The organism is Rhizobium oryzicola (assembly GCF_030504645.1).
GTDB classification, from domain to species: Bacteria; Pseudomonadota; Alphaproteobacteria; order Rhizobiales; family Rhizobiaceae; genus Neorhizobium; species Neorhizobium oryzicola.
In genome coordinates this window covers 1179809-1235936 of the sequence record NZ_JAUKWQ010000001.1, presented here as the reverse complement: position 1 = coordinate 1235936, position 56128 = coordinate 1179809, and the positions used below count along the sequence as shown (strand labels likewise).

Genomic DNA, 56128 nt, shown 5'->3' with positions numbered 1-56128 from the left:
TCCGGCTGGCCTGCCTTGCGGCCGCAGCTGCTCTGCACTCCATATCGGCCCATGCCACGGATTATCCACTGACCGTGACGGATCTGGCCGGCCGCAGCGTCGAGATCAAGTCAGAGCCGAAGCGGATCGTGCTTCAGGATGGGCGCGACCTCTTCACGCTTGCCCTTCTCGACCGGCAGGACCCGCTGCAGCGCATTGTGGTCTGGAACAACATTCTGGATCGGTCCGACAAGCAGGGCTGGTCCAGCTTCTCGAAGAAGTGGCCGGAATCTGCGGCAAAGACCGTCGACATGAAATTCGGCGATGACGGCCAGGTGAACATGGAGCAGATCGTTGCGGCCAAGCCGGATCTGGTGGTCGTCCACTCTCGCGTCAAACAGGCGCTGGAAGATGCGCATGTGCTGGAAAGCCTGAAGAGCCTTGGCGTTCCCGTCGTGATGATCGACAGCGAAATGGAACCAGCCGTCAATGCCTCGAAAACCGTCGAACTGCTGGGCAAGGTGCTGAACCGCGAAGCCGAAGCGAAGGAATACGTAGACTTCTATCGCGCCCGCCAGAAGGTGCTGCAGGATGCGATTGCCGGCACGGCCAAGCCAAAAGTGTTCTTCGAAGCACTCGCCGGTCGCAAAGGTCCGGAATTCTGCTGCTTTACCCATGGCGATGTCTACTGGGGCAAGCTGGTCGAGGCCGCCGGTGGCGATAACCTCGGCACGAAGCTCTTGAACGGCCGCACTGGCGACGTGATGCTGGAAAGCCTGATTGCCGCCCAGCCAGATTTTTATATGCTGAGCGGCACGCCGTTTGCCGATCCGGCCGCGACTTCGCCGTCCTTCGGCTTCGGCGCCGACCGCAGGGCAATCGACGCGACAATGACGCGCCTTTCTCAGCGCAAGGGCTTCGAGCATCTGAAGTCCGTCAAGGACGGTGCGGTGTATGGACTGTACCACCAGCTCTATTCCAGCGTCTGGAACATCTACGCCATCGAATACATGGCGAAGGTGTTCCACCCCGCCGAGACCAAGGCCATCGACCCGGACGCTGACCTCAACACCATCATGACCCGCATGACGGGCCTGGGTAGCGACGGCGTGGTGTTTGCGGCCAAGCTTGGCGAAAAGTAAGACAGGCGGCATCATGACCGTGCATCCCGCCATCGAAGCGCCAGGCGATGATCAGCTGCACTATGACGCGACGGTCATGATCCGTATTGCTGTCATTGCCGCCCTCTTTCTCGGGGCGGCATCCATTTCCGTGGCGGACATCATGGTTGGCTCGGGCACCATGACGCTGAAACAGGTGCTGGCGGCCCTTTTCGATCCCGCCCATGCCGATCCAGGCGCTGTGTTCATCGTCTGGAACCTGCGTATGCCGATGACGCTGATGGCGGTCATCACCGGCATCAGCCTGTCGCTGGCGGGCCTGTTGATGCAGACCATTCTGGATAACCCGCTCGCCGAACCTTTTACGCTCGGCGTCTCCTCGGCCGCCGGCTTTGGCGCGGCCCTGATGATCGGCAGCGGGATAGGGCTTGCCGCCTTCTTTCCCTTGCTGCCTGCCGAATTGATGACGGCCGCCAACGCCTTCATTTTCGCGCTTCTCGCCGTCGCACTGGTGCTCGGCCTCTCCCAGGGCGCCGGCAATGTGCAGGTCATCACCCTCCTCGGAATTGCGCTGCATTTCGTCTTCAGCGCGCTTCTGTCCCTCGTCCAGTACACGGCAAGCGTCGATCAATTGCAGAGCATCGTCTTCTGGCTGATGGGCTCGCTGCAGCGCGCCACCTGGCTGAAGGTGACGATTTCGGCTGGTGTTTGCGTCGCGGTCCTACCGGTCGTTCTGTTTCATGCGTGGCAGTTGACGGCCTTGCGCAGTTTTGGCGAGCAGGCGACGGTACTGGGCATTCGGGTGCAGCGCCTCCGCGCCATCATGCTGGTACTGTCAGCACTGCTCGCAGGAGCCGTCACGGCGGTGGTCGGCATTGTCGGCTTTATTGGGCTGGTCGCTCCCCATGTGGCCCGCATGCTGACAGGTGAGGATCACCGTTTCACCATTGCCGCGACCATGGCTGTCGGAGCCGTATTTGCAACGGCAGCATCGCTTTTGACGAAGATCATCCTGCCCGGCGCTGTCCTGCCGCTTGGCATGGTGACCTCGCTCGCGGGCCTGCCCTTCTTCATCTTCCTTGTCTTGCGCAAGCGGCGGAGCGGCATCGCATGAGCCTCACCATCAAGGATTACTCCGTCGCCATTGGCGGACAGGCCATTATCAAGGAGGCTTCGCTCAGCGCGGAAGCCGGTGAGATTGTCGCCATTCTTGGCCCGAACGGCGCCGGCAAATCGACCTTCGTGAAAGGCCTGTGCGGCTTGCGCAAGGCGCGTGGCACCGCAAATCTCGGCGGGCTCGATCTCGTCTCTGCCTCGCCTGCGGAGCGAGCCAAGAAGGTGGGCTATGTGGCGCAGGACCTCGCCCATCTCGATTTGCAGATGACCGTCTTTGAACTGATGGTGCTGGCGCAGAATGGCGGCCGGCACAGCTGGAAGGCTCAGGCCGACAGCTTTCGCCGCGCTGAGGAACTGCTGGTCCGGCTTGGCCTGATGCGATTTGCGCGCATGGAACCCTCGCGGCTTTCCGGTGGTGAGCGGCAGATGGTGGGACTGGCGCTGGCCTTGGTGCGCAAGCCGGAGCTGCTATTGCTGGACGAGCCGACCTCGGCGCTCGACCTGGCAAATCAGCTGCATATGCTTGATGTGGTGCAGACCATCACGCGTGAAGAAGGCATTGTGACGCTGGCCATCCTGCACGACCTCAACCTCGCCACGCGCTATGCGGCCAAGACGGGCATCCTCCGGCACGGGGCAATCATGCATCATGGCAGGACAGAGGATGTCATCACGCCTGAGGTCATTGCCGAGATCTACGGCGTCGACTGCCATCTGGTGGAACTGGAAGATGCGGGCTTCCGTGCGATCTACCCTCTGGCAGTACGCCGAACCCATCAATTGCCGGCAGGCACGGCCCGATAGGCTTCCCGTCCAGCAGCGAAAGTGCGGCGCACGACCGGCGCATCCCCTTCCGGCCACTCGACCAGCACCAGATCGGCGCGGCGGCCGATCTCGATAACACCGCGATCCGTCAGGCCCAATGCACGGGCCGGATTTGCCGAGACCAAGGGCCAAAGGGATTCGATTGAGCCCACGCCATCCGCCTTCAAGCGTGCCAACCCAAGCAGCATGGCCGGGTAATAATAGTCGGACGCCAGGATATCGCACAGCCCTTCGCGGATCATGTCCGCGGCACCGATGGAGGCCAGATGACTGCCGCCACGCGTGGCGTTCGGCGCACCGAACACGATGAAATCGCCAGCGTCTCGGGCAGCCTTTGCCACTCGGCGGTTCATGGGAAATTCACTGATGCGCGCGCCGCGTTCGCGGTAGAAATCGCGCGTCTGGATCTGGCTGTCGTCATGGGAGAGCATGGGTGCTCCGGCTGCCCGGCCAAGGGCTGCCACCTCCTCGATCGCCGCCTGCACCTCAGGTCTCCGCTTCCAGATGGCGCTGAAGAGTTCAACCATCTGCGCGGGCGAGATCTTGGCGCGCTTGGCCCGCTCATTCATCTTGTGCTCAAAGACCGGGTTTTCCGGTTCCAGCGCCGGATAGGCAGGATCGAGTTCAAAGGGTCGCTCCTGCATCGTCACCGCCGGGTCGAGCAGCAGCATTGAGGTATGGTCGTTGAAGGCGATTGACGGAAGATGCGGCCCGTTGAGCGCTTCGCGGATCAGGTCAATCGCCTCGAAACAGAAGGTCTCCCAGCGCAGCTGCACCCGGTTGTCCACCGTCAGGCGCGGGCTGAGCGTATTCAACGTCGAGACGACGGCCCGGCCATTTTGCACCGAACGCAGGCCCGGCTCCCAGCTGAGTGTCAGCGCATGATAGGCGGTCGCGATGCCATTGGCGGCGAGCTGGCGATCGGTTTCCAGTAGCGCCGGTGCGACCGGCAGCATGGTGCCTGGACGCGGCATGATCTGCCGCTCGAAGGCATCGCCATGGATGTCCACGAAAGCGGGCGCAAGAAGATGACCACGCCCATCAATGACGGTTGCGCCGTCACGCGCTCCGTCAATCGCGGTGATGCGCCCATCTTCGAAACGGATAGCTGCCGGTGCGAGGCGATTCGCGAAAACGACTGTTGCACCCTCGATGACGATGGCGGGATGGTTCTGCATGGCGTTGTTTCCTGTCGGCAAGAGGCATCGCTTCTAAACAAGCCATGTGACAGCTTTGCGAGCGGGAGCAAAGACTTTGGTTTCCGAATCGAGGGAACGGAGTCCTTGATGCGCCGCACCTCGAAACATTGTGCATGAGCGAAGATTTCCGCCGATCATCATTTCCGCGCGCGACAAAAGTGTTAGTGTCCGCCAACGCGATCTGCCAGTTTTTACCGACATGCTCGCCGCTTGGATACCGAAGGATGAAATAATGACAGACGGACGCGATGACCTGGTTGAAACCGATCCCTTCGATTTCGCACCGCTGCGTCTGACCGTCGATCTGCAGGCTCTCGCCGACAACTGGCGCGACATGGCCCACCGCTCCGGCAAGGCCCGGGCGAGTGCCGTCGTCAAAGCGGATGCCTATGGCCTCGGCATCGAGGATTGCGGGGTGACTCTCTATCATGCCGGCGCCCGCGATTTCTTCGTGGCAGCCGCTAGCGAAGGCGCGACGCTGCGCCCATACGCTCCGGAAGCGCGGATCTTCGTTCTCTCCGGCATCTGGCCCGGCCAAGAGGAGATCTTCTTCGAGAATGATCTGGTGCCGGTGCTTGCCTCCGAAGAGCAGCTGGCCTTCTGGATGTCCGTCATATCGGAGCGCGGCCCCTACCCCTGCGCGCTGCAGGTCGATACCGGCTTCAACCGCCTTGGGCTTGCCATGGCCGATGCGCTGGCGCTGGCCGATGACGTCTCGCGCCCGGCAAGCTTCGATCCGGTTCTCGTACTCTCGCACCTCCACAGCGGAGACACGCCGTCTTCCGAAACAAATCGCCAGCAACTCGATTCTTTCCGGCAGGTTAGCGCTGCTTTCGAAGGTATTGAATCAAGTCTCGCCGCCTCCGCCGGGATCTTCTTAGGGTCCGAATATCATTTCGATCTGACGCGGCCCGGCATTGCGCTTTACGGCGGCGAGGCCGTCAACGGCGTAGCCAATCCCATGCGGCCGGTTGCCACGGCGGAAGCCCGCATCGTGCAGATCCGCACCGCCAAGGCCGGCGAAACCGTAAGCTACGGCGCAACCCATCGCCTCACCCGCGACAGCCGTCTTGCCATTGCCGCCGTCGGCTATGCGGACGGGTATCTCCGCAACCTCTCCGGTTCCGGCATTCCGCTGCGCAATGCGGTGCCGCAGAGTGCGCATGCCTTCCTCAACGGCCACCGCATTCCCGTCATCGGCCGCATCACCATGGACCTGACCATCTTCGACGTCACCGACCTGCCCGCCACTGTCGCGCAAGCCGGTGACTATATCGAACTCTTCGGTCCTAACATGGCCCTGGACGAGGTAGCGCGTGCAGCAGGCACGATCGGCTATGAGCTGCTGACCAGCCTCGGCCTGCGCTATGAGCGGCAGTATTTCGGCGAAGGCGATCTTTAGGGTTTAGGGTCAGCTTCCCTCTGGTCAGCCTTGAATGGCTAGGCTATACAAGAGAACAAAAGGAGATCGAAATGACCGAGATCCACCTGACCGAGGAAGAACAGGCCTTTATCGAGCGCAAGCTCAAGACCGGTGCGTTTCGCAGCGTTGAAGATGTCGTACGCGCTGGCTTGCATCTGCTGGAACGGGATGACGAAGAAAGAGAAGAGCTGCGTGGACTTGTGCAGCGAGGCCTCGACGATGCCGATGCCGGTCGGGTGCGCGAATACGCTTCAGCGGCCGACCTCTTGGATGACGTGCGACAGCTTGCAGCGAAAATCCCTGCCGAACGCCGAAGCACAATGAAAGGCAACGGCCATTAAAGCACGGCGTCTTCTTTGGACTGATATGGCGCGGGCCGATCTGGCGCAGGCCTATCGGTATCTTGCTGACTTGAACGAACCTGCGGCAGACCGGCTGATTGTCGAGCTGGAATCGAAAGCCCGAACGATTGCCACACTTGGCCTGAACGGGCGCGACCGCAGCGACTTGGCCTTTAACGTGCGCAGCATTGCCTATCGATCCCGCATTCTTTTTTTTCGAACCACGCCGGACGAGGTGATCATCCTGCGCGTGCTGCACGGTCACCAGAACATTTCCGCCGATTTCTTCGCCGAAGAACAACAAGAAGACTGAACTTTCGCCATGGCAAAACCCAGAACCCAATTCGTCTGCCAGAACTGCGGCACGGTGCATAACCGCTGGGCCGGGAAATGCGATGGCTGCGGCGAGTGGAACACCATCGTCGAAGAAGACCCCATGGGCGGCATTGGCGGCGGACCCGGCAAGACGCCGAAGAAGGGCCGCGCCGTGGCACTCACCACCCTTTCCGGCGAAACGGAAGAGGCGCCTCGCATCCAGACCGGTATCGGCGAACTGGACCGGGTGACGGGCGGTGGTTTCGTGCGCGGCTCGGCGGTGCTGGTCGGCGGCGATCCGGGCATCGGCAAATCCACGCTGCTGATGCAGGCGGCGGCGGCCCTTTCCAATCGCGGACACCGGATTATCTATGTCTCGGGCGAAGAGGCAGTGGCGCAGGTGCGCCTGCGCGCGCAGCGGCTAGGTGCCGCCTCGTCCGACGTGCTGCTGGCGGCAGAAACCAACGTCGAAGATATTCTGGCGACGCTTGCGGAGGGCAAACGGCCCGATCTCGTCATCATCGATTCCATCCAGACGCTGTGGAGCGATATCGTCGATTCGGCACCCGGCACGGTCACCCAGGTGCGCACCGGCGTGCAGGCCATGATCCGCTTTGCCAAGCAGACGGGAGCCGCCATGGTTCTCGTCGGCCATGTCACCAAGGAGGGCCAGATCGCCGGTCCCCGCGTGGTGGAGCACATGGTCGATGCCGTGCTTTATTTCGAAGGCGACCGCGGACATCACTACCGCATCCTGCGCACGGTGAAGAACCGCTTCGGGCCCACCGATGAGATCGGCGTGTTCGAAATGTCCGACATTGGCTTGCGCGACGTCTCCAACCCCTCGGAGCTATTTCTGGGCGAGCGCAATGCCAAGTCGCCGGGAGCCGCAGTCTTTGCCGGCATGGAGGGCACGCGCCCCGTGCTCGTGGAAGTACAGGCGCTGGTGGCGCCCACCTCCCTCGGCACGCCCCGTCGCGCCGTGGTGGGCTGGGATTCGGCGCGGCTTTCCATGATCCTCGCGGTGCTGGAGGCCCATTGCGGCGTGCGCTTGGGTCAGCATGATGTTTATTTGAACGTGGCCGGCGGCTACCGGATCACCGAACCTGCGGCAGACCTGGCGGTGGCAGCAGCATTGGTTTCCTCACTGGCAGGCATCGCGCTTCCCTCCGAGAGCGTTTACTTCGGCGAAGTCAGCCTGTCGGGGGCCGTTCGCCCAGTGTCACAGACGCCGCAGCGCCTGAAGGAAGCGGAGAAGCTTGGCTTTTCCACCGCTTCTCTTCCCGCTTCCTCGGCGGAATTGCCCAAAGGCAATGGCAAGCGCTGGAACGAAATCGGCAGCCTTCCCGATCTCGTTGTGCAAATCGCCGGTTCATCGAAGAAGCTGGGGAAGAAAGCGGATGAGGATTGATCTTTAACAGGCGAGCACACTGATGTAAGAGGGGCCACGATGGTCTACGTGGCACACGCTGCGGCCGTTCCTTCATCTCCTGGAGTCGTTCATACATGCCCATTACGATTTTTGACGGCATCGTCATCGGCGTCACGCTGTTTTCGGCAGTTCTCGCCATGGTGCGCGGTTTCTCCCGGGAGGTGCTGTCGATCGCAAGCTGGGCGGGTTCGATTGCCGCTGCCTATTACCTCTACCCGATCGTTCTGCCCTATGCGAAGAACTACACCTCGGATGAGCGCATTGCTCTGGCGGGTTCCGCCGGTGCCATCTTCCTGATCGCACTGATCATCATCACCTTCATCACCACCCGCATTGCCGATTTCATCATCGACAGCCGCATCGGCGCGCTGGACCGCACGCTCGGTTTCCTGTTCGGTGCAGCCCGCGGCATCCTGCTTCTGGTGGTGGCGGTCGCCTTCTGGAACTGGCTGGTGGATATCCGCTCGCAGCCGGTCTGGATCACCAATGCCAAGTCGAAACCTTTCCTTGATGGGCTGGTGGGGCGTCTGGAAGCGGTTCTCCCAACAGATATCGAGCCCCAGATCCGCGCTCGCATCACCGGCCTTCGCAACAAGAACCAACAGAACAACAATGGCGAACAGGCCCCGTCTGACGATGCGCCTGCGGGCAATGTGACAAACAATTGACGATTTCGTGCGATTGTATGGGAAGCCAAGCGTTCCCAACTATGCTATAGAAGATCCACCAAGGCCGGATGAGGGATATGGCGAACAAGCCCCTGCCGGCCTATTTCTGTTTTTTCGAGCACGCCAAGGGCCAGCAGAGATGATTCAGCCGGTTTCGCATACTCTTTCCGATGACATGGCCAACGATATGGATGGCGACACGCTGCACGAAGAATGCGGCGTCTTCGGCATCCTCGGGCACCCGGATGCAGCCACTCTGACCGCGCTTGGCCTGCATGCGCTCCAGCATCGTGGCCAGGAAGCAGCCGGTATCGTTTCCTTCGATGGAAAACAGTTCCATACGGAAAAGCACATGGGTCTGGTGGGCGACCACTACACCAATCCAGCGACGCTCGCGAAACTGCCTGGAAACATGGCGATCGGCCATACCCGTTATTCCACGACTGGCGAAGTGGCGCTGCGCAACGTCCAGCCGCTGTTTGCCGAGCTCGAAGTGGGCGGCATCGCCGTTGCCCATAACGGCAACTTCACGAACGGCCTGACGCTGCGTCGCCAGTTGATCGCCGGTGGCGCCATCTGCCAATCCACATCAGATACGGAAGTGGTTCTGCATCTGATTGCCCGCTCGCGTTACACCAATACCAGCGACCGTTTCATCGACGCCATCCGCCAGATGGAAGGCGGCTATTCGATGCTGGCGCTGACCCGCACCAAGTTGATCGCGGCGCGCGACCCCACGGGTATCCGCCCGCTGGTCATGGGTGAACTGGACGGCAAGCCGATCTTCTGTTCCGAAACCTGTGCGCTTGATATCATCGGCGCCAAGTATGTTCGCGACGTGGAAAATGGCGAAGTCATCATCTGCGAAATCCAGCCGGACGGTTCGATCGCGATCGAAGAGCGCAAGGCACCGAATATCCAGCCGGAACGCCTCTGCCTGTTCGAATATGTCTATTTCGCACGCCCTGACTCGGTCGTCGGCGGCCGCAGCGTCTATGTCGCCCGCAAGAACATGGGCATCAACCTTGCCAAGGAATCGCCGGTCGAGGGCGATGTGGTGGTTCCCGTTCCCGATGGTGGCACGCCAGCGGCACTCGGTTACGCCCAGGAAAGCGGCATTCCGTTCGAATACGGCATCATCCGCAACCATTATGTGGGCCGCACCTTCATCGAGCCGACGCAGCAGATCCGCGCCTTCGGCGTAAAGCTGAAGCATTCAGCCAACCGGGCGATGATCGAGGGCAAGCGCGTGATCCTTGTGGACGACTCGATCGTTCGCGGCACGACCTCGCTGAAGATCGTGCAGATGATCCGCGATGCAGGCGCCAAGGAAGTGCATCTGCGCGTCGCTTCCCCGATGATCTTCTACCCTGACTTCTACGGCATCGATACGCCGGACGCGGAAAAGCTGCTGGCCAACCAGTATGACGGCGCCGAAGCCATGTGCCGTTATATCGGCGCCGACTCGCTGGCGTTCCTGTCTATCAACGGGCTTTACCGCGCAGTGGGCGGCGAGGATCGCAACCCGGCCCGTCCGCAGTTCACCGACCATTACTTCACCGGTGACTACCCGACCCGCCTTCTGGACAAGGATGGCGAAGCGATGGGCCGCAAGATCTCCGTGATGGCGAGCAACGGCTAAAGGCTCGCCTCATGGCGCGCAAGCACAGACAGGAGATCGTCTCCTGGTACCAGAAGCCCGAGCCGCAGATCTGTCCTCTCTGCGGCCGGGCGATCCCCGAGGATCAGAGCGACGAGCACCACCTCGTGCCGAAAAGCCGTGGCGGGCGCGAAACGCAGGCCCTCCATCGCATCTGTCACCGGCAGATCCATGCGCTGTTCAGCGAAGCGGAGCTGGAAAAAACCTACTTCACCGTTGAAGCCCTGCTCTCCCATGAGGAGATGCAAAAATTCGTCGCCTGGGTTTCCAAGAAACCGCCCGGTTTCTATGACGGCACCAAGCGCAGCAATCGACGCCGAGAAAATGACCGATAGCCCACCGCGGCAATCCGGCACTTGCGCCAGTCCCCTGCCTATGACAATCCTCGCGCGAATGAACGCATGGGATGTCGGTGTTTTCTGAACACTGCGGAATGGGACGAGAATGACGATCGATCTGAAGGGCAGGCTCGCGCTGGTGACCGGCGCGTCGCGAGGCATCGGCTACTTCACCGCACTGGAACTGGCAAAGGCCGGCGCGCATGTGATTGCCTGCGCCCGCACCGTTGGCGGGCTGGAAGAACTGGATGATGCTATCAAGGCTGTCGGCGGCACGGCTACGCTCGTTCCCTTTGATCTAACCGACATGACCGCCATCGATCGTCTTGGCGGCTCCATCTACGAGCGCTGGGGCAAGCTCGATATTCTCGTCGCCAATGCCGGCATCCTCGGCGTCATTTCGCCCGTCGGTCATATCGAGGCAAAGGTGTTCGACAAGGTGATGCTGACCAATGTCACCGCCACCTGGCGGCTGATCCGCTCGGTCGAGCCGCTGCTGCTGAAATCCGACGCCGGCCGCGCGCTGCTCTTGTCCTCAGGCGTTGCCACCGATGCCCGCCCCTTCTGGGGTGCTTATGCTGCCTCCAAGGCGGCGGTGGAAATGCTGGGCCGCACATGGGCGGAAGAAACCAAGCAGTCGAAACTTCGGGTCATCAACGTCAATCCGGGCGCGACCCGCACCGCCATGCGCGCGCAGGCCATGCCGGGCGAAGACCCGACCACCTTGCCCCATCCATCCGAAGTGGCACAGAAGCTTGTGCCGCTCTGTTCGCCTGACATGACGGAGACGGGACGTCTTTTCATCGTGCGGCAGAATAAGTTCGTCGATTACCGCCTGCCGGAATAACGGGCGAAACGGAATTGGACGTTCGAACTCGGTGAGAATTTCGATAATCAAATGGCAGAACCTTCCCTCAGGCTCTGGCAGCGGGAGCGCGCCTAGATTATATTTGTAAGCACGGGAACGGATGAGAGCGATGGCAAAGTCAAAAGCACAGCACGTGGTGCCAAGATCAGGTAAGTGGGGGGTGCTGAGCGCAGGTGCGTCTCGCGCGACGAGCCTTCATACGACCCAGGACGAAGCCATCAAGACCGCGCGCGACATTGCGAGGTCGCACGGGACGGAACTCTACATCCATGGCCGTGACGGGCGCATTCGCGAGAAAAGCAGTTTCGGAACCGATCCGACGTTAAGCAAAGGCTGACGTTAGCTTTATGTTCGAACGTTCGGTGTTTATCAATTGCCCGTTCGATGAGCATTACGCTCCCATTCTTCAGGCAATCGCATTCACCGTTACATTTCTTGGGTTCCGTCCGCGCCTGGCGCCGCAGAACGGTGACAATGCGTTGAATAGACTTGGTCGCATCGACGACATCATACGCACATCCAAGTACGGCATCCATGATCTCAGTCGCAACCGCGCAAATGTCAAAGGCGAGTTCGCGCGCATGAACATGCCGTTCGAACTCGGGATCGATTACGGCTGCAAGACATTCGGGTCCGAGCCGCTGTGCAGTAAATGCATCCTTGTCCTGGAAGAGCGGCGGTATGACTACCAGAAATGTCTTTCGGATATTGCAGGGTGGGACATCGAAGCGCATAGCAACGATTACCAGATCGCGATCCGGAAAGTGAGAGGATGGTTGGTAAGGCAGGCAGACGCCCCGCCCAAGGGGGCTACGCTGATTGAAAGCCGTTATGCTGTCTTTCAACAGTGGTATTGGTCTCGCGAAACAGCGGCTGGGGCATCTGAAGACGACATTCGCCAATACCCGACCGTTGACGTGGTCGACGCAATGCAACAGTGGATGGATCTAGGACAACCGGACTAACCGCTTGACGCTGATAGACAGAGCGATGTTGTTGAACACAGCCTCTATCGAACTGGTAGAATCCCACTAACCGACTAAAAGCTCTCCTTATGCGCCCCCGCGATATCGCTGCCTATCTGTTCCTGGCCATTGCCTGGGGACTGTCCTTCCTGCTGTTGCTGAAGGTGGTGCATGCCTTTGGCTGGGTGGGCGCCGTCACCTTCCGCTGCTTCATCGCGGCGCTGATCCTGTTTGCGCTGGCGCGGCTGACGCGCCGCCGCTTGCATTTCGGCACCGGCTGGAAGCCGCTTGCGGTGGTGGGGGCGACGACGGTTGCAGGGCAGTTGATCGGCCTCTCCTACGCGACGCCGCTGATCGGCACCGCCATGGCCGCCATCTTCGTGGCGACCATACCGCTGTTTTCCATGCTGATCTCAAGCGCCTGGGGGATGGAGCGCATCACGCCGCCGCGCGTGGCAGGGCTGGTGCTCGGCACGCTCGGCCTCGTCATGCTGGTCGGCTTTCCCGCCGTGCCTGTTGATGAGACCTTCATTCTGGGCTGCGGCGCGATGATCTTCAGCACCTTTTGCGCCGCCTTCGGCAGCAATTATGCCAGCCGTCACCTCAAGGGCGTCGGCTCATGGGAGGTGACGATCGGCGCTTTTCTGGCGGGCGGCGTGATCGCGCTGCCCCTCGTCTTGGCCGTGCCCGTACCGACCGTGCCGCAGCCGCTGGATTATCTGAACCTCGTGGCGCTCGCCGCGCTGATGAGTTCGCTGACCTATGTGCTCTATTTCGGTCTGGTCGGCAGCATCGGTCCGACGCGGGCGATCAGCGTAGAATTTGCCGTGACCATCGTTGCCGTCGTGGTCGGCGCCGTGGTTCTGGATGAACCACTGACGCTCATCCAGATTGCTGGCGCAGGCGTCATCATAGCAGGCTGCGCGCTGGTGCTGGGGCTGGTGCCGTTTCCGGGTCGTCCGAACCCGATTGTTTAAATCGGCGCCCCCGGGATGACAGACTTGAAGGACGGGAAGGCGTTGGAGCAATCCCGAAGCGCGGCCTTGCCCGACCGCTCGTCCTTGACCGTCACCTTGGCCACCTCATCTGCCTTCAACTGGTCGGCAAAGCTGACCGGGCCGGGACCCAGCGTGACATTGGCGGCAATCGGCTTCGGTTCCTGATCCGGCTTTGGCGCACCGGCCAATCGCGGCTGGCGGCCTTCGAAAACAACGTTGTCGAAGCGGATATTGACCGGCAGCATCCGCTCTGCGTCCCGCCAGCCGCGTAGCACGAGCACGGATTGCGGGTGCTTCACATCCTCAAGGATATGGATGTTGCGCAGCGTGATGTCGGCAAAATCCGGATAGGCCTTACCCTTGGCGTCGGAATAGCGCGTGTCGAACACCAGCGGTGCCCGCTGGCCGCGCATGCATACATCCTCGAACAGAACGCCGGTCACCTTGCCGCCGCGCGAACTGTCGGACTTCACGCGGATGCCATTGCCGTTCGGGCTGTCGAAGCCATCCAGCGAGAGATCGTAGACATGGATATCCTCGTCGCCGGAGGCGGTTTCCGATCCGATCGACATGCCGTGTCCGTAGAAGAAATGATTGTGCGCAAAGGTCATGTGGGCCGCCGGGCGGCGCGCACTGGCCTTGATTGCCACATTGTCATCGCCGGTGCTGATGAAACTATAGGCCAGCAGCACCTCGGAAGATTGGCCGGGGTCAAAGCCATCGGTATTCTTCACCGTATCCGGCGTGATGCAGGTGGCAGGCGTCAGCTTGTCCGGCGTCGTTCCCTTGGGGCAGGCATAATCCGGCACGGTATAGACTTGATTCGGGGTCAGGATGCGGATGCCCCAGGCAGTGACCCCGTTCACGCCATCGGCAACGATATGGAAGTTGGCGCTGTTCATGAACGCCGTTCCATACAGCGTGAAATGCGAACCGCCATCGATCTGCAAGAGGCGCGGATTGTGCTGGATGAGCCCCTGCTTCGACTGCCAGGCGACGTCCCACCACGAGCGCTTGCCCGCATTGGGGCCTGTGAGCAGCAGCGAACCGCCGCGCCCGTCGATCGCGCCTTCGCCGACGATGCCCGCCGCTTCGGTCTTGTCCGCGTGGATGAGCGGATAACAGGACTTCTTGGAAACCGTATTGGCCATTCCGCAATCACCGGGGCCATTGTCGTAATCCTTGGGGTCGCGGGAGGCAAACAGCGTCACACCCTTGTCGATCCAGAGCGTCACATGGCTCTTCAGCTTCAGTGGGCCGGTGAGGAAGGCATCCTTGCCCCCCTCCGCCACCAGCTTCACCGCCCCGCCCTTGCACTGATCAATCGCCGACTGGATGCGCGCCTGATCGGGATGGGTGTTGCGGCCATCGGCATCATAGGCATCCACCGAGCCCTTTTGGGAAACGATGTCAGCTTTCAGCGTTGCGCAGATTGTCGAGGGCATTTGCGGTTCGCTGACCATGCCCCATTGCGTGCTCACGGGCGCTTCGGCGGCACCGGCAGCGATTGGCAAAAGCGAGGCGGATGCGAGGAGAAAAAGAGGAAGGGAGCGGGTAGGCATGCTGGCGGGAACCTTGAAACGAAATCCTGGATCTCCCGCATAGCCGGAAAACTTCCGACAACTCAAATGAAGCTTAGGTCATGGTTGATAGCGGCAGAATCCAAGACGTCGGGCTTTAAGACTTCTCTCCACCCTCCCCTTGACCTTGCAAAGGTGTCGCGCCATAAGGTCAAGTCATGAAAAACGGCCTCTGCATCATTTGCGGGAAAATTATTCGCTAGCGCATAGCTGGCTTGGCCGTTCGCGTCTCTCGAAATGCTGAAAGACACGGGAACCGGTCCGGGCCGGTCACCATCTGTTTCGGGAGACAGTCGATGAGCCTGACGCTCAAGCTCTACAATACGCTGACACGGGAAAAGGCGGAGTTTCAACCGCTCGATCCGCAAAACGTGCGGATGTATGTCTGCGGCCCGACAGTCTATGACTTTGCCCATATCGGCAATGCGCGCCCCGTCATCGTATTCGACGTGCTGTTTCGTCTGCTGCGGCATGTCTATGGCGCTGATCATGTCACCTATGCCCGCAACATCACCGACGTGGATGACAAGATCAATGCACGGGCGCTGCGGGATTTTGGGCCCAAGATTGCCGATGGTTCGATGAGCCTCAACGAGGCGATCCGGGCCGTCACGGGCAAGACGGAAAGCCAGTTCCAGACGGATGTGAAGGCGCTCGGCTGCCTGGAGCCTACGCATCAGCCCCGCGCGACCGACAACATTGCTGAGATGATCGCGATCATCCAGCGCCTTCTGACCCAGGGGCATGCCTATGTTGCAAAGGGTTCCGAGGGCTATGAAGTTCTGTTTGCCACCGCCTCCATGGCTGATTACGGGCAGCTCTCCAAGCGCCGGTTGGAGGACCAGCAGGCAGGGGCGCGCGTGGCGGTAGAAGCGCACAAGATGAACCCTGGCGACTTCGTGCTGTGGAAGCAGTCCGCCGACACCGAACCGGGCTGGGCTGCCGACTTCCTCTTCGAAGGCAAGAACTTTGCTATCTATGGCCGTCCGGGCTGGCACATAGAATGCTCGGCCATGTCGAACCGCTATCTGTGGGAAGAGATAAAGGATCGGCTGTCGCCCAAGGCCAAGGCACACCCGCATCAGTTCGACATTCATGGCGGCGGGCTGGATCTGATCTTCCCGCATCATGAAAACGAGATCGCTCAATCCTGCTGCGCCTACGACACCGATGTGATGGCGAATGTCTGGATGCATAACGGCTTCGTGCAGGTCGAAGGCCGCAAGATGTCGAAGTCGGACGGCAATTTCGTCACCATCAATGAGTTGCTGGAAACGAAAACTTTTGGCGGCCGCAAATGGCCGGGCGAAGTGCTGCGCCTTGCCATGCTGATGACGCACTATCGCGAGCCGATCGACTTTTCCGTGAAGCGGCTGGAAGAGGCGGAACGGCTGTTGGCGAAATGGCCTGTGGTCGAGCCCGGCAATGCCGCCCCATGCGAAACCGTTCTGGAGCCGCTGGCCGACGACCTGAATACCGTTGCCGCCGTGCAGGCCATTCATGCGCTGGCACAGGCCTCGCATCATGATGCCGATGCCAAGGCGCGTTTTGCGGCCTCTGCCAATCTGCTTGGCCTTTTGCCAAAAGCGACTGAAGTGGACGAGGCGATCGCCGCTGGCGTCGACGCGCTGGTGCAGATGCGGCTTGAAATGCTGAAGGCGAAGAATTTCGCCGAGGCGGACAAGATCCGCGACTCGCTCTCCGCTCAGGGCATCCAGCTGAAGGATGGTAAGGACAAGGAGACCGGCGAGCGGGTGACCACCTGGGAGCTGAAGCGGTAGGACCATGTTGGCAGCGGTTGGGGTGGAAGTTGTCTGAACACCCCCCTCATCCGCCTGCCGGCACCTTCTCCCCAAGGGGAGAAGGGAGAAACGGCCTCATCGCCGACAAGACCGCACTGCAGACGAAGCAGACGCAGAAGTTTGAGATGCGTGTGAGGCGGTTGTCATCCGTCCCTTCTCCCCTCGGGGAGAAGGTGCCCGAAGGGCGGATGAGGGGGCAATGTGGACACGAAGAGCTGTGCAGCGAGCTGAATGAAGGCGGGGACAGGCGGGAGGAGACGAACATGACAACAATCCACACCGGCGGGTGCCAATGCGGCGCGATCCGCTTTCGGGCCGAGGGTGAACTGAGCGCCTCCGTCTGCCACTGCCGCATGTGCCAGAAAGCCTTTGGCGCCTATTACGCTCCGCTGGTTTCCGTTCGCCGTGCGGCCTTCAGCTGGACCCGGGGCGAGCGCAAGATCTTCCAGTCCAGCAATGCGGTCGCACGCGGCTTCTGCGCCGATTGCGGCACGCCGCTGACCTATGAAGCGCCGGACGGGATAGCGATTGCCCACGGCGCGTTCGACGATCCGTCAGCCGTTGCACCGAACCTGCAATACGGGCTTGAGGCGAAACTTCCGTTTGCGGACAATATCCCGTCGCTGCCCGGCCACCCGACCGAGGAGGATCTGGAGGAAGCCCCCTTCCTGAAGGATCTCGTTTCCTTTCAGCACCCGGACCACGATACCACCGACTGGCCGAAGAAGGACCCGTAGCGATGACGATGCAAGGCATATTCACCGGTGGATGCCAATGCGGCGCGGTGCGTTTCCGGGCGGAAAAGCTCGGCCGCCCCTCCATCTGCCATTGCCGCATGTGCCAAAAGCAGTTCGGCGGCTTCTTCGCGCCATTGGTCACGGCGGATCAGGCGCATCTGACCTGGACGCGCGGTCAGCCGAGCCTTTATCGCTCCTCCGCCAAGGTGAAGCGCGGCTTCTGCGGCAAATGCGGCACGCCACTGACCTATCAATCCGATGAGGGTGTGGAACTCGCCATCGGTGCCTTCGACCACCCGGAACTGATCGAACCGGAAATCCAGGTCAATTACGGCAAGCGCCTACCCTGGATCGACCATCTGTTCGAGAAGCCGCAATTTTCCAGCCCCGAGCATGAGGCGAAATGGGCGGCGGTCGAAAGCTATCAGCACCCCGATCACGACACGGCCGAATGGCCGCCGAAGGACTGAAGACATGAGCGAACTGCGCAGCTACTATCCCGAGATCGAACCCTATGAAACCGGCATGCTTGATGTCGGTGATGGCCACAGCATCTACTGGGAGCGGGTTGGCACCAAGGGTGCAAAGCCCGTCGTCTTCCTGCATGGCGGCCCCGGCGGCGGCTGCAACCCGAACCAGCGGCGCGTCTTTGATCCGGCTCTCTACGATGTTCTGCTGTTCGACCAGCGCGGCTGCGGCCGCTCCACTCCGCATGCCTCCCTTGAGGCCAACACCACCTGGCATCTGGTCGCCGATATCGAACGCCTCAGAGAAATGCTCGGCATCGAGAAGTGGATGGTGTTCGGCGGCTCCTGGGGCTCCACGCTGGCGCTTGCCTATTCAGAAACCCATCCTCATCGCGTGACGGAGCTTGTCGTGCGGGGCATCTACACGCTGACCAAGGCCGAGCTCGACTGGTACTACCAGTTCGGCGTGTCGGAAATGTATCCCGACCGCTGGGAAAAGTTCATCGAGCCCGTGCCGGAGAATGAGCGCCACGAGATGATGGCCGCCTATCATCACCGCCTCACCGGCACCGATGAAGGCGAAAAACTACGCTTTGCCCGCGCCTGGAGCCAGTGGGAAGGCGCGACCATCTCGCTGATCCCGAACCTCCAGCAGATCGAGGATTTCGGCGAGGACCATTATGCCATCGCCTTTGCCCGCATCGAAAACCACTACTTCATGAATGCGGGCTGGCTGGAAGAAGGTCAGTTGCTGCGCGATGCGCATAAGCTTCAAGGCATTCCAGGCGTCATCGTGCATGGTCGCTACGACATGCCCTGCCCGCTGAAATATGCCTGGGCGCTTTCCAAGCGCTGGACCGATGCGGAGCTGAAGATCGTGGAGGGCGCCGGCCACGCGCTGACCGATCCCGGTATTCTGGATCAGCTGATCCGGGCGACGGACAAGTTTGCGGGCAAGAGCGCGTAGAATTCCCCTCCCCAACCCCTCCCCACAAGGGGGAGGGACTTAACCTGCCGCAATGCTTCTGCCTCAATCAAGGCGAAACGGTGCCGCAGGTCTTCTCCCCCCTTGTGGGGGAGATGGCGGCAGCCAGAGGGGGTTTTACCTCCTAGAGATACCATGGCCCAATGGTACCAGTCGGCAACCGGATAAGGGGCAGATATTGAAGACCGATTTGCCAACAAGAGGCACAGACATGGCATTAGAAAAAATCTATCTCTTCGACACGACACTGCGCGACGGCCAGCAGACGCCCGGCATCGATTTCTCCGTCGAGGACAAGATTGCCATTTCCAAGCTGCTGGACGAGTTCGGCCTGGATTATGTCGAAGGTGGCTATCCCGGCGCCAACCCGACCGACACCGCCTTCTTTGCAGCCAAACGCACGAATGCCGCAAAATTCGTTGCCTTCGGCATGACCAAGCGGGCGGGCATTTCGGCCGCCAACGATCCCGGTCTTGCTAGCCTTCTGCAATCCAAGACCGATGCCATCTGTCTTGTCGCCAAAAGCTGGGACTACCATGTGCGGGTGGCGCTCGGCTGTTCGAACGAGGAAAACCTCGAGTGTATCAGAGACAGCGTTGAGGCGGTCACGGCATCAGGCCGTGAGACGCTGATCGACTGCGAGCATTTCTTCGACGGCTACAAGGCCAATCCGGATTATGCGCTGGCCTGCGCCAAAACGGCTTACGAGGCCGGGGCGCGCTGGGTGGTGCTGTGCGACACCAATGGCGGCACGCAGCCATCTGAAGTGCGCGAGATCGTCGGCGCCGTGATTGCATCAGGCATTCCGGGCGACCATCTCGGCATCCATGCCCATGACGATACCGGCCAGGCGATTGCCAATTCGCTGGCGGCTGTGGAAGCCGGTGTGCGGCAGATCCAGGGCACGCTGAACGGCATCGGGGAGCGTTGCGGCAATGCCAATCTGGTGACGCTGATCCCGACGCTTTCGCTGAAGCAGGCCTATGCCAGCCGCTTCGAGACCAGCATCGACCGCGAGCGCCTGACCGGGCTGACCGCTCTCTCGCATGCCTTTGACGAGCTCTTGAACCGCTCGCCCGATCATCAGGCACCTTATGTCGGCGCATCCGCCTTTGCCACGAAGGCCGGCATCCATGCATCCGCCCTGCTGAAAGACCCGAAGACCTATGAGCATGTGGAGCCGGAAAAGGTCGGCAATTTCCGTAAGGTCATGGTGTCGGACCAGGGCGGCAAGTCGAACTTCCTCAACGCGCTGAAGCGGCGCGGCATCGAGGTCGGCAAGGACGACCCGCGTCTCGACAAGCTCATCCAGATCGTCAAGGAGCGCGAGGCGGAAGGCTATGCCTATGAAGGCGCCGACGCGAGCTTCGAACTGCTGGCCCGCCGCACGCTCGGCACCATTCCGCATTTCTTCGATATCGACGGTTTCCGCGTAATGGTGGAGCGGCGTTTCGACGCCAACGGCCAGCTGAAGACTGTCTCGGAAGCGGTCGTGCGGCTGGTGGTGGATGGAGAGCGGATCATGTCGGTGGCCGAAGGCGACGGCCCGGTCAATGCGCTCGATCTGGCGCTGCGCAAGGATCTCGGCAAGTTCAACGCGGAGATCGAGGATCTGGAACTGGTGGATTACAAGGTGCGTATCCTCAACGGCGGCACCGAGGCCATCACCCGCGTTCTGATCGAATCGACTGATCGCGAAGGGACGCGCTGGTGGACCGTCGGTGTATCGGAAAACATCATCGATGCCTCCTTCCAGGCGCTGATCGATTCGATCGTCTACAAGCTGATGAAAAACCGGGATATGGCGGGCCGCATCGCGGCGGAGTGACCCCTGGAATGAATAGGATTGATGCGAACCCCAACGGAATGAATTGGCTTGGATAGCCAATCGAGCCTATGGAAGCCTCAATCAGCAAAGGGTCACATAAGATGGCGACAGAAACAGCAACCGTGCAGCAGCACTCCGGCGATTCGCCCAAGGGCTTTGCCTATGCACTGGCCGCCTATGGCCTGTGGGGCGTTCTTCCGCTGTACCTGAAGGCGCTCGGCCACATCTCCCCGTTCGAGGTGCTGGCGCATCGCGTCGTCTGGTCCCTGCCCTTCGCGGCCCTGATCCTGCTGGTAACGCGCCGGTTCGGCGACATTCGGGCAGCGCTGAAATCGCCGCGCACCATGGTGATGGCAACAGTCACGGCCAGCCTCATCACCATCAACTGGTGCACCTACGTCTACGCGGTTGGCTCCGGGCATGCGATCGAAGGAGCGCTCGGCTATTTCATCAATCCGCTATTCAGCATCCTGCTGGGGGCCATCCTCCTGAAGGAGCGGTTGGCGCCTGTGCAAATGGGCGCCATCGTGCTCGCCTTCGTGGCCGTCGGCATCCTGACTTGGGATGCGGGGCGGCTGCCCTGGATTTCGCTGACGCTCACCTTCAGCTGGGGCATTTACGGCTTCCTGCGCAAGACGCTGCCTGTTGGACCGAATCAGGGTTTCTTCCTCGAGGTGGCGATCCTCAGCGTTCCCGCCCTCCCCTATATCCTGTGGCTGGAAGGCAGCGGCATCGGGCACTTCACCCACGGCACGACCACCGACACCTGGCTGCTGGCCTCGGCCGGTCTCGCCACCGCCGTGCCGCTGATGATCTACGCCAATGCCGCCAAGCTGCTCAGGCTGTCGACCATCGGCATCATGCAGTACATGACGCCGACGATCATCTTCCTGCTGGCGGTTTTCGTATTCCAGGAACCGATGAGCCCGGTGAAGCTGTTTTCCTTCGTGCTGATCTGGTCGGCACTCGGCCTCTACAGCTGGTCCATGCTGCAGGCCTACCGCGCCCGCAGCTGACGGATCGTCATCAGGGATCGATTCAAAGCTTGTCGATAACCTCTTGACGTCCTTCGTCAATGTCCTGCTCCGCCCAGGCGTCCAGAATGGCCGGCACGATATCGTCCACATTGTCGATAACGAGCGGCTTCACCAGATTGGCATTGTGGATGAAGCCCTGCGCCTTCATGTGATCGATCAATTCCAGCATCGGGTTCCAGAAGCCGCCGATATTGGCAAACACCATCGGCTTGCCGTGACGGCCTAGCTGCGCCCAGGTCATGATCTCGACGATCTCTTCCAATGTGCCGATGCCGCCGGGAAGCGTCACGAAGGCATCCGCACGCTCGAACATCTTGTGTTTGCGTTCATGCATATCGGCCGTGATGATCAACTCGTTGAGCTGCCCCAGGGAATGGCGGGTTGCCTCCATATCGACAAGAAATTCAGGGATGATTCCGGTGACCTGACCGCCGTGCGAGAGAACGCCGGATGCGACCGCACCCATGATACCCTTGGTGCCACCCCCGTAAACGAGTCGCAGGCCATGGGTGGCAATGGATTTGCCGAGGCTTCTGCCGGCTGCAACATAGGCTGGATCACGACCGGGCTGGGAGCCGCAATAGGCGCAGATGGATCGAACTGGCACAACTTTCTCCGTATGGGATGAAATCGCCGGCCATTGATACAGCCGGCAACGAAAAGTGACGGGAAATCAGACCAAGAGCAAGCGTGCATACCCCGAAATACTTGTTAACGCAGAGTGAAACCTGTATCCGATAACAATGTGACGGGGTCCGTCAGGAGAGATTAAGAATGCTCAAGAACCGTGCCGGCTGGCTGGCAATTTCCGTTCTCGCCATCGCGACCGTCCTGATGGTCTTCTTCGTGCTGCCCCGTATATCGGGCGGCGAGAAACCGGTTGGCGAGGCAATCAATACTGCCGGCAAGGAAGTGAAGGACGCCGTAACCAAGGGCGGTGATGCCGCACGCGAACTGGTGGACCAGAAGCCGAATACGACGGCGCCCACACAGACCGCACCCCCCGCACAACAGAAGCCGGCTGCAGTGCCTCAGCCTCAGCAGACCGCCAAGGCGGAACGCATTCTGCCGACCTTTGACGTCCTCCGCGTCGAGCCGGATGGCTCCGCCGTTATCGCCGGTCGCGCCGAGCCGAAATCCAAGCTGGAAGTTCTGGATGCAGAGCAGGTGGTTGCCCGTACCGATGTGGACAAGGCCGGCGAATTCGTGGCGATCCTCGACAAGCCGCTCACCCCCGGTGACCATCAACTGGTGCTGAAGGCAACGGCGCCCGATGGCCAGGTTCTGCTGTCGCAGGAAGTCGCAACCGTTTCCGTGCCGCAGAACAAGGGCGGCGAACTGCTTGCCATGGTGACCAAGCCGGGTGAAGCGAGCCGCCTGATTGCCGTACCCGGTGGTAGCCAGCCGACGACTGCCAAGACGGAACGCGTGGCTCTGAATGGCGCAACGCCCGTGCCGCAGCAACAGCAGGCAGCACCCAAGCCTGAAGCGCCTGCGCAGGCCCCTGCCGCGCAGACTTCTGCTCCAGTGGCTACCGCACCTGCCGCAACCGCGCCGGCGCAGCCCTCTACACCGGCTGCCGCTCCGCAGCAGACGGCTGCAGTTCAGCCCAATGCACCGGTTCCATCCGCCGCTTCACCGTCCGAAAAGCCCGCTTTGCAGGTATCAGCCGTAGAGGTCGAAGGCGATCGCCTGTTCATCGCGGGTATTGCCAAGTCCGGCATCAAGCTGCGCGGCTATGCCGATGGCCAACCCGTGGGTGAAGCGCAGGCAACCGGCGACGGCCATTTCGTGATTGATGGCAGGATTGCGCTATCTGTCGGCCAGCATCAGATCGCGGTTGATGCGCTCGGCAATGACGGCAAGGCGCTGCTGCGCGTGGAAGTGCCCTTCAATCGCCCGGCCGGCGAGCAGGTTGCAGCCGTCGCCACCAATGCTCCGCAGTCCGGCTCCGCTTCGCTTTCTCCTATCGATGGCGGCGCCTTCGACAAGCTACGCAACGAGGCATCCCGCGCCTTCCAGCTTCTGAGCAACCTGTATGCCAATGGCAATGTCCCGACGGCGGAACAGGTCGCGGCCGCCCGTTCCGGCGTGGCAATCGCGCTGAAGTCGCTGACGGAATATCGCCTACCGGCAGGCGCTGATGCCAATGCCGCGCAGATTGCCGAAAACACCGCCAAGGCAGCAGCAGAGGCTCTCGCCGCGCTCGATGCCCTGCCGCGCGATGTGAATTCGATCGGCAAGAACTTGGGTGCGATTTCGGAAATGTTGACCAAGGCTATCGGCCCGATGCTGCCGAACGCACAGCCTGCACCGATTGCCGAGGCGCAGGCTCCTGCCCCCGCTCAGACGCAGGCTGATGCAGGCCAGCCGAAAACCATTGCGCAGGCGCCGCTGACCCAGAGCGAAGCATCGTCCGTCATCATCCGCCGCGGCGACACGCTATGGCAGATTTCCCGCCGCGTTTATGGCCAGGGCGTTCGCTATACGACGATCTATGTTGCCAACCAGGACCAGATCGCCAATCCGAACATTATCCAGCCCGGCCAGATCTTCGGCGTGCCGAAGGACGCCATGCCTGATGACGAGGCGGAAAAGATCCATCGCAAACAGATGAAGAAGGGGTAAGCCCTCTTCATCTCCGCCGAAGGCAGCTCTTTCCGGATTTGCCGATTGCCAGAGCGAAGCAGGCATCCTATGTGCAGGGCGTCCTTTCGGAGGCCCTGATGAACGATCGCAAGAAGACCATTTCCGCGGATTCGAGCAATCCGCTCGCGACCCTTGTCAACCTGTGGCCCTATATGTGGCCTGCAGGCCGCGCGGACCTGAAGGCGCGCGTGATCTGGGCCACAGTCTTCCTGCTGATTTCCAAGCTGGTGCTGATCGGTGTTCCCTATTTCTTCAAGTGGTCGACCGACGCCCTGAACGGCAAGCTCGATCTCGCGGGCCTTGTGCCGACGCTGCTGCTCGGTGCCGTCGCGCTCGTCATCGCCTATAACCTGACCCGTCTCATCCAGCTCGGCCTCAATCAGCTGCGCGATTCCATGTTTGCCAGCGTCGGCCAGCATGCGGTGCGCCAGCTTGCATATAAAACCTTCGTGCATATGCACCAGCTGTCGCTGCGCTTTCATCTGGAGCGCAAGACGGGCGGCTTGTCCCGCATCATCGAGCGTGGCACCAAGGGCATCGAAACCATCGTTCGCTTCACCATCCTGAACTCCGTGCCGACGCTGGTCGAGTTCCTGCTGACGGCCGTGATCTTCTGGAAGGCCTATGGCTTCTCCTACGTGCTGATTACCGCCATCACCGTCTGGGCCTATGTGTGGTTTACGGTCCGCGCCAGCGACTGGCGCATCGCCATCCGCCGCTCGATGAATGCCAGCGACACGGACGCCAACACCAAGGCGATCGACTCGCTTCTGAACTTCGAGACGGTCAAGTATTTCGGCAATGAGGACATGGAGGCAAAACGCTTCGATGCCTCCATGGCACGCTACGAGAAAGCCGCGACGGAAGTATGGACTTCGCTCGGCTGGCTGAACTTCGGTCAGGGCGTGATCTTTGGCCTCGGCACCACGGTCATGATGGTGATGTCGGCGCTCGCCGTGCAACGCGGCGAACAGACGATCGGCGATTTCGTCTTCGTCAACGCGCTTCTGATCCAGCTGTCCGTGCCGCTCAACTTCATCGGTTTCGTCTATCGCGAAATCCGCCAGGGCCTGACCGATATCGAGCAGATGTTCGACCTGCTGGAAGTCGAGGCCGAAGTGGTGGACAAGCCCGATGCGAAGCCGCTTGCCATCCAGCAGGGCAGCATCGCCTTCAAGGATGTGCACTTCGCCTACGACCCTGAGCGGCAGATCCTGAAGGGCGTTTCCTTCGAGGTGCCGGCCGGCAAGACCGTCGCCATCGTCGGCCCCTCGGGTGCCGGCAAATCCACCATCTCCCGCCTGCTCTATCGCTTCTACGATGTGCAACAGGGTTCGGTCACGATCGACGGGCAGGATGTACGAGATATCACGCAGAAGAGCCTGCGCGCGGCGATCGGCATGGTGCCGCAGGATACGGTGCTGTTCAACGACTCGATTGCCTACAACATCCGCTACGGACGCCTCGGCGCGACCGATGACGAGATGATGGCGGCGGCGGATATCGCCCAGATCGGCCATTTCATCCGCAACCTGCCGGACGGGTTCGGCACCATGGTCGGCGAGCGCGGCCTAAAACTTTCGGGCGGCGAAAAGCAGCGCGTGGCGATTGCCCGCACCATCCTGAAGGCGCCGCCGATCCTGATTCTCGACGAGGCAACGTCTGCGCTCGACACCACGACCGAGCAGGAAATCCAGGCAGCGCTGGATGTCGTCTCCAAGAACCGCACGACGCTGGTCATCGCGCACCGGCTCTCCACCGTCATCAATGCCGACGAGATCATCGTGCTGCGCCATGGCGAAATCGCCGAACGCGGCACGCATGCGGGGCTTCTGGCGCAAAACGGCCTCTACGCCTCCATGTGGAACCGCCAGCGCGAGGCAACCCAGGCGGAAGAACATCTGCGGCAGGTGCGCGAGAGCGATGATCTGGGCGTCTTGGTGCGCGGCCAGCCTGCGGGGTGAGACAGCCTATTCGGTGGCGTCCAGCGCTGAGAGGATATCATCAACAACAGCTTCCAACGGCATTGCAGCGTCTATAACCGTTGCATTGGTGGGCGTGTCTTCCTTTGTCGCATGCAGGTGCATCACGAAGTCTCGTTCATTCGGTCTGCCGCCGAACTCGTCCTCTGGCCTCATCTCCAGCCGCTGCTGAAGCGTTTGCCTGTCCACATCCAGAACGAAAACGCCGTCGAACAGATGGATGAACTGGTGAAAGTTACGCGAGCCGCCGCAAAAAAGGTCACCGGATGGCTTTTGTCCGCGATCAACGCTTGGACCCTTTCCACGGGCCACACATGATGCCTGTGACCGAAGGTGACTTCGGCGCTCCCCTGCGAAACGCTTGCCTCATCCAACGGCGCGCCCGTCTCCGGGTCGCCCTTGTAGGCAAGCTCTCGGTCGCCATGGATGACATGAAAACCGCGGCGCTGGAGTTCAGTTGCCACCGACGTCTTGCCGGTGCCCGAGACACCTTCAATCAGATAGTTTCTGACGCCCATTGCAACCTCCTGCCTGAGCCTTACACAGCGATGCCTTTAACGCCAAACCAACACAGAATTCGGACAAGGCCTTTTCCATATGCTCTCGACCAATGGCGATGAGATTGCACCACATCTTCCAAGCCGGTACTCCTTCAGAAACTGACATCGGGAGGGACATCTGATGACGACAGCACAGCGCACGCCGGAAGGTCTTCCCGTCATTGCCGTTCTGCCTGAAGGCACCCCGCGCGGGCTGTTCATTCATCTGCATGCCTTCAGCCAGACGAAGGAACACACGCTGCCAATTCTGGAGGCGCTTGCCGCGAAGGGTTTCGTCGCGGTCAGCATGGACGCCTTCCAGCACGGAGAGCGCGGGTTTGAAGACGGGCGGCAGCGTTTCGCCCGCGTGTTCGGCAATTTCCGGCGCCATATGTGGCCGATCCTCGGGCAAACCACGCTCGATGTGCCGCGACTGATCGACTGGGCCTTGGGCGAATTTCAGTTGCAAGCACCGGTTTTCATGAGCGGGCTTTCCATGGGCGGTGATATTGCCGTCGCCGCTGCCGGGCTGGATGCCCGGATCTCGCATGTGATCGCCGTCGGCTCGGCGCCGGACTGGAAGCGGCCCGGCATGCATGACCTGCGCGACATGAGCCAGTTGCAGGCGACGGGCGATGCGGATCTTACTGCACAGTTCTTCTATGAGCATCTGGACCCGCTGACGCATCCTGACGCCTATGCACGTGCCCCGGCGCTGCATTTCATCTGCGGCGCTGCCGACGACCACATTCCTCCCGATGGGGCCGAACGCTTCAAGGCAACACTCGCAGATAAGCATCCTAAGGCGTCAGAGCGCATCTCGCTCACGCTTCTGCCGAATCTCGGCCATGGCCAGGTCTGTGATTTCGATATCTGGTGGCCGATCGTGTCGCGCCAGATCGATGCCTTGCCGGGTGGTTTTAACGCCTGAAGAGGGTTGAACCGCGGTTTTGAGAAAGCGTCCACAGGTTTGCGCTTCTGACGGCGGCCTTGGGACTTCAGAACCGCATTGCCCCCAAAACGGTTTGCCTGTACCTAATCGGGTCGAAAACGACCGATCCCATGGAGACACCGTTCTTGATCAATCTGCTGGACACCATCCGCAACACGCTCGTCCCAATTCACAAGGAAGGCTATGTCTTTGTGCTCGCTTTCTTCGTGGCATCCCTGCTGTTGGGACTGATTGCGGCGCCGCTGTTCTGGATCGGCCTCGTGCTGACGCTCTGGTGCGCCTATTTCTTCCGTGACCCTGAGCGTGTGATCCCGCAGGATGATGATCTGATCCTGAGCCCTGCCGATGGCCGCGTGTCGTCTGTTGCCATGGTGGTTCCGCCGGCGGAACTGGAACTCGGCAACGAACCGCTGCTGCGGATTTCCGTGTTCATGAACGTGTTCGATTGCCACGTGAACCGTTCGCCTGTGCGTGGCCGTATCACCCAGATCGTCTATCGCCCCGGCCAGTTCATTAATGCCGAACTGGACAAGGCCAGCAGCGACAACGAGCGCAATGGCCTCGTCATCGAAAGCAAGCATGGCAAGGTAGGCGTGGTACAGATCGCCGGCCTCGTCGCACGCCGCATTCTCTGCTTTGCGCATCCGAACGAGCCGCTGGATGCCGGCGAGCGTTTTGGCCTCATCCGCTTCGGTTCGCGCCTGGATGTCTATGTGCCCGCAGGCGGTCAGGCGCGTGTCTCGCTCGGCCAGCGCACCATCTGCGGCGAAACCGTGCTGGCAGAATTCGGTTCGGCCAAGGGCCCGATCCTCAGCCGCCGCAACTGAAGAAAGCATGTCGATGGACGAGCAGCGTACCCGGCCTTCCAGCGATGATGATGCAGCCCGCGGGCCTCGCCTGCGGGAAATTCCCCTGCGGCTGATGGTGCCAAACCTCATCACCGTGCTTGCCATCTGTGCGGGCCTGACGGGCATTCGCCTCGCCTTCGAGAACCGGTTCGAACTGGCGGTCGCCATGGTTCTGCTGGCGGCATTTCTGGATGGCATCGATGGCCGCGTCGCGAGGGCGCTCAAGGCCACTTCCAGCTTCGGCGTACAGATGGATTCGCTTGCGGATATCGTCAATTTCGGCGTCGCCCCCGCACTCGTCCTCTATCTGTTCGTTCTCGATCAGGCCGGCTCGATCGGTTGGATCGCGGCACTCATGTACGCCATCGGCGCAGGCTTGAGGCTCGCACGCTTCAACGTGATGGCGGAGCGTGAATACAAGGCGAAATGGCAGAGCGAGTTCTTTGTCGGCGTGCCTGCACCCATGGGCGCAATGCTGGTGCTGCTGCCGGTCTATCTCGGTTTTCTGGGGGTCGTTCCAAGCCATGGAATGGCCTATGCCAGCACCGCCTATACGGTGCTGATCGGTTATCTGCTGGTCAGCCGCCTCCCCGTCTGGTCCGGCAAGTCTGAAACGCGCGTGATCCGCCGCGACCTGATGCTGCCGATCCTGTTGGCTATGGCGCTCTATGTGGCGCTGCTGATGAGCTTCACCTGGGAACTGCTTGTTGTGACGGCACTGGCTTACCTTGCCATACTCCCCTTCAGCGCCCGCGCCTGGAAGCGCCGCTATGGCACGCTGACGATCGAAGACGATCACGCCAACGTTTAACCGTTTGATTCCGTTGTTGCATTGCGCCATTCATGCTGCATCGCAGTAGTTGTGATGCAGCCAGACAACACTTTCGCGCAAGTAGAATATGTGCATGTGCAGGATGTGATTTTTCGCTCTTGCCCGACAAATTTCCGCCCTGTTTTCTGGCGAGAGCGCGATCACAGTAACTTGAACTGAATCGCGCCTAATCGTCTGGGGAAGAGAACATGACCAAGGAAAACACTGCCGCTCAGCCTGCCAAGCAGGAACAGCTTCACGCACCGCTGCGCCCGCTCGCGCTCAAGGCCGTCGTTGCCGCCGCCACCATGCTGAAGCGCAAGAACCTGAAGCCGGCATCGTAACGATCCGGTTACGCTGGTTTCAGGGGTACCAGCGCCGCCTCTCAAAACAATGATAATTGATCGTCGCCGGGAGACGGCGGCGTCGGTTTGACAGGCTTGACCGCCACGCTCACCGGTTCCTGCAGGTCCGGTCCCATGTTGGATACCTTGTTGACGAGATCCGAGACCGGGATGGCCTCGAAGAAATCCGCCTGCGCCGGCTTCAGCAGATCCTCGATGTCGCGCGGTTCCTGCGTCTTGCAATCCAGCCAACGCTCGAAATCCTGCTGGTCGATCACAACAGGCATCCGGTCATGGATGGCCGACATCATCGAATTGGCAGATGTGGTGAGGATCGCAGCCGTGTCCATTTCGGAGCCATCAGCCGATGACCAGGTTTCCATCAGCCCCGCAAAGGCGACGATGCCGCCGCGCTTTGGCCTGATCCAATAGGCCTGTGACTTTTCGCCGGTTTCCTTGGCCTTGTCCTTCGGCGGTCGGTGCCATTCGTAGAAGCCAGAGGCCGGGATCAAAACGCGACGATGGCGCATGGCTGCCCGAAAGGATGCTTTGCCGACCGCCGTTTCGGCGCGAGCATTGATGAGCAGCGGAAATTCCTTCGGGTCCTTCACCCAGCCGGGCAAAAAGCCCCAGCGAGCCAGCATGGCGCGCCGTTCCGGCAGGTTGCTACCGGGCGCGGCCTTCTCGCCAGCGATGATCAGCAGGATCGGTTGCGTTGGTGCAATATTGTAGCGCTTCGGAAAATCATCGATCTGGATGACGCTGAGGAATTCGAGAATATCTTCCGGTGTCGCGGTCAGGGCGTAACGTCCACACATGGCTGTTTGATCTCACCCCTCTCCGGCCCGGTCAACCCGTGCGAGGTCCAAATAGAATGATCGCGCACCCGCCAAGGCAGATGGCTGCTCCTGTCACATCCCAGCGATCAGGCACACGGCCTTCGACGGCATAAAGCCAGGCAATAGAAGCAGCCACATAGATGCCGCCATAGGCTGCAAAGGTGCGGCCTGCCGCTTCGCTTTCCACCAGCGCAAGACAGACGGCGAACGCTATCAGAGACAGCAGGCCGGGGAAAAGCCACCAGCTCGGCTTGTCCAGCCGCCACCATGCCCAGAAAGCAAAGCAGCCTGCGATTTCGAAAAGCGCGGCCAGGGCGAAGAGCATATATGTTTTCATGGTTGCAACATGCTGGTTCCAACATCTTGCGCAAGGGTGGCGCCACGTTATCTTGGCCAACCGCAACGGAAAGAACGCCCCATCCATGTATGACACCCCCTCTCCGGCTTCCTCCGCCATTCTCGAACGGGACGGCCGGTTCCTTCTGATCCGACGGCGCAATCCGCCTTCCGCCGATCTCTTTGCCTTTCCGGGCGGACGGGGCGAGCCGGGAGAAACACCGGCGGAGACGGCAGTTCGTGAATTTGAGGAAGAGACGGGCATTGCCGTCTACGGGCCGGAACTGTTTGCGACCTATGATCTGAAGCAGCAAAACGAGGCGGGCGAGATCACCAGCCACTTTTTTCTCTCGGTCTTTCTGGTGCAGTCCGACGCCACCACAGAGGCCGTCGCCGCCGATGATGCAGCGGATGCCGGCTGGTACTCGGTGGAGGAGATTCGCCGGCTGCCGGTTCCGGCAAGCGTTCTGGAATGCGCGGAGCGGCTGGAGGCACGGATGCAGGCGAGAGGAATAACGGCATGATTCGCCGAACAGTCACCACCATTTCTCTTCTTGGCCTGCTGCTTGCCCCGGGTTTTGCCCTGGCCCAACAGAAAAAGGAGCAGCCACAAGCCCAGCAAACCGCGCCGGTTAACCAAGACAAAGCAGCGCCCTATGATCAGCAGCTCATTCGTCTTGCGGAAATCCTGGGCTCGGTGCATTACCTCCGGACGCTTTGTGGCGCGCCGGGCAGTGACTGGCGCGCCACGATGCAAAAGCTTCTCGACACGGAAACGGCAAACGAGCCTTCACGACGGGAGCGCCTGACCGCATCCTTCAACCGCGGATACCGCTCCTTCGCCGCAGTGCACACCACCTGCACCCCGGCGGCCCGACTGGCCGAGGAACGCTACCGTGCCGAAGGTGCAACACTGGCAGCGGAAATCGCCGCACGCTACGGAAATTAGGTATTTATTTACCTCTTTCACCTTCCGGGCGTGTCGTTTTGATAAAAGGCTGCTAGTGTTGTTAACGTGTCAGTAAGAACAGACACACCTTGAAAGAGGAATACAGATGCAGATTGCCCGCAACGACATCGATGACATGATTGTGCACGAGAAGATGCAGGCGGCGCTCGAATACCAGAACGAAGCCTGGGCCGATGGTCGTGCAGACGGCATCGAACCGGAAATTATCGCCGATGCGGCGATCGCCCTGGCCATGCGCGAAACCATCCGTCTTCACGGCGAAGCTGGTGCAGAGGCGATGCTCGAATCGCTGAAAGAGCGTATGCTCGCCGGTGAATTCTCTCCGGATCGCAGAATCCAGTAAGCCATTAGCAAGAGCAGCAGAGGTGCCAAGATGACCGTTGCGCAGGCGAGATCTCGCCAGACCATTGCGCGGATTGCCGCTGCCGCCCTCCTCATCTCCGCTACCAATGGCTTTGCGTCTCCGGCTTTTGCGCTGTCCGATACGGCCATTCAGCCGGCGGCTTCCGACAGCCAGTCCGCACCGGCAGCGCCTGCAGCGCCGCAGCCCAATGCGGCTTCCCCCGCCAAGCCGCAGGCAGAAGGCCAGGCCAACGAAATCATTCACGACATCAACAAGCTGCCGGAAGCCGTTCGCAAGACGCGCGCGGCCATCGTCGAGGCTGCTGCCTCCGGTGATCTGGAGCGCCTGCGTCCGCTGTTTGGCAGCGGTCCGAACTCGGCGGAGATTCTCAGCGCCCAGGATGGCGACCAGCTGGAACTGATCAAGAGCTTTTCGGGCGATCCGGACGGCCTCGAAATCCTGGCAATCATGCTGGATGTTCTGCAGACAGGTGCGGCGCATGTCGGCATCGGTACGCCCGATGAGGCTTATGTTTGGCCGTACTTCGTCGGCAAACCGCTCGATACGCTGACGGCACCGGAAAAGGTGGAGCTGCTGCGCATCGTGACAGCAGGTGATCTGCTGGGCATGCAGGAGGCCGGCGGCTATAATTTCTATCGTCTCGGCATCGCGCCCGACGGCCACTGGAAATATTTCGCCAGCGGCGATTGATAAATCTGTAGCTTGAATCGCGCCTGCGGCCTATCTCTGCCGCAATAGAACGGATTCCTGCCATGCCTGCTGCCTCACTGCCCCATCGAAGCCACATCAACCTGACCGGACCGGATGCGCAAGACTTCCTGCACGGCATCATCACCACGGATGTCGAGGGTCTGCCTGCCGGCGAATACCGCCCGGGTGCCTTGCTGACGCCACAGGGGAAAATTCTCTTCGATTTCCTGATTGCGCGCACGGAAGACGGTTTTGTGCTGGAAGTCGACCACGGCCAGCGCGACGCCCTTCTGCGACGCCTTGCCATGTACAAGTTGCGCGCCAAGGTGGACATCACGCCCGGCACGGAAGGTGTCACCGTCGCCTGGGGCGATGAGGCGGCAGCGGCAGAGGGCATTGTCGATGCCGCCTTCGGCAAGGCCGGAATTTTGCTGAAGCGCCAGCCGGGCCTGCACGGGCAGGACGCGGAAAGTGCTTATGACCTTCTGCGCATCGAAGCGGGCCTCGCCATTTCGGGCAAGGATTTCGCGCCTCAGGATGCCTTTCCGCACGATGTCCTGCTTGATCTGGATGGCGGACTTTCGTTCCGCAAGGGATGTTATGTCGGCCAAGAGGTGGTTTCCCGCATGCAGCATCGCGGCACCGCGCGCCGACGTGTCGTGCAGGTGAGCGCAAACCAGCCGCTTCCCGCTTCCGGTACGGAGATCGTCGCAGGTGGCAAGCCGCTCGGCACGCTTGGAACTGTCATGGAAAATAGGGCGCTGGCGATCGTGCGCATCGACCGCGTGGGTGATGCGGTCGCCCATGGCCTTGCGATCAGCGCCGGTGACGTCGAGGTGCAGCTGACGCTGCCCGCCTGGACTGGGCTGCAGTTTCTGACGGATGCACAAGAGGCGGAAACGTGACGTCCGCTGCTACTGCACGCGCCTGGCAGCGCATGCTGTCCGGCCGCCGCCTTGATCTCCTCGATCCCTCGCCGCTCGATGTGGAAATCTCCGACATCGCGCACGGGCTTGCGCGCGTTGCCCGCTGGAACGGGCAGACCAAGGGTGACCATGCCTTCTCCGTCGCGCAGCATTCGCTTGTGGTGGAAGAGATCTTTCGCCGCTGCAATCCTTCGGCTTCCGCCGATGACCTCATGATGACGCTGCTGCATGACGCACCGGAATATGTGGTCGGCGACATGATTTCGCCTTTCAAGGCTGTCGTCGGTGGCGGCTACAAAAGTGTCGAGAAGCGGCTGGAAGCTGCCGTGCATCTGCGCTTCGGGCTTGCGCCGCATCCAACCCGAGAACTCAAGGTTCTCATCAAGAAGGCCGATACGATCTCAGCCTTTTTCGAAGCAACGGAACTTGCCGGTTTTTCGGCGGAAGAGGCACGCAAATTCTTCGGGCTGCCGCGTGGCATCACCCGCGACATGATCCTGATCGATCCACTGCCGGCGCTGGAGGCGCAACGTCTGTTCCTGGAGCGCTTCGACGCCCTGGAGGTCGCACGCGGTCATAGTCGAGCCACGAAGACAGGCAGCAAGCCATGAGCGCGATTATCGTCTGCCCGCTGGAAAAGATTGCGGAACTGGCCGTGCGCTACGGTGCACGTGAGATGGTGAGCCTGATGGCGGAGAAGCAGGACTTTCACCGTCCAGCGGTCATCAGGGCCGAGCGGCACCTGAAGCTTGCCATGAACGACATTACCTTTGCCGGCACCGGTGACCTGATCGCGCCGAGTGAAGCGCATGTGGAGCGGCTCATCGACTTTGCAAAGAACTGGGACCAGACGGCACCGCTGATCATTCATTGCTGGATGGGTGTGTCCCGGTCCCCCGCTGCGGCGGTGATTGCTTCACTGGCGCTTCACCCCGACGAGGATGACTTTGCGGTTGCCGCGCGCCTCCGGCAGGTGGCGCCGCATGCAACGCCCAACAGCCGCATGATCGAGATCGGCGACCGGGCACTTGGGCGGGGGGGCCGGCTGGTGGCGGCGATCAAATCCATCGGGCGCGGGGCGGAAACCGATGGCCGGGCCTCCTTCGTCCTGCCGCTGCCCACCGCTCCGGTCATGACCGAAGCGCCAACGGAAGGCTTGACCGCCGCCGCGCCTTGACCACTTTAGCCTGACGACGTCAGCAGAGAGCATTTTCATGGATCAGGCTTCGCAATTTGTCATCGCTTCGCGCGCAGCGCTCGCGCAGCTCAGCGCACTGGCGGTGCAATATTCCTTCTCGGTCATCGGCGCGATCATCATCTTCATCGCCGGCTGGCTGCTCTCCGGCCTGCTCAGCCGCTGGTCCCGCGAAGGCCTGAACAAGATCCACGGCATCGACATCACGCTGGCGCAGTTTCTCGCCAATGTCATTCGCTATGCGGTGATGGTGATCGTCGTCGTCATGGTGCTCGGCCAGTTCGGCGTACAGACGGCCTCCATTCTGGCGGCTCTTGGCGCCGCCGGTCTGGCAATTGGCCTGGCACTGCAAGGCACGCTGCAGAATATCGCAGCCGGCATCATGCTGCTGGTGCTGCGGCCGTTCCGGGTGGGGGAATATATCGATGCGGGCAATGTCAGCGGCACGGTGCTGGACATCGGCCTGTTTGCGACGGAACTGAAAACCGGTGACGGCATCTATCGCATGGCGCCCAATTCCACGCTGTGGAACGTGCCGATTACCAATTACAGCCGGTTGCCGACGCGCATGTATGACCTGACCATCGGCATCGATTACACAGATGATATCGAGACGGCCGAAAAGGTGCTGCTGGATCTCGCCAAGGCCGATGAGCGCGTGATGCAGAATCCGGCGCCGACGGTTTTTGTGGCGGAACTTGCCGCCAGTTCCGTCAATCTCACACTGCGTTTCTGGGCCCGCAGCGATGTGTGGTGGGCGACGACCCGCGACCTGACCAAGGCTGCCAAGACGGCTCTCTCCCGCAACGGCCTCCACATCCCCTACCCCCAGATGACCTACCATCAGGCGGGCGATGCTGCGCCGCCAAAGCCCGCGCCGAAAGGGCCCCAAGAAGGCCCCAAACCGGATTAATCTTGTTCCAGCCGGTTCCTGTAGGGTCTGGTTGGTGTAAGCTCTAGGGTGAGGACTCAATCATCTTGTTGAAATAGTGTGAGGCGATCCGGATGAGATACAAGGCGAAAAACGGAGGCGATGCTTTTGCATCGGCGAGCTTTTCAACGATGTAGCTCGCCGGATCGACCACATCCAAAGGACGCGCGAACGGCTGCGATCTGCTTTGTCGAAGCACTTGAATGGGTCTAAAACCCGTCCGTGCGCGCTGCTCCTCGCATATCATGGCCGTTCATCGCGCCATTTCAATAATATGATTGGGTCCTCACCCTAGCCTTTGTTCCTTCCTCCCCTCATCGGTCGCAAGGAGTGCCCATGATCGAAATCCTCGTTCTCGTTCTGGTGCTCGCCCAGATCATCTGGCACCGGAAACTGGTGAATCGCGTCAATCAGTTGGAGGATGAGGTCAAGGTTCTGCGTGAACGTTCATCGACGGTGCCGACGACTGTGTTGGCGGAAGAAACTGCGCCAGAACCAGCCATCACGGTTGATACGCCGGATGTCACGGAAACCAAGGCAGAGCCCGTGGCCGAGGCCATCGAGGCCGCGGCAAGGGAGATCCACGAGGATCAGTCGCCTGCCCCCACTCCCCAGGCCGCGCAGCCGCGCGAAAGCTTCGAAAGCCTGTTTGGTGCGCGCTGGGCCGTCTGGGTCGGCGGTCTGGCTCTGGCGCTTGGTGGCGTCTTCCTCGTCCGCTATTCGATCGAAAGCGGCCTGCTGGGGCCGGGTGCTCGACTGGTGCTGGCGACCCTGTTCGGTCTGGCCCTGGCGGGCGGTGGCGAGCTTTTGCGGCGCGGTCTTTTGCTGAAGCTGCCGGAGGCCTATTCCAATGCCATGATCCCCGGCGTGCTGACGGCCGCGGCCTCGGTGACGCTGCTTGCCACCATCTATGCCGCGCATGGCTTCTACGGTTTTATCGGTGCGACCCCGGCTTTCATCCTGCTGGCGCTGGTTTCCCTCGCGACGCTTGGCCTCTCCCTGCTGCATGGGCAGGCATTGGCGGGTGTGGGGCTGGCGGGATCTCTTATCGCGCCTCTGTTGGTATCGTCCACATCACCGAATGTGTCGGTTCTCTTCGGCTTTCTCGGCATCGTCTGGCTCGCCAGCAACGCGGCGGCACGCCTGCGCCGCTGGCTGACACTGCCAGTGCTCGCCAATCTGGGGCTCGGGTTCTGGTGCATGGCCTATATGGTCAGTGTATCAATCGTCGATCCTATGCCGCTTGCCTTTGCGCTGCTGGTGATGATTGCCGGAACGCACTTCATCTGGCCGGGGGCCGTATTCGAAGCAACAGTGGCTGAAACCGCCGAGATTGAGGCCATACCCCCCGCCAGAAGAATACTGAGGCTGTTTGCCCAGCCGCCACTGGGAATGACAATCAGCGTCAGCCTGGCGGCAAGCCTGCCAATGCTTCTGCTTCTGGCGCTTGAAACGCCAAGCTATTCCTCGCCTATTCTTGCCTTCGTCGCCGTCACCGGCGCACTGGCCGCGCTTGGAAGCGGGCGTCTCCATGCAGGTCTTGCCGCAGTCGCAGCGAGTGTGACGGCCATCATCGGAGCGCTGATGTTGGCCTCCACCGATCTCTCCGACCTCTCCCCCATCACCAACCCGCAAGCCAAGCCCGCCACCCGCTTGATGGGTCTGCTGACGCCGGACTCACTCGCCCTGCTGATCCTGGGCGCGATCTTCGCCTTATGCGGGTTGATGGCGATCCGCCGCCGACATCAGACGGCACCGGACTTTGCTGCCTTCTGGGCGGTTCTTGCCGCGGCCATACCGATAGGGCTTGCCACCATCAGCTTCCTGAGCGACGGCATCCTGGCACGCGACTGGGCGCATGGCGCCTATGGCATCCTTCTCGGTGGAGCGTTGCTGTTCGGGGCGATACGTATCATTCGCTCAGCCGAGGATGACCTTACCCGCGATCTTCTGCTCGTCGGCTCTTTCGGTGCATTCACCTTTGCCCTGCATGCGCTGACCAACGGGCTCACCACCACAATCCTCGTGCCCGTTCTCGGCTTTGCCTATGTGCTGGCAACGGCGCGCCAGCCGTGGCGCGGACTGCCTTGGGCCATGGTGGCCGCCGCGCTTTTCGTCATGGCACGGATCGGCTGGGAGCCGTCGCTGGTCGGGCCGGATCATCTCGGCAAAACGCCGGTCTTCAATGCCCTGCTGCCGGGCTATGGCGTACCGGCCCTGCTACTTATTGCATCCGCCTGGAGGCTCAGACACTGGCGCGGACTGCGCGTCCTGAATGCGCTTCAAGGTCTGGCCGCGATCATGTCGCTTCTGGCGGTCGCCATTCTTGTGCGTCACGGCATGAATGGCGGCACGCTCGACGCGCGGGTGCCGACGCTTGGCGAGCAGTCGATCTACACACTGCTGACCATTGGCCTGTCCGGCGTATTGATGACGCTCGACCTCAGAAGTCCGAGCCTGACCTTCCGTTATGGCTCGATGCTGGCGGGCATTCTGGCAACGATCAATGTGCTCTCATTGCATGTCTTCGGTCTCAACCCGTACTTCACCGGCGAGAGCATCGGCACCCTGCCGGTCGTCAATCTGCTTCTGCCCGGCTATCTCTTGCCTGCGCTCGCCTATGCAGGCCTTGCCTATTATGCCCGCGACAAGAGGCCCTTACCTTACGTGATCATGCTGGCACTGACGGCTGCCCTTCTCGGCTTCCTTTGGGCCACGCTCAGCGTGCGCTGGGCCTGGCAGGGCAATGATATCGCCAGCTGGAAGGGTTTCCTCCAAGGCGAAACGTATAGCTATTCCGTCGTCTGGCTGGTGATCGGTGTTGCCCTGCTCGCGGTCGGATCGAGGCTCGATGCGCGCAGCCTGCGGCTCGCTTCGGCGGGCCTAGTCGTGCTGACGGTGCTGAAGGTGTTCCTGATCGACATGGCCAATCTGGAAGGTATCCTGCGAGCCCTGTCTTTCATTGGCCTCGGGGCGGTTTTGATCGGAATCGGCCTGTTCTACCAACGCATTCTGGTGCAGAAAAACGGCACACACAGCCCCGCCGATTCGAAAGACACCCCCAATGCCTGACAGCTCGTTTGCAAGCCGCTTCGCGCCGTTCGAAGCTCTTGCAACGCTTTTGCTTCCCCATGCCGCGGACGGAGACGATGGCGCGCATGACCTGGCACATATTGTCAGGGTCTTCCACAACGCCCTGCGCATTCATGCCAAGGAAGGCGGAGATGCCGAGCTTCTCGCTTCTGCCGTCCTGCTGCATGATTGCGTGGCAGTCGAAAAGAATTCTCCACACCGCAAGCAAGCTTCCCGTCTTGCTGCCGAAAAGGCCACTGAGGTTCTGTTATCGCTCGGTTGGGAGAAGGCACGGGTGGAAGCGGCGGCGCATGCTATCCTGACCCACAGCTTTTCCGCCAATATCCCGCCGGAAACACTGGAAGCAAAAATTCTGCAGGATGCGGACCGGCTGGATTCGCTTGGTGCAATGGGTGTCGCTCGCACATTTTACATTGCGGGACGCATGGGTTCGGCGCTTTACGACGCCGCCGACCCCTTAGCCAAACACCGCGATCTGGACGACAAAGCGTTTTGCCTCGACCACTTTCCGGCTAAGCTTTTAAAGCTGGCGGACGGCTTCCAGACTGAAACCGGCCGGACGTTGGCGGCCGAGCGTCACCGGCGCCTGGAAGAATTCCGCGATCTCTTTCTCGACGAAATCTGAGGTTCATCATGCGCGTTTCGGCTCTCAAAATCTATCCTCTGAAGAGCGGGCGCGGCATCCCCCTCCACGAAGCGGAGATTGGCCGTGAGGGGCTGGCGGGAGACCGCCGCTGGATGATCACCGACCCCAGCGGTCGCTTCATTACCCAGCGTGAATTGCCGCAACTGGCAACACTGGTTGCCGAACCGCAAGCTGCGTCGCTGCGCCTCAGCATGGGAAGCGAAGTGCTTGATGTCGCTCACCCCGCCCCCGAACGTCGCCTGGAGGTGGTCGTCTGGAAATCGACCGTCAGCGCCGCCGTTTGCGATGATGCCACGAACGCGATCGTGTCGAAATGGCTGGGACAGGATGTTCGTCTGGTCTTCTTTGACCCGCAGGCCTCCCGCACCGCCAGTAGCGAATGGGCGGGCCCGGATAGTCCGGTGACCTTTGCAGACGGCTACCAGATCCTCGTCACCACGACAGGTTCACTTGCGGCGCTGAATGCGGATATGCAAAAGCATGGCGAAGTGCCCGTCACGATGGATCGCTTCCGACCCAATATCGTGCTGGATCATGATGAGCCGTGGGCGGAAGATGGCTGGACCGCCATCGAGATCGACGGTCTCGTTCTTTCCTTTGTCAAACCCTGTTCTCGCTGCATCATGACGACGCAGGACCAGCTGACCGGATCTCGCGAGGGAGCGAACCCGATGCCCGCCATGGGACGCATTCGCATGTCCGCGGATCGCCGTGTGCCGGGGCCACTTTTCGGATGGAACGCGGTTCCGCTCGGCACCGGCCGCATCGTGATAGGCGCTGACGTCAAGGTGCTGGAGCAGCGTGAGCCTTGGCCGTTCAAGCAGCGCTGAACATCTTTTCGTCCCCCGAGCTGTTGTTTCCCGCAGGCGCCCTATCTCCAACCAATCTACCTTTCATCCTCGCATTCCCGAGCCCAACTGCATGAACAAGAAAACCACCGGCCTCGTCTTTGCCCTTTCGGCCGTGACGATCTTTTCCATGCAGGACGGCATTTCGAAGCACCTGGGCAGTGTCTATTCCCCCATCTTCATCACCATGCTGCGCTACTGGGCCTTTGCAGCCTTTGCCGTGCTGTTAAGCACGCGTGGCCGCGGCGGCATTTCCGGCGCGGCATCCAGCAGCAGACCGTACCTGCAGATGGCGCGAGGTGCGCTGCTGGTGATCCAGATCGTCATATCCATTTACTCTTTTGCCATTGTCGGACTGTCGCAAACGCAATCGATTTATGCTGCCACGCCCCTGATTGTTGCCGCACTCTCTGTCCCGCTCCTCGGCGAAAAGGTCGGCTGGCGGCGCTGGACGGCCATCGGCGTCGGACTTTTTGGTGTCCTGCTGATCATCAACCCCGCCACAGCGACGATAAGCATTGCCATGTTGCTTCCGGTGGCGGGTTCTGCGCTCTTTGCGCTTTATGCCATTATGACGCGGCTGGCCGGACGGACCGATAGCTCCAGCACAAGCTTTTTCTATACCGGCGTCGCCGGGGCGTTTGTCATCACTTTCATCGGCCCGCTGTTCTGGGCAACGCTGCTGCCTCTGGACTGGCTGTTGATGATTGTGCTGTGCCTCACCGGCATGACCGGGCACTACCTGCTGATCCGCGCCTATGACCTCGTCGATGCGGTCACCGTTCAACAGATCGGCTATGTACAGGTTGTGCTTGTCTGCATCATTGGGGTTGTCGTCTACGGCGAGCACCTGACGCCCAACATGGTCGTCGGCGCGATACTCGTCATCAGTGCCGGTTTCTTCACGATCTGGCGCGAAAGCCGCAAGCGCGCCTTAGCGAACTCGCCTCCCTCGTCCACTGCGTGACACCCCGGAAAATATGATACAGCTTTAAGTGGCCATTAAGGTTAGTGATGGTTAAATCGGAACGTTCCGGTGACTGTGCTCGCTAACCATGTTCGGCGATTATCGTCTCGACGGAACGTGATTATCTGTTCCGAGTAGAGCGTAGCATGTCGAGTATAATCACGAACGAGGCCGCCATGGCGGCCCTGAGCACTTTGCGCAGTATCAGCGCAGATATGAACGTCACCCAGAACCGGATGACGACAGGCGCGAAGGTCGACAAGGCTGCCGACAATGCCGCCTACTGGTCGATTGCGACCACCATGAAGTCTGACGACAAGGCATTGAGTGCGGTTCAGGATGCACTCAATCTTGGCTCGGCTGTGACTAACGTGGCCTATTCGGGCCTCGATTCCGCCATCAAGGTGACGGACGAGATCAAGAAGAAGCTCGTAGCTGCCAGCCAGACAGGCATAGACAAAGACAAGGTGAACATGGAGATCACGCGACTGAAGGATCAGTTGCGCTCCGTTGTCGATTCCTCCAGCTTCAACGGTATCAACTGGCTGAAATTCGGTGACTCGTCGGCGACGACGGCAAAGGTCGCCGCCGCCTATTACCGGGATCTGCAGAACGGTGTCTTCCTGTCGACCCTGGAGGTACCAATCTATTCAGGCTCCGCTGGGGGGCGCGTCAGTTCACTCGTTGATGTGCGAACCACCGCCACGTCCGGCGATGCCGGCATACTGACCAGCTTCCAGTTTGCCAAAAATGTCAGCGCCGGGGCGAACTATGTTCTCGTTTTGAACGACAGCAATCGCAGTGCCGGAACGGAAATCTCCATTGATCGGAACACATCGAACAAACAGCTATCGGACATGATTTCTGTCGTGGATGGCATGTTGCAGATGATGACGGATGCCGGCGCCAATTTCGGTTCGCTGCAGGCAAGCGTCAACCTGCAAGCGGATTTCACCGCAAAGCTGCGCGACTGGATCCATGAGGGTGTCAGCCGCCTTATCGATGCAGATATGAACGAAGAGGCGACTCGATTAAAAGCACTGACCACTCAGCAACAGCTGACAATTCAGGCGCTATCGATTGCCAACAGCAAGCCCCAGGCTATCCTGCAATTGTTTAACTGATTGCGGTTTGGGATAGCACCGGGGGTGAGACGTGATCGATCGCACGCATCGCCTTCAGCGCAGCCTGTACGAAGCCATCGCGCGCGGCCGTTTCCGTCAGGCCGCGCGGCTCGTAGACATGGCGGTGGAGGAAAAAGCCGCTCAGTCTGAAGGCCGCCGCAAGGCTCTGCCCGTCGGCAGCCATGCTTCGACCTTCGACGAGGAAAGACGGTAACGTCAAAAGTCTGTCCGCATAGGGAGCCCCGGCATCGCGACAGACGGCACGACCACTTTTCGGCGATACGTAGATCAGATCGTCACGTGTGCCAGTCGCCGCACATTGCGTCAGATCCAGGCCGAAGCCGAGATCGTTCAGGACGGCCAGTTCAAACCGAACGAACAGTTCTCCTGCACCTGCGGGATCGTCCATGTGATCGAGGATGATATCCAATGCATCAAAGAGATGCGGGTGCGGGTCGCGTTCCGGCAGCAGGCGCAGCAGTGCTCCCATGGCCTGCACACCATAGACGGACGTGGCGGTTTCCATCAGCCGCGCCGCCCGAAGCCGGATCGGTTCAAGCTTGAAATCACCGAGATGTTCATCAAGCCGCGCCCGCCAGACGGCGTCGACGCGATTTCCTGCCTGCAATACGGGCTGCATGCTACGCGAGCGGCCAGAGCGCACAAGACCTAGATGACGACCGCGCGTGCGCGTCATAACCTCGGCGATGACACTCGTTTCGCCGTGACGCTTCACCCCGATGATGATGGCCTCATCCTGCCACTGCACAGCCCGCGGACTCCTTTTGCAAGGTGAGAACATTAGCGCATAAGTCGCTCGGAATGAATCGGTTTCCCGATGTTCCTGCACCGGGAACCAATCGCTGTCTTTCGGTGTTGCTGGCCGCCAGAGAAATTTTTGGAGCCACTATGCGTTACGCTCTCCTTGCCGCCAGCCTTTTGACCGCCCTGCCCGCGACCGTCCCTGCCTATGCTCAGTCTCCCGGAATTGAACAGGCCTGCGTCGCGGTTGCCAAACACTTCCTTCTATCTCCGACACTGAAGACCGGCGTGGTGCAGTCCTTTCCCGAACTTGATCCGCCCGGCGCGCGCCTGACCTATTCCACCCGGCAGAACCCGGAACCGACGGACTTCAACAACGAGATCGACTGCGAATTCAGCAAGGCGCAGGCGCCTTTCCAGCTCAAGCGCTTCTGCATTTCCAACACATGCTATTCCTCGGACGAGCAGGACGGCGATCGCAAGCGTCGCTTTGAAGAAGTGAAAGCGCTGATGGATCGCCAGAAATAATCAGATCAGCCGCGCGGGAATTCCAGCCCCATCTGACGGAAGCGTTCCGGGTCGTCACCCCAGTTTTCGCGAACCTTCACGAACAGAAACAGGTGCACGGGCTGTTCCAGAATTTCCGAAAGCTCTTTGCGGGAGGCGGTCGAGATTGCCTTGATCGCCTCACCGTTCTTACCGAGCGCGATCTTCTTCTGGCTATCGCGCTCCACGTAGATCACCTGCTCAATGCGCACCGAGCCATCCTTGCGCTCTTCCCACTTTTCCGTCTCGACGTGAGAGGAATAGGGAAGCTCCTGGTGGAGCCGCAGGAAAAGCTTCTCGCGGGTGATTTCAGCGGCCAGCTGCCGCATCGGAAGATCGGAGATCTGGTCTTCCGGATAGTACCAGGGCCCTTCGGGCAGTCTATTCGACAGATAGCCAAGCAGATCGTCGCAGCCGGAGCCCGTCGTGGCCGAGATCATGAAAGTGCTTTCGAACTGAATGACCTCATTCGCCTTGGCGGCGAGTGCCAGAAGATCCTCTGGCTTAACCCGGTCGATCTTGTTCAGCACCAGGATCTTCGGCTGGTGAACTTCCTTCAGCCCTTCCAGAATGGCTTCCGCATCGCCGCGCAGACCGCGTTCGCTGTCGATCAGCAACATGATCAGGTCGGCATCCTTGGCACCGCCCCAGGCGCTGGTGACCATTGCACGATCAAGCCGGCGGCGCGGCTTGAAGATACCGGGCGTGTCCATGAACACGATCTGGGCATTCTCGTGGATCGCAATGCCGCGCACGATGGCGCGCGTCGTCTGCACCTTGTGGCTGACGATGGACACCTTGGCGCCGACGAGCCGGTTGACGAGCGTGGACTTGCCGGCATTGGTAGCACCGATCAGGGCGACAAAACCGGATCGAGTCGCGAGGCCCGCATCATCCTGCGTGCCTTCAGGCATTGCTTCTTCTGTCATTGTGTTCAACCTTCAGCGTCGGTTTTCTGCCAGACGCCTTCGCGTTCGAGCATCTTGGTTGCAGCCACCTGTTCGGCGGCGCGTTTGGAGCGTTCCACACCCGTTTCCGGGGCTATGCCATCAATCTCAACGGTCACCGTGAAGCGCGGATCATGATCCGGTCCGCTGCGATCGTCAACGCGGTAGGAAGGCGTGGTGGCAAAGCGGGCATGGGCCCACTCCTGCAGCTCCGTCTTGGCATCGCGTCTAGCAGCGTCGGCCTTGGTGGCACGCTTTTCCCAATGACGCAGAATGAAACCGCGTGCGACCTCTAGCCCCCCATCGAGGTAAAGCGCGGCAATCAGGCTTTCCACCACATCGGCGCGCACATTCATCATGCGCTTGCCCGTCAGCTTTTTCACGTCGGAACCGGTGCGAATGAACTGATGCAGGCCGAGTTCATCCGCCACGCTGGCACAGCTTTCGGCGCTGACCAACTGGTTCAGTCGCACAGAAAGTTCGCCTTCCGTTGCATTACGGAATGTGGTGAACAACAGCTCCGCCACGCAAAGCCCGAGCACCCGGTCGCCGAGGAATTCCAGGCGTTCGTAATTGGCAACCTTGGCGCCGCCCGTGCTGGCGTGGGTCAGCGCTCGGTCGAGCCATTGCTTGTCGGCAAACGCATGCCCGATAGCTGTTTCCAGCCTCGCACGTTCATCACCGGAAAGCGACGGAGCCTTCATCAACGAACCACCTTGAACAGACGATCCCAACGCATGTTGGTCGGCCACTTCCAGAATTCACGGAAGGAGGTATCGTTACCGAGCGAGAAGAAGATCACGCTGGCACGGCCCACCAGATTCTCAGCCGGCACATAACCCACATCGAAGCGGCTATCGAGCGAGTTGTCGCGGTTGTCGCCCATAAAGAAGTAATGACCCGGCGGCACCACGAACTCGCGCGTATTATCACCGCGTGAATTGGGCGACTGGTCGAGCGTGTCATAGGTTACGCCGTTATCCAAGGTTTCGCGGAAGACCGGAACATCGGCACCAGGATCCAGACGGTAGTCCGAAGTGAAGGTACCATCGGCCTGTTTCGGAACAGGCTGGCCATTGATCTGCAGAACGCCGTTGATCATCTGGATGCGATCGCCGGGAAGACCGACAAGGCGCTTGATGTAGTCAACTTCCGGATCGGTCGGCAGACGGAAGACGATAACGTCGCCACGCTTTGGATCACTGGCGAGAATGCGGCCGGAAAACAGGTTCGGCGAGAACGGCAGGGAATACTTGGAATAGCCGTAGGCGAACTTGTTGACGAAGATGTAGTCGCCCACCAACAGCGTCGGCATCATCGAGCCGGATGGAATGGTAAAGGGCTGGAAGAGAACCGTGCGGATGATCATCGCCAGCAGAAGCGCCTGGATGATGACCTTGATGTTTTCCCAGAGGGCGTTCTGCTTCTTTTCGATGTTTTGCGACACTTGCACGTCTTTCGTTTCCAGTCTTTGGGAATGTCTCTAACCGCTTAAGCCTGACCGGGCAATGGCTCAATCGGTCCCTGCGCCCGAAGCCGCGACACGCGGACGCGCCTCGATCACCACAAACGCCTGCGCGTAAGGAAATTCATCGGTAATGGTAAGGTGAATCACCGCCTCGTGTCCGGCTGGAAGCAGGGCATCCAGATGGTCTGCCGCGCCGCCGGTCAAGACCATGGTCGGTTTGCCGCCCGGTAGGTTTACGACGCCCATGTCCCGCCAGAACACGCCTTGCGCGATACCCGTTCCCAACGCCTTGGAGCAAGCCTCCTTGGCCGCAAAGCGCTTGGCGTAAGATGCGGCGCGGGTCTTGCGTCCATCGGACTTTCTGCGTTCGATCTCGGTAAAGCAGCGATGGGTGAAGCGCTCGCCAAAGCGTTCGATCGATTTTTCCACCCGCCGGATATCTATCAGGTCACTGCCCATGCCGATGATCATCGAAATCCTCTTGAACCCATATGCCTCTGGGCTGCTGCGCTGGTAAATTCATTATGCTCATGCCGAAAGCCTTACCGCAGGGCAAGGCGCTCACGACGGGCGGCGCGATAACGCCTGATCGCCAGAAAAGCGAGGAGATAGCAGCAAGGTCCAGTCACGATCATGAGAGGAAGCGCACCGAGCAGCATTGGCTGAAGGACTGGCTTCCACAGCTCCAGCACATGAAAGCCTTCCAGGCTACGCAAGACTTCGGTGATCGGCGCGGGCCCGGACGTATCGCGCCCAAGGAGCACATGACCGACTTCCCAGGTGAGCGGCAGAATAAAGGGAATGGTGAGAGGGTTACTGAACGTCGTCCCGATGGCGGCAGCGACAAGACTTCCGCGCACGAGCCAAGCAAGCGCCAGGCCCATCAACAGGTGAACGCCCGGAAATGGAGTCCAGGCAACGACGAAGCCAGCCGTCAATCCGGCGGCAACCGCATGAGGCGAACCCGCGACCCGTACGGTTCTAATCTTGGCGTAACGGAACATGCGCCAAAATCTTGATGTCATGCTCCGGCGGGGAGCTTTCATTTTTGACCTCCTCACGGTCGAACGCGGTACACCGCGTCCCATACAGCGCCCAATTCGGGCGCAATCGTGATTAGGTCGAGGTGGAACTTAGATGGCCTTGCGGAACATGCCACGGTCGATCTGGCGCATACGATATTCCAGCTCAATGGCGTCGTTCGATTCATTCAGATATGCCATTTCACGTTCCTGAACGGTCGGAGCGCGGAGGCTGCGTGCGAGCTTGCGAAGCGGCTTGAACATTGTCTTGTTCCTCTTGTTGCGATGCACAATATATACGCCATCCCAACGAAATCGACCAACGCTAGCCCGCCGTGCCAGCATTGCACTCTACGCATACCTAACGCAGCGACCCACTGCCTATTGCCTCAATCATAGACACGTTTGACAGTAGACACGCAGTCCAGTTCCTTCAGCTGCGACAGCAATTGCGTCAGATGTCGCAGATCCCAAACTTCCACTTCTACCGCGATGTCGGAGAAATCCGAGGCCGCGTTTCCGACCATGTGCAGCGTCTTGATATTGATGTCCAAATCGGCCGTCGTCTTGCAGACGGATGCAAGAGTGCCTGGCTCGTTCAACGTGTTGAGCGCAAGCTTTGCAGGAAAGCGCGATCTGTTTGCTTCGTCCAGATCCCATCGCACATCGATCCACCGCTCGGGTTGATCATCAAAATGCTGCAACGCAGAAGACTGGATCGGGTAGATGGTCAGCCCCTTCCCCTCTTCCATGATCCCGACAATGCGATCTCCCGGCACAGCGCCTGCCGGCGCAAAACGCACCTCCACATTGCTGGCAAGGCCGCGGATCGGCAGGTGATCGGCTGAATTGGCATCCTCTGCCGCCTTGGCGGCTTCCGTCGCGGTTCGCTTGCCGTCTGGCAGGCGGAAGGCCATGCCCGATGCACTCGGCATATTGAACCACCCCTGATCGGCAGCCGGTTTCACGGTGGTGCGTTCATCCTTGTAATCCGGATAGACGGCACGCATCACATCCAGAGAGGATAGCTCACCGCGACCGACGGAGGCAATCGCATCCTCGACTTCCTTATGACCAAGGCGATGCAGAACAGGCTTCAGGATTTCACGGGAGAAGGTCTTGCCGGCGCGCTCGAAGGTGCGTTCCAATATGCGGTATCCCAGCCCTGCATATTGCTTGCGGATCGCCATGCGGGTGGCGCGTCGAATCGCGGCACGCGCCTTGCCGGTGACGACGATCTCTTCCCACGCTGCCGGCGGCACCTGCACGCCCGAGCGGATGATCTCAACTTCATCACCATTGTTCAACCGCGTCACCAGCGGCATGATCCGACCATTAATCTTGGCGCCAACGCAGGTATCACCGATATTGGTGTGGACCGCATAGGCAAAGTCGATCGGGGTCGCGCCGCGCGGCAGCGCAATCAATTTGCCCTTGGGCGTGAAGCAGAACACCTGGTCCTGGAACAGTTCCAGCTTGGTATGCTCCAGGAATTCCTCCGGATTGTCGCCTTCCGCCAGCGCTTCGATCGTATGGCGAAGCCAGGAATAGGCGTTGGATTCCTTTGGTAGACGGTCACCACCCTCGGCATTCTCGCCGTCCTTGTAGAGACTGTGGGCGGCAATACCGAACTCGGCAATCTCATGCATGCGGCGCGTGCGGATCTGCAGTTCGATACGCTGGCGTGACGGACCGACGATCGTGGTATGGATGGAACGATAATCGTTCTGCTTCGGCGTCGAAATGTAATCCTTGAATCGGCCGGGCACGACCCGCCAGCGCGTGTGCACGATGCCGAGCGCGCGATAGCAGGCGGGAATATCATCCACCAGGATGCGGAAGCCATAGACATCCGACAGCTGCTCGAAGGACAGCGACTTCGACTGCATCTTGCGGAAGACGGAATACGGCTTCTTCTGGCGCCCCTTGACGTAAGCATTCAGGAGACCATTGGCGATCAGGAGGTCACGCAGTTCGTCTTCGATCTTCTTGATCAGACCTTCGTTGCGCGCAGAAAGCTCGGCCAAACGCTGGGTGACGGTCTCGTAGGCTTCCGGGTTCAGGTAGCGGAAGGAAAGATCCTCCAACTCGTCGCGCATATCCTGCATACCCATGCGACCGGCAAGCGGTGCATAGATTTCCATCGTTTCTTCGGAGATGCGGGCACGCTTGTCATCGCGCATATGCTCGAGCGTACGCATGTTGTGCAGGCGATCTGCCAGCTTGACGAGCAGGACGCGCACGTCATCGGAGATAGCCAAAAGCAGCTTGCGGAGGTTTTCGGCCTGCTTCGCTTTCTTGGAAACGAGGTCTAGACGCTTCAGCTTGGTCAGGCCCTCGACAAGGCGACCAATGTCTTCACCGAAGAGTTCGTCAATTTCGGCGCGGGTGGCTGTCGTATCTTCGATCGTGTCATGCAACAGAGCGACGGCAATCGTGGATTCATCCAGATGCATGTCGGTCAGAATCGCCGCGACTTCCAGCGGATGCGAAATATAGGGGTCACCACTCGCACGCTTCTGCTGTCCATGCTTTTGCATCGCATAGACATAGGCTTTGTTGAGTAGAGCTTCATTCGCGTCGGGCTTGTACTTTTGCACCCGCTCGACGAGCTCATATTGCCGCATCATGCTACCGAAGATCCTCGCAATACATCAAAAAAGAAAAAGGCGCGCCAATCCATCGAGATTGGCGCAGCCAGAACCGTTAACGCAAGGAGATTAGGGTGACAGGATTGACGAATGGTATCGTCAGTAGTCGTCACTCTTCTCCGGGGGCACCAGACCCTCAATACCAGCCAAAAGCTCTTCTTCCGACATCTGGTCGAAGTTCAGCGTTTCCGGCAGGTCGTCTTCCTCGGCATCACGATCAACACCAGCAGCAACGCCGGTATTGGCGGAAATGAGGCTGGACGGATCGGGCTCAGGCTCATCCACTTCCACATGCTTTTGCAGCGAGTGGATCAGATCCTCCTTCAAATCGTCGGGAGACAGTGTCTCGTCAGCGATTTCGCGCAGCGCGACGACCGGGTTCTTGTCGTTGTCGCGATCAACCGTGATCGATGCGCCTTGCGAAATCTGGCGGGCGCGGTGGCTTGCGAGCAGCACCAGCTCAAAACGGTTATCGACTTTATCGATGCAATCTTCTACCGTGACACGGGCCATTGCCTGTCCTTTGCGATCAGCATTTCTGGGATTGATATCGCGATACTAGCATTACGACCATATTTCAAGTTTTTCCTACGCATGATGGCGATTCCGGGAGCCCGACGAAAATTCCCCGCAATTTCAATCAAAAGCTGCTTGGATTGTGGCGAATCGTAGCGTATTGCACTATTATATGCATATTCAATAATGTATGGCCTTGTTCATTAGCCCGCCAAACAGCCCTGATGGTGGGAACAGGAATTTGCGCTAGCATAAAATTTGCGTGAAGGGAGTGGAGGATAAATGTTCGACCCAAGGGAAAAGATTGCGCTGTTTATTGACGGTGCCAATCTCTATGCCGCGTCCAAAAGCCTCGGATTCGACATCGATTATAGAAAGCTCCTGAAGGCTTTTCAGAAGCGAGGCTACCTTCTGCGTGCCTATTACTACACCGCTTTGATCGAAGATCAGGAATACTCGTCGATCCGCCCCTTGATCGACTGGCTCGATTACAACGGATATAAAGTCATCACCAAGCCGGCCAAGGAGTTTACCGACTCCATGGGGCGTCGGAAGGTGAAGGGCAATATGGACATTGAACTGGCCATCGATGCTATGGAACAGTCGGAGACGGTCGATCATCTGGTCCTGTTCTCCGGCGATGGCGACTTCACTACGCTGGTGGAAGCGCTTCAGCGGAAGGGCCGCAAGGTGTCCGTGGTTTCAACGATGGCAACGCAACCGCCGATGATTGCCGATGATCTGCGCCGCCAGGCCGACCACTTCATCGACCTGGTATCGCTGAAGGCTGAAATCGGTCGCGACCCATCAGAGCGAGTCCAGCGGGCTGTAGAACCCGCTCCGGAGTCGCAGGACGTTTAAGGAATTTCGAATTGGGCCGGGACACTGGAATACCGGCCCGATCCACTTAGCCTCGAAATTGACGCCCGTTTTTCGGCGTCATGAGCTCTCTCAGCGTTGTAAGGTCTCGCCATGCTGACCGAACGCTTCTCCGACGAAACTCTCTATCAAGCGCTTCTGGACCGTGACGCGGGCTATGATGGCTTTGCCTATGTCTGCGTCACCTCGACGCGCATCTTCTGCCGCTTCACGTGCCCAGCGCGCAAGCCGCGACGGGAAAATTGCCGCTTTCGTACAACAATTGCCGAATGCCTGAACGAAGGGTTTCGGCCCTGCAAACGTTGCACGCCGATGCTACGTTACGGTGCAGGTGACCCTGTCGTGACCACACTACTTGAGGCTTTGGAGGCAGATCCCGGAACCCGCTGGAGCCAAGAGAGGCTGATCAGCCTCGGCCATGATCCCTCCACCGTCCGCCGCGCCTTCAAGCGACGTTTTGGCATGAGCTTTCTGGACCTGGCACGCCAGCGACGGCTCGGGCAGGCTGTCACATCCCTTGAAGCGGGTTCGCCGGTCATCGAGGCGCAGCTGGACGCCGGTTTTGATTCCGGCAGTGGCTTCCGGAATGCGATCAACCAGTTAATTGGAACATCGCCGATGGGCGTGAAGAACCAGAGCCTGTTGAAGGCGGATTGGCTCGATACACCTATCGGGCCGATGCTTGCCGTCACCTGCGGCAATGCTCTGCATCTTCTCGAATTTGCGGATCGACCGGCGCTTCCCGCCGGGTTGAAAAGGCTGCAAGCCCGACTGCGCAGTGGCATTCCCATGGGACGCACTTCAGTCACGGAGCAGCTTCAAGCGGAACTTGCCGCCTACTTCAAAGGCACGCTTTCAGCCTTCTCGATTCGGATCGGCGACCACGGCACGCCCTTCGAGCGTTCCGTATGGAGCAGGTTGCAAGAGATCCCCGCAGGCACCAGTCAAAGCTATTCAGCAATCGCACAGGATCTGCAGCGCCCCACTGCCGTTCGTGCCGTGGCACGTGCCAATGGTGCCAACCAGATCGCCATCATCATTCCCTGCCATCGCGTTATTGGTGCCGACGGCAGCCTTACCGGCTATGGCGGAGGCCTCTGGCGCAAACAGTGGCTGTTGCGGCATGAGCAGCGCTCTTTCACATCACCTTGTTGATTCACATCATTTTCAATGATGGAATTCATTTAAAACATTCTCTGGACGCATAGGTCGAATTGCGACAGTTTGCCGCCGTCGCCACCCCCTCAACTTCCAACCCCCTCGCCTCTCTCCGCACCTCAGGTCGCGGAGCGACTTTTCTCGTGCATCATCGAAAGGATAGAGCCATGCGCACGATCGACCGAGCCACTGATAGCGTTTCCAGCCCCATTTTACCGCTCCTGTCCGGGGTGGTTCGTGGCCTGCGTCGCCTCACGTCGATCCTGCCCCGCATGCGCTATCGCGGCAAGCACACCAATCGGCTGGATGAACTCAACGAGCATTGCCTTCGCGACTTGAGCCTTAACGAAGAGCATATGTTTGCGGAAGGCCGCACCCGGGCTGAGCGCCAGGATGCAAGACTGCAGGAAGCGAGAAGGCTCGCCCTGATGCTGATGATGGGAACGGGGGGACGCTGAGGAGCGTCCGTTACCTGGCCGTCAGCCCGACTTCAGCAGCCGGCTCTTCTGCCGGTTCCAGTCGCGTTCCTTCTCCGTCTCGCGCTTGTCATGCAGCTTCTTGCCCTTGGCGAGCGCGAGCTCGAGCTTTGCTCGACCTCTTTCGTTGAAGTAGATCTTCAACGGAACGAGCGTCATGCCTTCGCGGTTGATGCCAGCGCGGAGACGACCGATTTCCCGCTTGCTGAGCAGCAGCTTGCGCCGACGGCGCGGCTCATGATTGAAGCGATTGGCCTGCAGATATTCCGGCAGATGCGAGTTGATCAGCCAGATCTCATCCCCTTCGTCGGAGGCATAGGATTCGGCGATATTGGCCTTACCTTCGCGCAAGGATTTCACCTCGGTGCCCGTGAGGACGAGACCGGCCTCATAGGTATCGATGATCTCGTAATTGAAGCGGGCCTTGCGGTTTTCCGCGACAATATTCTTGACGATGCGCTGACTGCCTTTGGGTGCCATGGGATGCTATTGGCCGTTCTCGTGCTTCTGGAATGAGGTGGGACGGTATGCCTTATGTAGTGACACCGTCCCGGAATGTGAAGCCGAGGGGGCCCCGCTTCAGTTCAACAGGCCGGCGTGACGCAAAGCAGCATCGATTGCGGCTTCCGTTGCCGGTTCCAGTGTCGGCAGAAGCGGAGACCGAACGCTACGGCTCATGCCACGGATGCGCGAAAGCGCGTACTTGGCGCCGCAGAGGCCAGGCTCGATGAAGATGGCCTTGTGCAGCGGCATCAGGCGATCCTGAAATTCAAGCGCCTTGGCGTAATTGCCTGCAAGCGTTGCCTGCTGGAATTCGGCGCAGAGACGCGGCGCTACATTGGCAGTGACAGAGATGCATCCGACTCCACCATGCGCGTTGAACCCGAGCGCACTCGCATCCTCACCAGAGAGCTGGATGAAATCCTTGCCGCAGGTCTGGCGCTGTTCGGAGACACGTTCAACCTTGCCGGTGGCATCCTTCACACCCACGATGTTGTCGAAGTCACGGGCCAGTGCCCCCATTGTTTCCGGGGACATGTCGATGACCGATCGGCCGGGGATATTGTAGATGACGATAGGCAGGTTCACCGCCTTCGCAATCGCCGCATAATGCGCGTAAAGGCCTTTTTGGGTGGGCTTGTTGTAATAGGGCGTAACCACCAGAAGCGCATCGGCACCTGCAGCCTCTGCATGTTGTGCCAGTTCGATTGCCTCGACCGTGTTGTTGGAGCCCGCTCCAGCGATTACAGGCACGCGCTTTGCGGCCACTTCGATGCACAGCTCGATGACCCGTTTGTGCTCGTCATGGGAAAGGGTCGGGCTTTCGCCAGTGGTACCAACAGGTACAAGACCGGTGCTGCCTTCCTGGATCTGCCATTCCACATGGGCTGCGAAGGCCTTCTCGTCGACAGCCCCCTCCTCCGTGAACGGCGTGACGAGCGCGGGAATCGATCCCTGAAACATGCAAGAACTCCTGATCGGCCGTAGCTTCATTCTTCGGCCGTATTACCGAATTATGTCACGCGCACCATAAAGCGACCGCATGGCCTCGACAAGCATCAGATGCGTGATTTTGCAGCACATCAAGATGCGGTAAAGTTCCGGTGACATACGCTATGGTAAGATTTCGTTAAGGGTGCGGGCGGCTAATAGGAACTGTCTTGGTATCACGAGTGCACGGATGAAAAAGTCGATCCTGTTAGCCGGGCTTGGTCTCTGCTTGAGCGGCAGCGCCTCCATTGGCGCGCCCGCATCCGATAGCGTTCCGCCGCTTCCCTATATGCGCCCACCGCAGATGCAACAGGCCTCCATGCCGGTGCCTGACATTACAGGCGCGATCCCCAAAACCTCCTCCCCTTCGGAGCGCCAAGGCACCCTGACGCAATTGAAGGCGGGCCTCGACGCGTTGTCCGGCAATGATGCGCTAAAGGCTTTGACCATCCGCAACGCAATGGCGCAGGGTTCACTGGACAGGCATTTGCTCACCTGGGCGATTGCAACATCCGGCTTGCGTGATGTTCCCTCCAGCGAAATTGCAGCGGCACAGCGTGAACTGCGCGGCTGGCCCGGACTGAACAAGCTGCGCGGCAATTCCGAGCGGGCGCTGTATCAGGAAAATCCGTCCCCTGGCGATGTGCTCGCCGCTTTCGGCAATACCGCGCCTGAAACACCTCAGGGCGCTATTGTGCTGGCGCGCGCATTGGTCAGCACAGGGAAGAGTGCACAGGCTGCCAGCACGCTGCGGCCTTTCTGGATCGGCTATGCCCTGGACAAGGATATCGAAGACCGCGTTCTTCGCGAATTTTCCACCCTCCTGACGCCTGCGGACCACAAGGCGCGGATGGATTATCTGATGTATCGCGGTCGCGTGAGCCAGGCCAAGCGCTTTGGTGACCTCGGCAAGGCGCAATCGCTCTACAAGGCCTGGAGCGCCGTTGCCGCGCGCGCGAAAAATGCATCTCAGCTTCTGGATGCCGCTGCTGCAAGCTGGGCGAAGGACCCTGCCTACATCTTTGCGCGGGTTGAATATCTGCGCCATGAAGACCGATATGAAGATGCGGCCAAGCTTCTGGAACGCGCCCCGCGAGAAGCAAATCGCTTGGTGAACAGCACCGAATGGTGGAGCGAGCGGCGCATCATTGCACGTGGATTGTCCGATCAGGGCGACTTCAAGGACGCTTATCGCGTCGCCGCCGGCCACACGGCAACGCAAGCTGCGGATATTGTCGACGCGGAATTCCATGCCGGCTGGCTGGCGCTGCGTGCCCTGCATGATCCCTCCACAGCCGCTCGGCATTTCGAAAAAATCCTGCAGGCGTCGAACCGCCCGCTTTCCGCATCCCGGGCCCTGTATTGGCTGGGCCGCGCTGCGGAGGAAGGCGGCCCCGGCAGAGCGGCAGACTACTATGCCAAGGCCGCTCGCTACTCTGCGACATTTTACGGCCAGCTTGCAGCCGCGAAACTT

General features: G+C 60.1%; 60 protein-coding genes and 1 pseudogene (2 of these 61 cut by a window edge). 44 read left to right on the top strand and 17 right to left on the bottom strand.

Features of this window, described 5'->3' with window-relative positions; translation table 11 throughout:
- The 3 genes in view from Q2T52_RS06155 to Q2T52_RS06145 are tightly spaced (at most 13 nt apart) and all read left to right on the top strand, a layout consistent with a single transcriptional unit that may run on beyond the window.
- Positions 1-1121 carry the 3' portion of an ABC transporter substrate-binding protein gene (locus tag Q2T52_RS06155; RefSeq protein WP_302075772.1) on the top strand. 19 nt of this gene lie to the left of the window's left edge, so 1121 of the gene's 1140 nt are visible here — the last part of the coding sequence; its start codon lies off the left edge, out of view; its stop codon occupies positions 1119-1121.
- Between the two features lie 13 nt (positions 1122-1134).
- A complete protein-coding gene (locus Q2T52_RS06150) occupies positions 1135-2214 on the top strand; it encodes a FecCD family ABC transporter permease (protein ID WP_302075771.1) in 1080 nt (359 codons plus the stop codon).
- Positions 2211-3020 (top strand): ABC transporter ATP-binding protein, encoded by an 810-nt coding sequence (locus Q2T52_RS06145; RefSeq protein ID WP_302075770.1) that lies wholly within the window; start codon positions 2211-2213, stop codon positions 3018-3020. The genes Q2T52_RS06150 and Q2T52_RS06145 overlap by 4 nt, the downstream gene beginning before the upstream one ends.
- Here Q2T52_RS06145 and Q2T52_RS06140 read toward each other — a convergent pair.
- Positions 2993-4219, bottom strand: a complete 1227-nt coding sequence (locus Q2T52_RS06140) for an alpha-D-ribose 1-methylphosphonate 5-triphosphate diphosphatase (RefSeq protein ID WP_302075769.1) — start codon at positions 4217-4219, stop codon at positions 2993-2995. The genes Q2T52_RS06145 and Q2T52_RS06140 overlap by 28 nt on opposite strands.
- 253 nt (positions 4220-4472) lie before the next feature.
- On the opposite strand from Q2T52_RS06140, the gene alr reads away from it, so the two are divergent.
- From alr to Q2T52_RS06085, 11 genes are all read left to right on the top strand, one after another.
- On the top strand, positions 4473-5642 hold the full coding sequence (gene alr, locus Q2T52_RS06135; RefSeq protein WP_302075768.1) for an alanine racemase: 1170 nt from the start codon (positions 4473-4475) through the stop codon (positions 5640-5642).
- 71 nt (positions 5643-5713) lie between these two features.
- A complete protein-coding gene (locus Q2T52_RS06130) occupies positions 5714-6004 on the top strand; it encodes a type II toxin-antitoxin system ParD family antitoxin (RefSeq protein WP_302075767.1) in 291 nt (96 codons plus the stop codon).
- Between the two features lie 25 nt (positions 6005-6029).
- A complete protein-coding gene (locus Q2T52_RS06125; RefSeq protein ID WP_302075766.1) occupies positions 6030-6317 on the top strand; it encodes a type II toxin-antitoxin system RelE/ParE family toxin in 288 nt (95 codons plus the stop codon).
- A gap of 9 nt (positions 6318-6326) precedes the next feature.
- Positions 6327-7730, top strand: coding sequence for a DNA repair protein RadA (radA, locus tag Q2T52_RS06120; RefSeq protein WP_302075765.1), 1404 nt, complete (start codon positions 6327-6329; stop codon positions 7728-7730).
- A gap of 95 nt (positions 7731-7825) precedes the next feature.
- Positions 7826-8419 carry a CvpA family protein gene (locus tag Q2T52_RS06115; protein WP_302075764.1) on the top strand — a complete coding sequence of 198 codons (594 nt, stop codon included), beginning with the start codon at positions 7826-7828 and terminating at the stop codon, positions 8417-8419.
- A gap of 139 nt (positions 8420-8558) precedes the next feature.
- Positions 8559-10061 carry an amidophosphoribosyltransferase gene (purF, locus tag Q2T52_RS06110; protein WP_436799491.1) on the top strand — a complete coding sequence of 501 codons (1503 nt, stop codon included), beginning with the start codon at positions 8559-8561 and terminating at the stop codon, positions 10059-10061.
- 11 nt (positions 10062-10072) lie between these two features.
- Positions 10073-10414, top strand: coding sequence for an HNH endonuclease (locus Q2T52_RS06105; protein ID WP_302075763.1), 342 nt, complete (start codon positions 10073-10075; stop codon positions 10412-10414).
- A gap of 109 nt (positions 10415-10523) precedes the next feature.
- Positions 10524-11264, top strand: a complete 741-nt coding sequence (locus tag Q2T52_RS06100; protein ID WP_302075762.1) for an SDR family NAD(P)-dependent oxidoreductase — start codon at positions 10524-10526, stop codon at positions 11262-11264.
- Between the two features lie 130 nt (positions 11265-11394).
- The gene (locus Q2T52_RS06095; RefSeq protein WP_302075761.1) at positions 11395-11622 is read left to right on the top strand and encodes a DUF2188 domain-containing protein; all 228 of its coding nucleotides are present in this window, start codon (positions 11395-11397) and stop codon (positions 11620-11622) included.
- Between the two features lie 10 nt (positions 11623-11632).
- Entirely contained in the window at positions 11633-12250 is a 618-nt protein-coding gene (locus Q2T52_RS06090; RefSeq protein ID WP_302075760.1) for a hypothetical protein, read from the top strand.
- An 89-nt stretch (positions 12251-12339) separates the two neighbouring features.
- On the top strand, positions 12340-13227 hold the full coding sequence (locus tag Q2T52_RS06085; protein ID WP_302075759.1) for a DMT family transporter: 888 nt from the start codon (positions 12340-12342) through the stop codon (positions 13225-13227).
- Here Q2T52_RS06085 and Q2T52_RS06080 read toward each other — a convergent pair.
- Positions 13224-14810, bottom strand: coding sequence for a glycoside hydrolase family 28 protein (locus Q2T52_RS06080; RefSeq protein WP_302075758.1), 1587 nt, complete (start codon positions 14808-14810; stop codon positions 13224-13226). The genes Q2T52_RS06085 and Q2T52_RS06080 overlap by 4 nt on opposite strands.
- 314 nt (positions 14811-15124) lie before the next feature.
- Between Q2T52_RS06080 and cysS the strand changes: the two genes are divergently transcribed.
- From cysS to rarD, 6 genes are all read left to right on the top strand, one after another.
- A complete protein-coding gene (gene cysS, locus Q2T52_RS06075; RefSeq protein ID WP_302075757.1) occupies positions 15125-16609 on the top strand; it encodes a cysteine--tRNA ligase in 1485 nt (494 codons plus the stop codon).
- A 284-nt stretch (positions 16610-16893) separates the two neighbouring features.
- Positions 16894-17367, top strand: coding sequence for a GFA family protein (locus Q2T52_RS06070; protein ID WP_302075756.1), 474 nt, complete (start codon positions 16894-16896; stop codon positions 17365-17367).
- Positions 17368-17375: 8 nt separating this feature from the next.
- Complete coding sequence (locus tag Q2T52_RS06065) at positions 17376-17837, top strand: GFA family protein (protein WP_436799503.1); 462 nt, start codon at positions 17376-17378, stop codon at positions 17835-17837.
- A gap of 4 nt (positions 17838-17841) precedes the next feature.
- On the top strand, positions 17842-18801 hold the full coding sequence (pip, locus tag Q2T52_RS06060) for a prolyl aminopeptidase (protein WP_302075754.1): 960 nt from the start codon (positions 17842-17844) through the stop codon (positions 18799-18801).
- A gap of 229 nt (positions 18802-19030) precedes the next feature.
- Complete coding sequence (gene cimA / locus Q2T52_RS06055; RefSeq protein ID WP_302075753.1) at positions 19031-20647, top strand: citramalate synthase; 1617 nt, start codon at positions 19031-19033, stop codon at positions 20645-20647.
- Positions 20648-20748: 101 nt separating this feature from the next.
- Positions 20749-21663: an EamA family transporter RarD gene (rarD, locus tag Q2T52_RS06050; RefSeq protein WP_302075752.1), complete on the top strand. Its 915-nt coding sequence runs from the start codon at positions 20749-20751 to the stop codon at positions 21661-21663.
- Between the two features lie 22 nt (positions 21664-21685).
- Here the strand turns inward: rarD and Q2T52_RS06045 are convergent, their stop codons facing one another.
- On the bottom strand, positions 21686-22291 hold the full coding sequence (locus tag Q2T52_RS06045) for an LOG family protein (protein WP_302075751.1): 606 nt from the start codon (positions 22289-22291) through the stop codon (positions 21686-21688).
- 167 nt (positions 22292-22458) lie between these two features.
- Between Q2T52_RS06045 and Q2T52_RS06040 the strand changes: the two genes are divergently transcribed.
- Both Q2T52_RS06040 and Q2T52_RS06035 read left to right on the top strand, forming a co-directional pair.
- Positions 22459-24312, top strand: a complete 1854-nt coding sequence (locus Q2T52_RS06040) for a LysM peptidoglycan-binding domain-containing protein (protein ID WP_302075750.1) — start codon at positions 22459-22461, stop codon at positions 24310-24312.
- Between the two features lie 98 nt (positions 24313-24410).
- Positions 24411-26297, top strand: coding sequence for an ABCB family ABC transporter ATP-binding protein/permease (locus tag Q2T52_RS06035; protein WP_302075749.1), 1887 nt, complete (start codon positions 24411-24413; stop codon positions 26295-26297).
- Positions 26298-26303: 6 nt separating this feature from the next.
- Here the strand turns inward: Q2T52_RS06035 and Q2T52_RS06030 are convergent.
- A pseudogene (locus tag Q2T52_RS06030) lies at positions 26304-26833 on the bottom strand (nucleoside kinase).
- Between the two features lie 163 nt (positions 26834-26996).
- Between Q2T52_RS06030 and Q2T52_RS06025 the strand changes: the two are divergent.
- From Q2T52_RS06025 to Q2T52_RS06010, 4 genes are all read left to right on the top strand, one after another.
- Entirely contained in the window at positions 26997-27785 is a 789-nt protein-coding gene (locus tag Q2T52_RS06025; RefSeq protein ID WP_302075748.1) for an alpha/beta hydrolase family protein, read from the top strand.
- Positions 27786-27934: 149 nt separating this feature from the next.
- The gene (locus Q2T52_RS06020) at positions 27935-28633 is read left to right on the top strand and encodes a phosphatidylserine decarboxylase (protein ID WP_302076050.1); all 699 of its coding nucleotides are present in this window, start codon (positions 27935-27937) and stop codon (positions 28631-28633) included.
- 7 nt (positions 28634-28640) lie between these two features.
- Positions 28641-29465 carry a CDP-diacylglycerol--serine O-phosphatidyltransferase gene (pssA, locus tag Q2T52_RS06015; protein WP_302075747.1) on the top strand — a complete coding sequence of 275 codons (825 nt, stop codon included), beginning with the start codon at positions 28641-28643 and terminating at the stop codon, positions 29463-29465.
- Between the two features lie 209 nt (positions 29466-29674).
- Positions 29675-29809, top strand: coding sequence for a hypothetical protein (locus Q2T52_RS06010; protein WP_302075746.1), 135 nt, complete (start codon positions 29675-29677; stop codon positions 29807-29809).
- Between the two features lie 41 nt (positions 29810-29850).
- On the opposite strand, the gene Q2T52_RS06005 is transcribed toward Q2T52_RS06010, so the two are convergent.
- The gene (locus Q2T52_RS06005) at positions 29851-30627 is read right to left on the bottom strand and encodes an SOS response-associated peptidase (protein WP_302075745.1); all 777 of its coding nucleotides are present in this window, start codon (positions 30625-30627) and stop codon (positions 29851-29853) included.
- A gap of 31 nt (positions 30628-30658) precedes the next feature.
- Entirely contained in the window at positions 30659-30985 is a 327-nt protein-coding gene (locus Q2T52_RS06000; protein WP_302075744.1) for a YnfA family protein, read from the bottom strand.
- 85 nt (positions 30986-31070) lie between these two features.
- Here Q2T52_RS06000 and Q2T52_RS05995 point away from each other — a divergent pair, with 85 nt between their 5' ends.
- The 13 genes from Q2T52_RS05995 to Q2T52_RS05935 all read left to right on the top strand — a co-directional run bounded on the left by Q2T52_RS05995 (position 31071) and on the right by Q2T52_RS05935 (position 42738).
- A complete protein-coding gene (locus Q2T52_RS05995) occupies positions 31071-31508 on the top strand; it encodes an NUDIX hydrolase (RefSeq protein ID WP_302075743.1) in 438 nt (145 codons plus the stop codon).
- Complete coding sequence (locus Q2T52_RS05990; protein ID WP_302075742.1) at positions 31505-31933, top strand: TIGR02301 family protein; 429 nt, start codon at positions 31505-31507, stop codon at positions 31931-31933. Before Q2T52_RS05995 ends, Q2T52_RS05990 begins: the two co-directional genes overlap by 4 nt.
- Before the next feature lie 106 nt (positions 31934-32039).
- Positions 32040-32297, top strand: a complete 258-nt coding sequence (locus tag Q2T52_RS05985; RefSeq protein ID WP_302075741.1) for a hypothetical protein — start codon at positions 32040-32042, stop codon at positions 32295-32297.
- 30 nt (positions 32298-32327) lie between these two features.
- Positions 32328-33008, top strand: coding sequence for a hypothetical protein (locus tag Q2T52_RS05980; RefSeq protein WP_302075740.1), 681 nt, complete (start codon positions 32328-32330; stop codon positions 33006-33008).
- A 62-nt stretch (positions 33009-33070) separates the two neighbouring features.
- Positions 33071-33913, top strand: coding sequence for a CAF17-like 4Fe-4S cluster assembly/insertion protein YgfZ (gene ygfZ / locus Q2T52_RS05975; protein WP_302075739.1), 843 nt, complete (start codon positions 33071-33073; stop codon positions 33911-33913).
- 32 nt (positions 33914-33945) lie between these two features.
- A complete protein-coding gene (locus Q2T52_RS05970) occupies positions 33946-34545 on the top strand; it encodes a YfbR-like 5'-deoxynucleotidase (RefSeq protein ID WP_302076049.1) in 600 nt (199 codons plus the stop codon).
- Positions 34542-35111 carry a tyrosine phosphatase family protein gene (locus Q2T52_RS05965; RefSeq protein ID WP_302075738.1) on the top strand — a complete coding sequence of 190 codons (570 nt, stop codon included), beginning with the start codon at positions 34542-34544 and terminating at the stop codon, positions 35109-35111. The genes Q2T52_RS05970 and Q2T52_RS05965 overlap by 4 nt, the downstream gene beginning before the upstream one ends.
- A 37-nt stretch (positions 35112-35148) precedes the next feature.
- Entirely contained in the window at positions 35149-36042 is an 894-nt protein-coding gene (locus Q2T52_RS05960; protein ID WP_302075737.1) for a mechanosensitive ion channel family protein, read from the top strand.
- Between the two features lie 354 nt (positions 36043-36396).
- Complete coding sequence (locus Q2T52_RS05955) at positions 36397-39132, top strand: DUF2339 domain-containing protein (RefSeq protein ID WP_302075736.1); 2736 nt, start codon at positions 36397-36399, stop codon at positions 39130-39132.
- Positions 39125-39778 (top strand): HD domain-containing protein, encoded by a 654-nt coding sequence (locus tag Q2T52_RS05950; RefSeq protein WP_302075735.1) that lies wholly within the window; start codon positions 39125-39127, stop codon positions 39776-39778. Before Q2T52_RS05955 ends, Q2T52_RS05950 begins: the two co-directional genes overlap by 8 nt.
- Before the next feature lie 8 nt (positions 39779-39786).
- Entirely contained in the window at positions 39787-40629 is an 843-nt protein-coding gene (locus tag Q2T52_RS05945; RefSeq protein WP_302075734.1) for an MOSC domain-containing protein, read from the top strand.
- A 91-nt stretch (positions 40630-40720) separates the two neighbouring features.
- A complete protein-coding gene (locus tag Q2T52_RS05940) occupies positions 40721-41614 on the top strand; it encodes a DMT family transporter (RefSeq protein ID WP_302075733.1) in 894 nt (297 codons plus the stop codon).
- A 146-nt stretch (positions 41615-41760) separates the two neighbouring features.
- Complete coding sequence (locus tag Q2T52_RS05935) at positions 41761-42738, top strand: flagellin N-terminal helical domain-containing protein (protein ID WP_302075732.1); 978 nt, start codon at positions 41761-41763, stop codon at positions 42736-42738.
- On the opposite strand, the gene recO is transcribed toward Q2T52_RS05935, so the two are convergent.
- The gene (gene recO, locus Q2T52_RS05930; protein ID WP_302075731.1) at positions 42731-43507 is read right to left on the bottom strand and encodes a DNA repair protein RecO; all 777 of its coding nucleotides are present in this window, start codon (positions 43505-43507) and stop codon (positions 42731-42733) included. The genes Q2T52_RS05935 and recO overlap by 8 nt on opposite strands.
- A gap of 140 nt (positions 43508-43647) precedes the next feature.
- On the opposite strand from recO, the gene Q2T52_RS05925 reads away from it, so the two are divergent.
- Complete coding sequence (locus Q2T52_RS05925) at positions 43648-44028, top strand: hypothetical protein (RefSeq protein WP_302075730.1); 381 nt, start codon at positions 43648-43650, stop codon at positions 44026-44028.
- Between the two features lie 5 nt (positions 44029-44033).
- On the opposite strand, the gene era is transcribed toward Q2T52_RS05925, so the two are convergent.
- From era to rpoZ, 8 genes are all read right to left on the bottom strand, one after another.
- Positions 44034-44975, bottom strand: coding sequence for a GTPase Era (gene era / locus Q2T52_RS05920; RefSeq protein WP_302075729.1), 942 nt, complete (start codon positions 44973-44975; stop codon positions 44034-44036).
- Between the two features lie 5 nt (positions 44976-44980).
- Positions 44981-45697 carry a ribonuclease III gene (rnc, locus tag Q2T52_RS05915; RefSeq protein WP_302075728.1) on the bottom strand — a complete coding sequence of 239 codons (717 nt, stop codon included), beginning with the start codon at positions 45695-45697 and terminating at the stop codon, positions 44981-44983.
- Positions 45697-46440: a signal peptidase I gene (gene lepB, locus Q2T52_RS05910; RefSeq protein ID WP_302076048.1), complete on the bottom strand. Its 744-nt coding sequence runs from the start codon at positions 46438-46440 to the stop codon at positions 45697-45699. Before lepB ends, rnc begins: the two co-directional genes overlap by 1 nt.
- Before the next feature lie 66 nt (positions 46441-46506).
- Positions 46507-46932 (bottom strand): holo-ACP synthase, encoded by a 426-nt coding sequence (acpS, locus tag Q2T52_RS05905; protein ID WP_302075727.1) that lies wholly within the window; start codon positions 46930-46932, stop codon positions 46507-46509.
- Between the two features lie 71 nt (positions 46933-47003).
- Positions 47004-47465 (bottom strand): DUF2062 domain-containing protein, encoded by a 462-nt coding sequence (locus tag Q2T52_RS05900; RefSeq protein WP_302075726.1) that lies wholly within the window; start codon positions 47463-47465, stop codon positions 47004-47006.
- Positions 47466-47594: 129 nt separating this feature from the next.
- Positions 47595-47747: a DUF3563 family protein gene (locus Q2T52_RS05895; RefSeq protein ID WP_302075725.1), complete on the bottom strand. Its 153-nt coding sequence runs from the start codon at positions 47745-47747 to the stop codon at positions 47595-47597.
- A 125-nt stretch (positions 47748-47872) separates the two neighbouring features.
- On the bottom strand, positions 47873-50113 hold the full coding sequence (locus Q2T52_RS05890; protein WP_302075724.1) for a RelA/SpoT family protein: 2241 nt from the start codon (positions 50111-50113) through the stop codon (positions 47873-47875).
- 120 nt (positions 50114-50233) lie between these two features.
- Positions 50234-50647, bottom strand: a complete 414-nt coding sequence (gene rpoZ / locus Q2T52_RS05885) for a DNA-directed RNA polymerase subunit omega (RefSeq protein WP_302075723.1) — start codon at positions 50645-50647, stop codon at positions 50234-50236.
- A 285-nt stretch (positions 50648-50932) separates the two neighbouring features.
- On the opposite strand from rpoZ, the gene Q2T52_RS05880 reads away from it, so the two are divergent.
- From Q2T52_RS05880 to Q2T52_RS05870, 3 genes are all read left to right on the top strand, one after another.
- A complete protein-coding gene (locus Q2T52_RS05880) occupies positions 50933-51511 on the top strand; it encodes a LabA-like NYN domain-containing protein (RefSeq protein WP_302075722.1) in 579 nt (192 codons plus the stop codon).
- A 111-nt stretch (positions 51512-51622) separates the two neighbouring features.
- Positions 51623-52684: a bifunctional transcriptional activator/DNA repair enzyme AdaA gene (locus Q2T52_RS05875; protein WP_302075721.1), complete on the top strand. Its 1062-nt coding sequence runs from the start codon at positions 51623-51625 to the stop codon at positions 52682-52684.
- 170 nt (positions 52685-52854) lie between these two features.
- Complete coding sequence (locus Q2T52_RS05870; protein WP_302075720.1) at positions 52855-53145, top strand: hypothetical protein; 291 nt, start codon at positions 52855-52857, stop codon at positions 53143-53145.
- A 21-nt stretch (positions 53146-53166) separates the two neighbouring features.
- On the opposite strand, the gene smpB is transcribed toward Q2T52_RS05870, so the two are convergent.
- The gene (gene smpB / locus Q2T52_RS05865; protein WP_302075719.1) at positions 53167-53643 is read right to left on the bottom strand and encodes an SsrA-binding protein SmpB; all 477 of its coding nucleotides are present in this window, start codon (positions 53641-53643) and stop codon (positions 53167-53169) included.
- Between the two features lie 99 nt (positions 53644-53742).
- A complete protein-coding gene (gene dapA / locus Q2T52_RS05860; protein WP_302075718.1) occupies positions 53743-54627 on the bottom strand; it encodes a 4-hydroxy-tetrahydrodipicolinate synthase in 885 nt (294 codons plus the stop codon).
- Between the two features lie 217 nt (positions 54628-54844).
- On the opposite strand from dapA, the gene Q2T52_RS05855 reads away from it, so the two are divergent.
- Positions 54845-56128 carry the 5' portion of a lytic transglycosylase domain-containing protein gene (locus Q2T52_RS05855; protein WP_302075717.1) on the top strand. Its footprint extends 789 nt past the window's final position, so the window shows 1284 of its 2073 coding nt (coding positions 1-1284); the start codon lies at positions 54845-54847; the stop codon falls past the right edge of the window.

Bases quoted from the DNA above. Each gene is read 5' to 3' on its own strand.
- dapA (WP_302075718.1), bottom strand. From the start codon at position 54,627: ATGTTTCAGGGATCGATTCCCGCGCTCGTCACGCCGTTCACGGAGGAG.
- pip (WP_302075754.1), top strand. From the start codon at position 17,842: ATGAGCGAACTGCGCAGCTACTATCCCGAGATCGAACCCTATGAAACC.
- Q2T52_RS06100 (WP_302075762.1), top strand. From the start codon at position 10,524: ATGACGATCGATCTGAAGGGCAGGCTCGCGCTGGTGACCGGCGCGTCG.
- Q2T52_RS05895 (WP_302075725.1), bottom strand. From the start codon at position 47,747: ATGTTCAAGCCGCTTCGCAAGCTCGCACGCAGCCTCCGCGCTCCGACC.
- Q2T52_RS05925 (WP_302075730.1), top strand. From the start codon at position 43,648: ATGCGTTACGCTCTCCTTGCCGCCAGCCTTTTGACCGCCCTGCCCGCG.
- Q2T52_RS06130 (WP_302075767.1), top strand. From the start codon at position 5,714: ATGACCGAGATCCACCTGACCGAGGAAGAACAGGCCTTTATCGAGCGC.
- Q2T52_RS05870 (WP_302075720.1), top strand. From the start codon at position 52,855: ATGCGCACGATCGACCGAGCCACTGATAGCGTTTCCAGCCCCATTTTA.
- Q2T52_RS06010 (WP_302075746.1), top strand. From the start codon at position 29,675: ATGACCAAGGAAAACACTGCCGCTCAGCCTGCCAAGCAGGAACAGCTT.
- Q2T52_RS05900 (WP_302075726.1), bottom strand. From the start codon at position 47,465: ATGTTCCGTTACGCCAAGATTAGAACCGTACGGGTCGCGGGTTCGCCT.
- Q2T52_RS05880 (WP_302075722.1), top strand. From the start codon at position 50,933: ATGTTCGACCCAAGGGAAAAGATTGCGCTGTTTATTGACGGTGCCAAT.
- rarD (WP_302075752.1), top strand. From the start codon at position 20,749: ATGGCGACAGAAACAGCAACCGTGCAGCAGCACTCCGGCGATTCGCCC.
- Q2T52_RS05970 (WP_302076049.1), top strand. From the start codon at position 33,946: ATGCTGTCCGGCCGCCGCCTTGATCTCCTCGATCCCTCGCCGCTCGAT.
- Q2T52_RS05940 (WP_302075733.1), top strand. From the start codon at position 40,721: ATGAACAAGAAAACCACCGGCCTCGTCTTTGCCCTTTCGGCCGTGACG.
- Q2T52_RS06080 (WP_302075758.1), bottom strand. From the start codon at position 14,810: ATGCCTACCCGCTCCCTTCCTCTTTTTCTCCTCGCATCCGCCTCGCTT.
- Q2T52_RS06145 (WP_302075770.1), top strand. From the start codon at position 2,211: ATGAGCCTCACCATCAAGGATTACTCCGTCGCCATTGGCGGACAGGCC.
- Q2T52_RS05960 (WP_302075737.1), top strand. From the start codon at position 35,149: ATGGATCAGGCTTCGCAATTTGTCATCGCTTCGCGCGCAGCGCTCGCG.
- Q2T52_RS06105 (WP_302075763.1), top strand. From the start codon at position 10,073: ATGGCGCGCAAGCACAGACAGGAGATCGTCTCCTGGTACCAGAAGCCC.
- cimA (WP_302075753.1), top strand. From the start codon at position 19,031: ATGGCATTAGAAAAAATCTATCTCTTCGACACGACACTGCGCGACGGC.
- Q2T52_RS06070 (WP_302075756.1), top strand. From the start codon at position 16,894: ATGACAACAATCCACACCGGCGGGTGCCAATGCGGCGCGATCCGCTTT.
- Q2T52_RS06005 (WP_302075745.1), bottom strand. From the start codon at position 30,627: ATGTGTGGACGTTACGCCCTGACCGCGACACCGGAAGATATTCTCGAA.
- Q2T52_RS05990 (WP_302075742.1), top strand. From the start codon at position 31,505: ATGATTCGCCGAACAGTCACCACCATTTCTCTTCTTGGCCTGCTGCTT.
- Q2T52_RS06000 (WP_302075744.1), bottom strand. From the start codon at position 30,985: ATGAAAACATATATGCTCTTCGCCCTGGCCGCGCTTTTCGAAATCGCA.
- Q2T52_RS06085 (WP_302075759.1), top strand. From the start codon at position 12,340: ATGCGCCCCCGCGATATCGCTGCCTATCTGTTCCTGGCCATTGCCTGG.
- radA (WP_302075765.1), top strand. From the start codon at position 6,327: ATGGCAAAACCCAGAACCCAATTCGTCTGCCAGAACTGCGGCACGGTG.
- era (WP_302075729.1), bottom strand. From the start codon at position 44,975: ATGACAGAAGAAGCAATGCCTGAAGGCACGCAGGATGATGCGGGCCTC.
- Q2T52_RS06090 (WP_302075760.1), top strand. From the start codon at position 11,633: ATGTTCGAACGTTCGGTGTTTATCAATTGCCCGTTCGATGAGCATTAC.
- Q2T52_RS05935 (WP_302075732.1), top strand. From the start codon at position 41,761: ATGTCGAGTATAATCACGAACGAGGCCGCCATGGCGGCCCTGAGCACT.
- Q2T52_RS05955 (WP_302075736.1), top strand. From the start codon at position 36,397: ATGATCGAAATCCTCGTTCTCGTTCTGGTGCTCGCCCAGATCATCTGG.
- Q2T52_RS06035 (WP_302075749.1), top strand. From the start codon at position 24,411: ATGAACGATCGCAAGAAGACCATTTCCGCGGATTCGAGCAATCCGCTC.
- Q2T52_RS06040 (WP_302075750.1), top strand. From the start codon at position 22,459: ATGCTCAAGAACCGTGCCGGCTGGCTGGCAATTTCCGTTCTCGCCATC.
- rnc (WP_302075728.1), bottom strand. From the start codon at position 45,697: ATGAAGGCTCCGTCGCTTTCCGGTGATGAACGTGCGAGGCTGGAAACA.
- acpS (WP_302075727.1), bottom strand. From the start codon at position 46,932: ATGATCATCGGCATGGGCAGTGACCTGATAGATATCCGGCGGGTGGAA.
- rpoZ (WP_302075723.1), bottom strand. From the start codon at position 50,647: ATGGCCCGTGTCACGGTAGAAGATTGCATCGATAAAGTCGATAACCGT.
- Q2T52_RS06150 (WP_302075771.1), top strand. From the start codon at position 1,135: ATGACCGTGCATCCCGCCATCGAAGCGCCAGGCGATGATCAGCTGCAC.
- ygfZ (WP_302075739.1), top strand. From the start codon at position 33,071: ATGCCTGCTGCCTCACTGCCCCATCGAAGCCACATCAACCTGACCGGA.
- Q2T52_RS06125 (WP_302075766.1), top strand. From the start codon at position 6,030: ATGGCGCGGGCCGATCTGGCGCAGGCCTATCGGTATCTTGCTGACTTG.
- Q2T52_RS06025 (WP_302075748.1), top strand. From the start codon at position 26,997: ATGACGACAGCACAGCGCACGCCGGAAGGTCTTCCCGTCATTGCCGTT.
- Q2T52_RS06115 (WP_302075764.1), top strand. From the start codon at position 7,826: ATGCCCATTACGATTTTTGACGGCATCGTCATCGGCGTCACGCTGTTT.
- Q2T52_RS05965 (WP_302075738.1), top strand. From the start codon at position 34,542: ATGAGCGCGATTATCGTCTGCCCGCTGGAAAAGATTGCGGAACTGGCC.
- pssA (WP_302075747.1), top strand. From the start codon at position 28,641: ATGTCGATGGACGAGCAGCGTACCCGGCCTTCCAGCGATGATGATGCA.
- Q2T52_RS05890 (WP_302075724.1), bottom strand. From the start codon at position 50,113: ATGATGCGGCAATATGAGCTCGTCGAGCGGGTGCAAAAGTACAAGCCC.
- Q2T52_RS05950 (WP_302075735.1), top strand. From the start codon at position 39,125: ATGCCTGACAGCTCGTTTGCAAGCCGCTTCGCGCCGTTCGAAGCTCTT.
- Q2T52_RS06095 (WP_302075761.1), top strand. From the start codon at position 11,395: ATGGCAAAGTCAAAAGCACAGCACGTGGTGCCAAGATCAGGTAAGTGG.
- smpB (WP_302075719.1), bottom strand. From the start codon at position 53,643: ATGGCACCCAAAGGCAGTCAGCGCATCGTCAAGAATATTGTCGCGGAA.
- cysS (WP_302075757.1), top strand. From the start codon at position 15,125: ATGAGCCTGACGCTCAAGCTCTACAATACGCTGACACGGGAAAAGGCG.
- Q2T52_RS05980 (WP_302075740.1), top strand. From the start codon at position 32,328: ATGACCGTTGCGCAGGCGAGATCTCGCCAGACCATTGCGCGGATTGCC.
- purF (WP_436799491.1), top strand. From the start codon at position 8,559: ATGATTCAGCCGGTTTCGCATACTCTTTCCGATGACATGGCCAACGAT.
- alr (WP_302075768.1), top strand. From the start codon at position 4,473: ATGACAGACGGACGCGATGACCTGGTTGAAACCGATCCCTTCGATTTC.
- Q2T52_RS06140 (WP_302075769.1), bottom strand. From the start codon at position 4,219: ATGCAGAACCATCCCGCCATCGTCATCGAGGGTGCAACAGTCGTTTTC.
- Q2T52_RS05985 (WP_302075741.1), top strand. From the start codon at position 32,040: ATGCAGATTGCCCGCAACGACATCGATGACATGATTGTGCACGAGAAG.
- Q2T52_RS05995 (WP_302075743.1), top strand. From the start codon at position 31,071: ATGTATGACACCCCCTCTCCGGCTTCCTCCGCCATTCTCGAACGGGAC.
- Q2T52_RS05875 (WP_302075721.1), top strand. From the start codon at position 51,623: ATGCTGACCGAACGCTTCTCCGACGAAACTCTCTATCAAGCGCTTCTG.
- Q2T52_RS05945 (WP_302075734.1), top strand. From the start codon at position 39,787: ATGCGCGTTTCGGCTCTCAAAATCTATCCTCTGAAGAGCGGGCGCGGC.
- Q2T52_RS06065 (WP_436799503.1), top strand. From the start codon at position 17,376: ATGCAAGGCATATTCACCGGTGGATGCCAATGCGGCGCGGTGCGTTTC.